The 54,050-nt window shown below is 61.1% G+C and carries 63 protein-coding genes (1 of these 63 running past the window's edge); 20 read left to right on the forward strand and 43 right to left on the reverse strand.

Features of this window, described 5'->3' with window-relative positions; translation table 11 throughout:
- Positions 1-122, forward strand: a 122-nt coding sequence (locus tag SM766_RS15445) for an electron transfer flavoprotein subunit alpha (RefSeq protein WP_368948507.1), incomplete at its 5' end; no start/stop codon positions are given.
- A 155-nt stretch (positions 123-277) separates the two neighbouring features.
- On the opposite strand, the gene SM766_RS15450 is transcribed toward SM766_RS15445, so the two are convergent.
- Positions 278-1,114, reverse strand: coding sequence for a DUF6473 family protein (locus tag SM766_RS15450; protein ID WP_368948361.1), 837 nt, complete (start codon positions 1,112-1,114; stop codon positions 278-280).
- Positions 1,115-1,269: 155 nt separating this feature from the next.
- Here SM766_RS15450 and SM766_RS15455 point away from each other — a divergent pair, with 155 nt between their 5' ends.
- Positions 1,270-2,145 carry a 3-hydroxybutyryl-CoA dehydrogenase gene (locus SM766_RS15455; protein ID WP_065271508.1) on the forward strand — a complete coding sequence of 292 codons (876 nt, stop codon included), beginning with the start codon at positions 1,270-1,272 and terminating at the stop codon, positions 2,143-2,145.
- Positions 2,146-2,256: 111 nt separating this feature from the next.
- On the opposite strand, the gene SM766_RS15460 is transcribed toward SM766_RS15455, so the two are convergent.
- Genes SM766_RS15460 through SM766_RS15490 form a run of 7 tightly spaced genes read right to left on the reverse strand, consistent with a single transcriptional unit; the run spans position 2,257 to position 7,668 of the window.
- On the reverse strand, positions 2,257-3,159 hold the full coding sequence (locus tag SM766_RS15460; RefSeq protein WP_065273589.1) for a lysophospholipid acyltransferase family protein: 903 nt from the start codon (positions 3,157-3,159) through the stop codon (positions 2,257-2,259).
- 36 nt (positions 3,160-3,195) lie between these two features.
- Positions 3,196-3,465 (reverse strand): HPr family phosphocarrier protein, encoded by a 270-nt coding sequence (locus SM766_RS15465; RefSeq protein WP_065271509.1) that lies wholly within the window; start codon positions 3,463-3,465, stop codon positions 3,196-3,198.
- A 9-nt stretch (positions 3,466-3,474) separates the two neighbouring features.
- Positions 3,475-3,873, reverse strand: coding sequence for a PTS sugar transporter subunit IIA (locus SM766_RS15470; RefSeq protein ID WP_065271510.1), 399 nt, complete (start codon positions 3,871-3,873; stop codon positions 3,475-3,477).
- Positions 3,874-3,894: 21 nt separating this feature from the next.
- Positions 3,895-4,761 (reverse strand): RNase adapter RapZ, encoded by an 867-nt coding sequence (rapZ, locus tag SM766_RS15475; RefSeq protein WP_368948362.1) that lies wholly within the window; start codon positions 4,759-4,761, stop codon positions 3,895-3,897.
- On the reverse strand, positions 4,754-5,191 hold the full coding sequence (locus tag SM766_RS15480; RefSeq protein WP_368948363.1) for an HPr kinase/phosphorylase: 438 nt from the start codon (positions 5,189-5,191) through the stop codon (positions 4,754-4,756). Before SM766_RS15480 ends, rapZ begins: the two co-directional genes overlap by 8 nt.
- A 21-nt stretch (positions 5,192-5,212) precedes the next feature.
- A complete protein-coding gene (locus SM766_RS15485; RefSeq protein ID WP_368948364.1) occupies positions 5,213-6,928 on the reverse strand; it encodes a sensor histidine kinase in 1,716 nt (571 codons plus the stop codon).
- Positions 6,929-6,960: 32 nt separating this feature from the next.
- Positions 6,961-7,668, reverse strand: coding sequence for a response regulator transcription factor (locus SM766_RS15490; protein WP_065271513.1), 708 nt, complete (start codon positions 7,666-7,668; stop codon positions 6,961-6,963).
- A gap of 343 nt (positions 7,669-8,011) precedes the next feature.
- Here SM766_RS15490 and SM766_RS15495 point away from each other — a divergent pair, with 343 nt between their 5' ends.
- Positions 8,012-9,610 (forward strand): phosphoenolpyruvate carboxykinase, encoded by a 1,599-nt coding sequence (locus tag SM766_RS15495; protein WP_368948365.1) that lies wholly within the window; start codon positions 8,012-8,014, stop codon positions 9,608-9,610.
- 75 nt (positions 9,611-9,685) lie between these two features.
- On the opposite strand, the gene dgt is transcribed toward SM766_RS15495, so the two are convergent.
- The 3 genes from dgt to SM766_RS15510 form a co-directional block, all read right to left on the reverse strand.
- Positions 9,686-11,041, reverse strand: coding sequence for a dGTP triphosphohydrolase (dgt, locus tag SM766_RS15500; protein WP_368948508.1), 1,356 nt, complete (start codon positions 11,039-11,041; stop codon positions 9,686-9,688).
- Positions 11,042-11,116: 75 nt separating this feature from the next.
- Positions 11,117-12,016 carry a cation diffusion facilitator family transporter gene (locus SM766_RS15505; protein WP_065271515.1) on the reverse strand — a complete coding sequence of 300 codons (900 nt, stop codon included), beginning with the start codon at positions 12,014-12,016 and terminating at the stop codon, positions 11,117-11,119.
- A 63-nt stretch (positions 12,017-12,079) separates the two neighbouring features.
- Positions 12,080-12,847 carry a sulfite exporter TauE/SafE family protein gene (locus tag SM766_RS15510; RefSeq protein ID WP_368948366.1) on the reverse strand — a complete coding sequence of 256 codons (768 nt, stop codon included), beginning with the start codon at positions 12,845-12,847 and terminating at the stop codon, positions 12,080-12,082.
- A gap of 144 nt (positions 12,848-12,991) precedes the next feature.
- Here SM766_RS15510 and SM766_RS15515 point away from each other — a divergent pair, with 144 nt between their 5' ends.
- On the forward strand, positions 12,992-14,677 hold the full coding sequence (locus SM766_RS15515; protein WP_368948367.1) for an acyl-CoA dehydrogenase family protein: 1,686 nt from the start codon (positions 12,992-12,994) through the stop codon (positions 14,675-14,677).
- 275 nt (positions 14,678-14,952) lie between these two features.
- Positions 14,953-15,378, forward strand: a complete 426-nt coding sequence (locus SM766_RS15520; protein WP_368948368.1) for an META domain-containing protein — start codon at positions 14,953-14,955, stop codon at positions 15,376-15,378.
- On the opposite strand, the gene recO is transcribed toward SM766_RS15520, so the two are convergent.
- The 12 genes from recO to folK all read right to left on the reverse strand — a co-directional run bounded on the left by recO (position 15,362) and on the right by folK (position 24,609).
- Positions 15,362-16,087, reverse strand: coding sequence for a DNA repair protein RecO (recO, locus tag SM766_RS15525; protein ID WP_368948369.1), 726 nt, complete (start codon positions 16,085-16,087; stop codon positions 15,362-15,364). The two genes, SM766_RS15520 and recO, sit on opposite strands and share 17 nt — an antisense overlap.
- 3 nt (positions 16,088-16,090) lie before the next feature.
- Positions 16,091-16,420: a DUF1491 family protein gene (locus tag SM766_RS15530; protein ID WP_368948371.1), complete on the reverse strand. Its 330-nt coding sequence runs from the start codon at positions 16,418-16,420 to the stop codon at positions 16,091-16,093.
- Complete coding sequence (gene era / locus SM766_RS15535) at positions 16,417-17,325, reverse strand: GTPase Era (protein ID WP_368948372.1); 909 nt, start codon at positions 17,323-17,325, stop codon at positions 16,417-16,419. The genes SM766_RS15530 and era overlap by 4 nt, the downstream gene beginning before the upstream one ends.
- A complete protein-coding gene (gene rnc, locus SM766_RS15540) occupies positions 17,322-18,008 on the reverse strand; it encodes a ribonuclease III (protein WP_065271521.1) in 687 nt (228 codons plus the stop codon). The genes era and rnc overlap by 4 nt, the downstream gene beginning before the upstream one ends.
- On the reverse strand, positions 18,005-18,841 hold the full coding sequence (lepB, locus tag SM766_RS15545) for a signal peptidase I (protein ID WP_065271522.1): 837 nt from the start codon (positions 18,839-18,841) through the stop codon (positions 18,005-18,007). Before lepB ends, rnc begins: the two co-directional genes overlap by 4 nt.
- Positions 18,842-18,900: 59 nt before the next feature.
- Positions 18,901-19,332, reverse strand: a complete 432-nt coding sequence (gene acpS, locus SM766_RS15550; protein WP_065271523.1) for a holo-ACP synthase — start codon at positions 19,330-19,332, stop codon at positions 18,901-18,903.
- Between the two features lie 16 nt (positions 19,333-19,348).
- Positions 19,349-19,786 (reverse strand): ABZJ_00895 family protein, encoded by a 438-nt coding sequence (locus tag SM766_RS15555; RefSeq protein ID WP_368948373.1) that lies wholly within the window; start codon positions 19,784-19,786, stop codon positions 19,349-19,351.
- Positions 19,783-20,553, reverse strand: a complete 771-nt coding sequence (locus SM766_RS15560) for a pyridoxine 5'-phosphate synthase (protein WP_274868488.1) — start codon at positions 20,551-20,553, stop codon at positions 19,783-19,785. The genes SM766_RS15555 and SM766_RS15560 overlap by 4 nt, the downstream gene beginning before the upstream one ends.
- Before the next feature lie 100 nt (positions 20,554-20,653).
- On the reverse strand, positions 20,654-21,376 hold the full coding sequence (locus tag SM766_RS15565) for a DUF2062 domain-containing protein (protein WP_065271526.1): 723 nt from the start codon (positions 21,374-21,376) through the stop codon (positions 20,654-20,656).
- A gap of 33 nt (positions 21,377-21,409) precedes the next feature.
- Positions 21,410-23,554 carry a RelA/SpoT family protein gene (locus tag SM766_RS15570; protein WP_065271527.1) on the reverse strand — a complete coding sequence of 715 codons (2,145 nt, stop codon included), beginning with the start codon at positions 23,552-23,554 and terminating at the stop codon, positions 21,410-21,412.
- Positions 23,555-23,592: 38 nt separating this feature from the next.
- A complete protein-coding gene (gene rpoZ / locus SM766_RS15575) occupies positions 23,593-23,946 on the reverse strand; it encodes a DNA-directed RNA polymerase subunit omega (RefSeq protein ID WP_065271528.1) in 354 nt (117 codons plus the stop codon).
- 90 nt (positions 23,947-24,036) lie between these two features.
- Positions 24,037-24,609, reverse strand: coding sequence for a 2-amino-4-hydroxy-6-hydroxymethyldihydropteridine diphosphokinase (folK, locus tag SM766_RS15580; RefSeq protein WP_368948374.1), 573 nt, complete (start codon positions 24,607-24,609; stop codon positions 24,037-24,039).
- 135 nt (positions 24,610-24,744) lie between these two features.
- On the opposite strand from folK, the gene SM766_RS15585 reads away from it, so the two are divergent.
- Positions 24,745-25,317 (forward strand): LabA-like NYN domain-containing protein, encoded by a 573-nt coding sequence (locus SM766_RS15585; RefSeq protein ID WP_274830289.1) that lies wholly within the window; start codon positions 24,745-24,747, stop codon positions 25,315-25,317.
- A gap of 169 nt (positions 25,318-25,486) precedes the next feature.
- Here SM766_RS15585 and SM766_RS15590 read toward each other — a convergent pair whose 3' ends face one another.
- Positions 25,487-27,688 carry an ATP-binding protein gene (locus SM766_RS15590; protein ID WP_368948375.1) on the reverse strand — a complete coding sequence of 734 codons (2,202 nt, stop codon included), beginning with the start codon at positions 27,686-27,688 and terminating at the stop codon, positions 25,487-25,489.
- A gap of 267 nt (positions 27,689-27,955) precedes the next feature.
- On the opposite strand from SM766_RS15590, the gene ispH reads away from it, so the two are divergent.
- The 6 genes from ispH to SM766_RS15620 all read left to right on the forward strand — a co-directional run bounded on the left by ispH (position 27,956) and on the right by SM766_RS15620 (position 31,891).
- Positions 27,956-28,951, forward strand: a complete 996-nt coding sequence (ispH, locus tag SM766_RS15595) for a 4-hydroxy-3-methylbut-2-enyl diphosphate reductase (protein ID WP_368948376.1) — start codon at positions 27,956-27,958, stop codon at positions 28,949-28,951.
- A gap of 142 nt (positions 28,952-29,093) precedes the next feature.
- Positions 29,094-29,708, forward strand: coding sequence for a LysE family translocator (locus SM766_RS15600; RefSeq protein ID WP_368948377.1), 615 nt, complete (start codon positions 29,094-29,096; stop codon positions 29,706-29,708).
- Complete coding sequence (locus SM766_RS15605; protein ID WP_368948378.1) at positions 29,705-30,157, forward strand: DUF3429 domain-containing protein; 453 nt, start codon at positions 29,705-29,707, stop codon at positions 30,155-30,157. Before SM766_RS15600 ends, SM766_RS15605 begins: the two co-directional genes overlap by 4 nt.
- Positions 30,154-30,747, forward strand: coding sequence for a class I SAM-dependent methyltransferase (locus SM766_RS15610; protein ID WP_368948379.1), 594 nt, complete (start codon positions 30,154-30,156; stop codon positions 30,745-30,747). Before SM766_RS15605 ends, SM766_RS15610 begins: the two co-directional genes overlap by 4 nt.
- Positions 30,740-31,210, forward strand: coding sequence for a ribonuclease HI (gene rnhA / locus SM766_RS15615; protein WP_065271536.1), 471 nt, complete (start codon positions 30,740-30,742; stop codon positions 31,208-31,210). The genes SM766_RS15610 and rnhA overlap by 8 nt, the downstream gene beginning before the upstream one ends.
- Before the next feature lie 57 nt (positions 31,211-31,267).
- The gene (locus SM766_RS15620) at positions 31,268-31,891 is read left to right on the forward strand and encodes a trimeric intracellular cation channel family protein (RefSeq protein ID WP_274830294.1); all 624 of its coding nucleotides are present in this window, start codon (positions 31,268-31,270) and stop codon (positions 31,889-31,891) included.
- Positions 31,892-31,896: 5 nt separating this feature from the next.
- Here SM766_RS15620 and SM766_RS15625 read toward each other — a convergent pair whose 3' ends face one another.
- The 5 genes from SM766_RS15625 to def (SM766_RS15645) all read right to left on the reverse strand — a co-directional run bounded on the left by SM766_RS15625 (position 31,897) and on the right by def (SM766_RS15645) (position 34,706).
- Positions 31,897-32,133: a GlsB/YeaQ/YmgE family stress response membrane protein gene (locus SM766_RS15625; protein ID WP_065271538.1), complete on the reverse strand. Its 237-nt coding sequence runs from the start codon at positions 32,131-32,133 to the stop codon at positions 31,897-31,899.
- 94 nt (positions 32,134-32,227) lie between these two features.
- Positions 32,228-33,133 carry a methionyl-tRNA formyltransferase gene (gene fmt / locus SM766_RS15630; protein ID WP_368948380.1) on the reverse strand — a complete coding sequence of 302 codons (906 nt, stop codon included), beginning with the start codon at positions 33,131-33,133 and terminating at the stop codon, positions 32,228-32,230.
- A 14-nt stretch (positions 33,134-33,147) separates the two neighbouring features.
- Complete coding sequence (def, locus tag SM766_RS15635) at positions 33,148-33,645, reverse strand: peptide deformylase (protein ID WP_368948381.1); 498 nt, start codon at positions 33,643-33,645, stop codon at positions 33,148-33,150.
- Positions 33,642-34,148: a peptide deformylase gene (gene def / locus SM766_RS15640; protein ID WP_368948382.1), complete on the reverse strand. Its 507-nt coding sequence runs from the start codon at positions 34,146-34,148 to the stop codon at positions 33,642-33,644. The genes def (SM766_RS15635) and def (SM766_RS15640) overlap by 4 nt, the downstream gene beginning before the upstream one ends.
- Positions 34,149-34,184: 36 nt before the next feature.
- Entirely contained in the window at positions 34,185-34,706 is a 522-nt protein-coding gene (def, locus tag SM766_RS15645) for a peptide deformylase (RefSeq protein ID WP_065271542.1), read from the reverse strand.
- A 98-nt stretch (positions 34,707-34,804) separates the two neighbouring features.
- Between def (SM766_RS15645) and SM766_RS15650 the strand changes: the two genes are divergently transcribed.
- A complete protein-coding gene (locus SM766_RS15650; RefSeq protein ID WP_368948383.1) occupies positions 34,805-35,977 on the forward strand; it encodes a MalY/PatB family protein in 1,173 nt (390 codons plus the stop codon).
- A gap of 92 nt (positions 35,978-36,069) precedes the next feature.
- Here SM766_RS15650 and SM766_RS15655 read toward each other — a convergent pair whose 3' ends face one another.
- The gene (locus SM766_RS15655; RefSeq protein ID WP_368948384.1) at positions 36,070-36,438 is read right to left on the reverse strand and encodes a hypothetical protein; all 369 of its coding nucleotides are present in this window, start codon (positions 36,436-36,438) and stop codon (positions 36,070-36,072) included.
- 223 nt (positions 36,439-36,661) lie between these two features.
- Here SM766_RS15655 and SM766_RS15660 point away from each other — a divergent pair, with 223 nt between their 5' ends.
- From SM766_RS15660 to SM766_RS15675, 4 genes are all read left to right on the forward strand, one after another.
- Positions 36,662-37,636, forward strand: coding sequence for a glutathione S-transferase family protein (locus SM766_RS15660; RefSeq protein WP_368948386.1), 975 nt, complete (start codon positions 36,662-36,664; stop codon positions 37,634-37,636).
- A 143-nt stretch (positions 37,637-37,779) separates the two neighbouring features.
- Entirely contained in the window at positions 37,780-38,742 is a 963-nt protein-coding gene (locus SM766_RS15665) for a threonine-phosphate decarboxylase (RefSeq protein ID WP_368948387.1), read from the forward strand.
- Positions 38,739-39,653 (forward strand): adenosylcobinamide-phosphate synthase CbiB, encoded by a 915-nt coding sequence (gene cbiB / locus SM766_RS15670; RefSeq protein ID WP_368948388.1) that lies wholly within the window; start codon positions 38,739-38,741, stop codon positions 39,651-39,653. Before SM766_RS15665 ends, cbiB begins: the two co-directional genes overlap by 4 nt.
- Before the next feature lie 43 nt (positions 39,654-39,696).
- Positions 39,697-40,866 (forward strand): lytic murein transglycosylase, encoded by a 1,170-nt coding sequence (locus SM766_RS15675; protein WP_368948389.1) that lies wholly within the window; start codon positions 39,697-39,699, stop codon positions 40,864-40,866.
- Here the strand turns inward: SM766_RS15675 and SM766_RS15680 are convergent.
- The 5 genes from SM766_RS15680 to SM766_RS15700 all read right to left on the reverse strand — a co-directional run bounded on the left by SM766_RS15680 (position 40,863) and on the right by SM766_RS15700 (position 47,118).
- Positions 40,863-41,240 (reverse strand): hypothetical protein, encoded by a 378-nt coding sequence (locus SM766_RS15680; protein WP_065271549.1) that lies wholly within the window; start codon positions 41,238-41,240, stop codon positions 40,863-40,865. The genes SM766_RS15675 and SM766_RS15680 overlap by 4 nt on opposite strands.
- A gap of 78 nt (positions 41,241-41,318) precedes the next feature.
- Positions 41,319-41,792: a YbjN domain-containing protein gene (locus tag SM766_RS15685; protein ID WP_368948390.1), complete on the reverse strand. Its 474-nt coding sequence runs from the start codon at positions 41,790-41,792 to the stop codon at positions 41,319-41,321.
- Positions 41,793-41,897: 105 nt separating this feature from the next.
- On the reverse strand, positions 41,898-45,353 hold the full coding sequence (locus tag SM766_RS15690) for a chromosome segregation SMC family protein (protein WP_368948391.1): 3,456 nt from the start codon (positions 45,351-45,353) through the stop codon (positions 41,898-41,900).
- 166 nt (positions 45,354-45,519) lie between these two features.
- Positions 45,520-45,807, reverse strand: coding sequence for a hypothetical protein (locus tag SM766_RS15695; protein WP_368948392.1), 288 nt, complete (start codon positions 45,805-45,807; stop codon positions 45,520-45,522).
- 51 nt (positions 45,808-45,858) lie between these two features.
- Complete coding sequence (locus SM766_RS15700) at positions 45,859-47,118, reverse strand: aminotransferase-like domain-containing protein (protein ID WP_368948393.1); 1,260 nt, start codon at positions 47,116-47,118, stop codon at positions 45,859-45,861.
- Positions 47,119-47,323: 205 nt separating this feature from the next.
- Between SM766_RS15700 and SM766_RS15705 the strand changes: the two genes are divergently transcribed.
- Positions 47,324-48,094 (forward strand): FadR/GntR family transcriptional regulator, encoded by a 771-nt coding sequence (locus SM766_RS15705; RefSeq protein WP_065271554.1) that lies wholly within the window; start codon positions 47,324-47,326, stop codon positions 48,092-48,094.
- 54 nt (positions 48,095-48,148) lie between these two features.
- On the opposite strand, the gene SM766_RS15710 is transcribed toward SM766_RS15705, so the two are convergent.
- The 7 genes from SM766_RS15710 to SM766_RS15740 form a co-directional block, all read right to left on the reverse strand.
- Positions 48,149-48,523, reverse strand: a complete 375-nt coding sequence (locus tag SM766_RS15710; RefSeq protein WP_274830310.1) for a CZB domain-containing protein — start codon at positions 48,521-48,523, stop codon at positions 48,149-48,151.
- Positions 48,524-48,714: 191 nt separating this feature from the next.
- A complete protein-coding gene (locus SM766_RS15715) occupies positions 48,715-48,921 on the reverse strand; it encodes a hypothetical protein (RefSeq protein ID WP_065271556.1) in 207 nt (68 codons plus the stop codon).
- Between the two features lie 211 nt (positions 48,922-49,132).
- Positions 49,133-49,693, reverse strand: coding sequence for a F0F1 ATP synthase subunit B (locus SM766_RS15720; RefSeq protein WP_065271557.1), 561 nt, complete (start codon positions 49,691-49,693; stop codon positions 49,133-49,135).
- Positions 49,694-49,697: 4 nt separating this feature from the next.
- Positions 49,698-50,246, reverse strand: coding sequence for a F0F1 ATP synthase subunit B' (locus tag SM766_RS15725; protein WP_274833337.1), 549 nt, complete (start codon positions 50,244-50,246; stop codon positions 49,698-49,700).
- Between the two features lie 85 nt (positions 50,247-50,331).
- Positions 50,332-50,568 carry a F0F1 ATP synthase subunit C gene (locus tag SM766_RS15730; protein WP_008205040.1) on the reverse strand — a complete coding sequence of 79 codons (237 nt, stop codon included), beginning with the start codon at positions 50,566-50,568 and terminating at the stop codon, positions 50,332-50,334.
- Positions 50,569-50,651: 83 nt separating this feature from the next.
- Positions 50,652-51,455 (reverse strand): F0F1 ATP synthase subunit A, encoded by an 804-nt coding sequence (locus SM766_RS15735; RefSeq protein ID WP_347509732.1) that lies wholly within the window; start codon positions 51,453-51,455, stop codon positions 50,652-50,654.
- Between the two features lie 40 nt (positions 51,456-51,495).
- Entirely contained in the window at positions 51,496-51,840 is a 345-nt protein-coding gene (locus SM766_RS15740) for an AtpZ/AtpI family protein (protein WP_368948394.1), read from the reverse strand.
- Positions 51,841-52,115: 275 nt separating this feature from the next.
- Between SM766_RS15740 and SM766_RS15745 the strand changes: the two genes are divergently transcribed.
- Complete coding sequence (locus tag SM766_RS15745; protein WP_368948395.1) at positions 52,116-52,907, forward strand: sulfite exporter TauE/SafE family protein; 792 nt, start codon at positions 52,116-52,118, stop codon at positions 52,905-52,907.
- Between the two features lie 59 nt (positions 52,908-52,966).
- Positions 52,967-53,311 carry an ArsR/SmtB family transcription factor gene (locus SM766_RS15750; protein WP_368948396.1) on the forward strand — a complete coding sequence of 115 codons (345 nt, stop codon included), beginning with the start codon at positions 52,967-52,969 and terminating at the stop codon, positions 53,309-53,311.
- An 18-nt stretch (positions 53,312-53,329) separates the two neighbouring features.
- Here SM766_RS15750 and SM766_RS15755 read toward each other — a convergent pair whose 3' ends face one another.
- Positions 53,330-54,050, reverse strand: partial view of a DMT family transporter gene (locus SM766_RS15755; RefSeq protein WP_368948397.1) — the 3' portion only. 191 nt of this gene lie beyond the right edge of the window; the window shows 721 of its 912 coding nt (coding positions 192-912); its start codon lies beyond the right edge, outside the window; the stop codon is at positions 53,330-53,332.

The raw sequence follows: 54,050 nt of genomic DNA on the forward strand, positions 1-54,050 counted from the left end.
ACTCCAAGATCATCGTCGCCATCAACAAGGACGAAGAGGCACCGATCTTCCAGGTTGCCGATTATGGCCTCGTGGCAGACCTGTTCCAGGCCGTCCCCGAACTCACCGAAAAACTGGGCTAAAAGCCCTGGCTCCGGCCCGGCACACGCCGGGCCACACAGAGCCACATGTCATCGAAAAAAGGCCCGCATCCGATGCGGGCCTTTTGCCTTCTGTATACTTCGAAAACCGGGCAGCAGGTCGGCCACCCTACTGACCGGCAGCTATCACATGCGGGTCAGCCCGCTGCTTTGCGCTGCCCCAGGATACCCTGCAGCTTCTCAGCCGTGGCGCATCCAATCCGGTTGTGTTCCTTCGGCCCCAGCATATGGCGTGCCGTCGGCAGGTCGAGCGGCCCCATGTCCATGCCCATGACGTCATTCGCCAGCCCTGCGGTGGCAACGGGGAGCTCTACCACCCCTTTGACCAAGGGCCTCAGAGAATCCACCATCGCCTGATCGACCAGGACCGGTTCACGTCCGAACATTCCCACACCACCCAGATTATAGCGCAGCCACAGCAGCACCAACCGTCCGTCCATCGCAGTGATGAGATCACCCATGCGACTGACCCACACAGATTGCAGATGCAGGCAGAGGGTTTCAAACCGCTCCTCAGAGACGTTTTTGAGCTCGGTCAGCAGATGCTTGTTGAAATGAAACTCCGTGAAGTCCACTTCCGGATAAAGGGCCTTCAGTTCAGGGCGGGCTTGCAGGAACCGGTCATTCCGGCGCGGATGTACCCGGTAATATTTGTTCGAAAGGTTCTGGGCGCCCAGAAGCTGGAAGACGGCGATATCTGATGCCTTGGCCACCTTCATAAGGCTGTCATCGCTCATGAAACTGTCCAGCCCCGCGTTCACACCGCCAAGGTTGACGCAAGGAACATCCAGCAGGGATTCGGCCACGGCGGGAAACGGCTCAGCCACAAAGCGACCAAACATCTCTGTTCCGCCCAGAAATGCGATATAAGGTTCATTCAAGTCGCGTTCGGGTCCACGTACCTGCAGCCTTGAGCCTGCATAGCAACATGTTCCACCCGAAAGCGTCGAAACGCTTTGGAGTTCGTAACTCATAGTCCCACCAATTTTTCACCCGATACTCACTTTGAGCCTGAAAACTTGCAAATTTCCTAAAGCTCAAATTTGGTTAAAATACCCCTGCGCCAGCCTTGTGCCCCCCCCGAAACGACCGATAAGATCACCCGGCAGGCAGCCAGGGAGCCATCGGCATGGAAGTCAAAAAAATCGGCGTAATCGGAGCGGGACAGATGGGCAACGGCATTGCCCATGTCATGGCAGTTGCGGGTTATGACGTTGTTATCAATGATGTAAATCAGACCGCATTGGATGGCGCTATGAGTGCGATCCAGAAGAACCTGGCCCGGCAGGCCAGTCGCGGCAAGATCAGCGAAGAGGACATGAATGCGGCCCTTGCGCGCATCACTCCGACGCTGGCTCTGCCCGATATCGGGGCCACCGATCTGGTCATCGAAGCGGCAACCGAGCGTGAAACCATCAAGCAGGCGATCTTTGAAGATCTGCAACCGCATCTGCAGCCGCATACGATTCTCACCTCGAACACCTCGTCTATCTCGATCACCCGTCTGGCGAGTCGCACCGACCGCCCCGAACGTTTCATGGGCTTCCACTTCATGAACCCGGTGCCAGTGATGCAGCTGGTCGAATTGATCCGCGGTATTGCCACCGACGAGGAGACCTTCACGGCATGTCAGACCGTGGTGGAGCGTCTGGGCAAGACCGCCGCCAGCGCCGAAGATTTCCCCGCCTTCATCGTCAACCGGATCCTGATGCCGATGATCAACGAAGCCGTCTACACCCTCTATGAAGGGGTTGGGTCGGTGAAATCCATCGACGAATCGATGAAGCTGGGCGCCAACCATCCGATGGGGCCGCTGGAACTGGCAGACTTCATCGGCCTGGACACCTGTCTTGCCATCATGAACGTGCTGCACGACGGGCTGGCCGACACCAAATACCGCCCCTGCCCGCTGCTGACCAAATATGTCGAGGCTGGCTGGCTGGGCCGCAAGACACAGCGCGGGTTCTATGACTATCGCGGGGAAACGCCGGTTCCGACGCGCTGATCACCGGGCTTTACAGACTGCTGCGGCGACGGCCCTATCCAAGGGCCTGCCCCGCAGCGGTCAAGCCGCTGCAGCGCGTCCTGTAGCGCATCCATCAATGCAGAAAGCGGATTACTTGTCGTCAGTCGGAGTTTTACTGCCCAGCGACAGGGTATGCTCTCGCAGCCAAGCCATGAAGCCGCGCGGATCGCTGTGCAGCCGTTCCATCTGCGCATCCGTCAGCGGCTCTCCGACCACCGGCGCCTGCGGCTTGTTGCAGGAGCGCACGATTTCATGCAGCAGCAGCCCCTGACGCAGGATCGGAGAGATCCGGCAGGCGATCTGATACCAGCGCGAATTCGACCCCGGGAAGAAGATCGGAACCACACGCGCGCCAGAACGGCGGATCAGCTGCGCGGTGAACACGTTCCACTCCTGCTCGATAGCAGGGCCAAACCAGCTGTCCGACGACATCACCACACCCGAGGGGAACAGCGCCACAACGCCGCCTTCCTTCAAATGGGCCATGGTCTTGGCTCGCATTTCCACCATCTTGCGCTGTGCTTCAGGGTCATGGGGGAACGGCACCGGGATCATAAAGGAGGTCGCCGCCTCATCAAGCCCCGTCAAGACCGAGCGCGTCAGAATTCGGTAATCAAGCCGGATGCGACCAATCAGGTCAGCAAAGATCATGCCATCGACCATTCCGTGCGGGTGGTTCGCCACGATCACAACCGGACCTTCGGCGGGAATGTTGCGGATCTGCTCTTCGGGCGTAAGCAGATCGATCCCCATCACGTTCAACGCGCCGCGCCAGAATTTCTGGCCGCGGTACTGGGCGTTCTGCTTTTCGAACTTCTTGACCATGCGCAGAATGGTCAGCTTGCCGGTGAACCATTCGATGGCGCGGATGGCAAGCGAGGTCCAGCGGTCGTCAAAGGAATTGGCATAGGTCAGGGTGCGCCGGTCATAGACCTCGCCCGTCTCCGACTCTGCCTTCAGGCCGCCGTCATGGTCATGCGCCGTATCCGCCACTTTGCCCTTCCCGTCTTCCACAGGTGCTTGTGCCCTTCAGTATCCTTCGCCGAATTTGTCGGCGACAAGAGCCTCTAAAGCCTCTGCCAGAGCCTCTGCGTCCGGCCCCGAAGTATCGACGTCAATAGTCGTTCCTTTCGAGGCTGCCAACATCAAAAGCCCCATGATACTGTCGCCGGAAGCTGACAGACCGTCCTTTGAAACCTCAGCCGTGGCATCAAAGCCTTCGACCACTTCGACCAGCTTTGCGGAGGCACGCGCATGCAGGCCTTTTTCATTTATGATCTTCAGCGTTTTAACTGCCATTGAAGTGTCTTACTCCCCTGCGGGGTTAATGTTCTGCGAGTTGATATACTTGCGCCCCGCCTCCATCGCCTGGCGCACGGCATCGGCAACAGGCAAATGGCGGGATTTTGCCAGCTTGATCAGCATCGGAAGATTGGCACCGTAAAGGATGCGCCGATCCGTGGGCGCACAGGCCCGTAGGCTGAGATTGGACGGAGAGCCACCAAACAGGTCTGTAACGATCACAACGCCATCGCCGGTATCCACATCGTCGGCGGCAATACAGATTTCGCGCTGTTTGTCGTCACGGTCATCGTCAGGCGCAATGGTAATCGCACGCAGGTTCGGCTGCTCGCCAACCACATGCTCAACGGCGGCCAGATACTCTCTGGCCAGCCCCCCATGCGCGACAATAACAATCCCGATCAACCCGGCCTCTCCGTTCCGCTGTTAGCGCTGCAGCTCGCGATGTCTAATTGACACCTGCTGCCCGTCTTCCGCAAGGGTCTTAGCCAGGGTTTCTGCCAGGGTCACCGAACGATGTTGCCCACCGGTACAGCCAAAGGCGATGGAGAGATGCGATTTCCCTTCGTTGCGAAAGGCGGGCAACAAAAACCGTACCATATCCACCACCCGCGCCATGAACCCGTCATACAGCGGGTCCTGTTTCACATAGTCCTGAACCGCAGCGTCGCGGCCATTCAGCGACCGCAGTGCCTCTTCCCAATAGGGGTTCGCCAGAAACCGGCAATCAAAGACCAGATCGACGCTACGCGGCACACCGCGTTTGTAGGAAAAACTTTGTACGGACAGGGCCAGCGACCGCCCATCCGGCGCGAACCAATGTTCAATCTCGGCCTTCAGCTGGTGCACATTCATTTCAGAGGTGTCGAGCAGCATATCCGCGCGTTCGCGAATTGGCGCCATCAGGTCCTGCTCCCGCGCCACGCCAACCTCGGGCGTTTCTGCCGGGGCCAGTGGGTGCCTGCGCCGTGTTTCCGAATAACGCCGCAGCAGGACGCCGGGGCGGGCATCCAGATAGAGAACCGTCAGTTCGGCGTCCTGCCGCGCCGCCAGCATTTCAATCATGTCGAGAAGGGCACCCGGCGCAAAATCCCGATTGCGGCTGTCCAGCCCCAGCGCCATTGGCGCGCTCACCCCTGCCGCCTCGATCAGGATCGGCAGCAGCCGCAGCGGCAAGTTGTCAATCGCCTCGAACCCCAGATCCTCCAGCACATTGATCGCCGTGGTGCGCCCAGCGCCGGACGGACCGGTGACCAGAACGATCGGCTGTGCATCGGGATCGACGTCAGGCATCAGGGTTCAGGGCTCCACATTTCAAATACTGCAACAGGGCTGGAGCGAAATGCGTTGCCTCCACGCGGTGTATCACTGGAAGATCCAGCCCCAGAATCGTTTCGGCAGACTGGGCCGGAAGCCGCCCGTCTGCAAGCCGGTCCAAGTCCACAATGGCACAGACAGCCGCCTGAGCGGTGTTTTCCGCGTGCAGGATGCCCAGACCGCGCGCTTCGATCAGGCCTGCGGTTGTCTTGGGTGGCCGCGCCACGACGGATCCATCATTAAGCGTGAGCAAAACCCGGTCGTCCGCGACCAGCTGCGCTCCATAGGCCATCAAATGCAGGGCCAGCGCCGATTTCCCACTGCCGGAAGCCCCCCGGATCAGGAGGCCCCGCCCGTCAAGCGCTACACAGGAGGCATGTATACAGTGGCTGAGGTCCTGCACCATCACAGGACCATCACAAGAGGATCACACCGGCAGGCCGACCACAAACCGCGCACCCAGCGGTTCAGAGGTGATGTCGGCTTCGGTCGGGCGGATATTCTCGGCCCAGATCACACCACCATGCGCTTCGACGATCTGCTTTGAAATCGCCAGTCCAAGGCCGGAGTTATTGCCAAAATGCTCTTCCGGGCGCTGTGAGTAGAAGCGTTTAAAAATGTTCGATAGCGCCTGTTCGGGAATGCCCGGACCGGTGTCCTCGACCACAATCAGCACCCGATTGGCCCGGCGTCGCGCCCAGACACGGATCGCATCGCCGTCCTCGCAAAAGGAAATCGCATTGGTGATCAGGTTGACGAACACCTGCGCCAGACGCGCCTCAAGTCCCTGAAGCATGATCGGTTGCGGCGGCAAGTCGGCGATATAGTCGATTCCCTTGGAGCGGGCATCTTCGCCAAGGAACTGGTTGAGATTGCCCAGCATACTCAGAAGGTCGAATTCTTCCTCTTCTTCCTTGACCAGTTCGGCATCCAGGCGGGAAGCATTCGAGATATCGCTCACCAGCCGGTCAAGGCGGCGCACGTCGTGTTCGATCACTTCCATAAGCTTCTCCCGTTGGTCTTCGCGCTTTACCATCCGCAAGGTCCCGACTGCAGATTGCAGACTCGCCAAGGGATTCTTGATCTCATGTGCCACATCAGCTGCAAATTGTTCGTTACTATCGATGCGACTGTAGAGCGCTTTTACCATTCCGCGCAGCGCCCGGCTGAGACGACCAATCTCGTCAGGCCGTGCAGAGAGGTCCGGGATACGTACCCGGCCGGGGTGACTTTTTCGCGCATCACGGTCGCGCCCGCTTTCCGCAGCCTCTGCGAGATCGGCAAGAGGATTGGCTATGGTCGAAGCCAGAACCAGGCTGAGACCGACGGACACCAACAGCGCCACGACGAACATCTGCAACACGCGCTCGCGCTCACCACGCACCAGCGCGTCGATTTCCCCGATGGGAGAGGCCAGGGCCACCACTCCGATGACCTGTCCGTTGTGAAGAATCGGGGCTGCCGCCGAGAAGACCGTCCCCCCCCTGGTATCTACGGCAGTATCAACTGTTGCTCCGGCGCCAAGGGTGTGCTCCGCCAACCGGCCCAATTGCGCCTCGAGCGTAAGCCCCGCATCGGCGGTGTTTTCCCCGGATTTGAACACACTGCCCGCCGCCGACCACAGCGCCGACAGCCCGTCGGAGATCAGAGTTTTACCCTTTTGATTTTCATTCAGAGCATTCAGCGCATCCGAGCGCGCAACGCCTGTGACGCTGGCGATCAGGGTGCCACTGGCATCGAATACCATGGCTTCGACCCCGCCCCGCAGGCTGATGCCGGACAGGGTGCCCTCGGCATCAATGCCGTCACCGGTGGCAAAGCTGACGCCGCCCACCGCAGGCAATTCAGCTTCGAACACATTTGCGATCAGGGTTGCTTCGGACACTAGCGCGCCCGCCTTTTGGCGAACCAGGCTCTGGCGCGAGGAGTTAAGGTAGAGAATCCCAGCGACAAGGATGATCAGTGCGATCAGGTTGAAGGTGATGATTTTCCGTGTCAAAGGCGAGCCTTTGAGCGAAAATACCCCGCGGCTGGCCCGGCGCACCTGCATCTCTTCCGTCACGGTTTGCTCTGGAGCGACCCAATCGTCGCCCAGAACCACATCCTCACCGGATGGTGGCGGTGTGCTGCCGGTATCGCGCATATCCCCCTGCCTCCCCAAACCGGATCTGACTCTTACTCTTCGTTGTAGCGGTAACCGATCCCATACAGCGTCTCGATCGCCGCAAAGTCGGAATCCGCGCTGCGCATCTTTTTGCGCAGGCGTTTGATGTGGCTATCGATGGTGCGGTCATCCACATAGACCTGATCGTCATAGGCCACATCCATCAGCTGATCGCGGCTTTTGACGAAACCGGGCCGCTGGGCCAGCGCCTGCAGCAGGAGGAACTCGGTCACGGTGAGCGAGACATCCTTGCCCTTCCAGCTGACCGCATGACGCAGCGGGTCCATACGTAGGTTGCCGCGCTCCATGACCTTGGTCTCTGTAACCGCAGCGCCTTCTACCGCGTCGCCGTTGATTGCTTCCTGGCGCCGCAGCAGGGCACGGATGCGTTCGACCAGCAGGCGTTGCGAAAACGGTTTCTTGACGTAGTCATCCGCCCCCATGCGCAGACCGAGAACCTCGTCGATCTCATCGTCCTTGGAGGTGAGGAAGATCACCGGCATCTGCGATTTCTGCCGCAGACGCTGCAGCAGATCCATGCCGTCCATGCGCGGCATCTTGATGTCCAGCACGGCCATATCCGGAAGCTTCTTGTTAAAAGCATCCAGGGCGGCCTGACCGTCGTTGTAGGTTTCGACCTCGAACCCTTCTGCCTCCAGCGTCATAGCCACCGAAGTCAGGATGTTTCTGTCGTCGTCCACCAAAGCAATCTTTGACATTGAATGCGCCCCTAAATCACTGCTCAGCTTTTCGCTTTTTACATTCCTTAATCGCCCTTCTCAGGCTGCGAATCAATCCCCATTGGCGAATCACGGCACCTTTGGGCCGCAATTAAGGCAAAAATGTCTTAGCACTCACTGAAGAAAGCGCTTCCTTTTGGCGACAAAAAAAATGGTTGCGCTAAACGTTCACTTGATGGCGCTAACTGCGCCAAAGCGTCCTGTTCACCGTGTAAAACGTCATGTTAAGACCCGGCTCACCGGTGTCGCTACCGGTGAATTGCCCCACGGCGCGGCTTTAGATGTATGCGGCTTCAAGCAGCCGCCACAGGAGAAAGAACACATGGCATCAGGACGGGTGAACCCACAATTCCGCCTCGAAGATCAAGGTATCGAGGGTCTGGGCAATGTCCATTACAACCTGATGGAGCCCGCGCTGATCGAAGCGGCGCTGAAACGGGATGAAGGCACACTGGGCAACGGCGGCGCCTTTCTCGTGACCACCGGCAAATTCACCGGTCGCTCCCCCAAGGACAAGCACGTGGTCAAGACCGAAGCGGTTGCAGACACCATCTGGTGGGAAAACAACGCCGAGATGAGCCCCGAAGGTTTCGACGCGCTTTATGCCGACATGCTGGAGCACATGAAGGGTCGCGACTACTTCGTGCAGGATCTGGTTGGCGGTGCGGACCCCGCCCACGCGATCAACGTGCGCATGGTGACCGAACTTGCCTGGCACAGCCTGTTCATCCGCCACCTGCTGCGCCGTCCGGACCGCGAGGATCTGGACGAGTTCATGGCAGATTTCACCATCATCAACTGCCCCAGCTTCCAGGCTGACCCGGCCAAGCACAACTGCCGCAGCGAAACCGTGATCGCGCTGAACTTCGACAAGAAGCTGATCCTGATCGGCGGCACCGAATACGCGGGCGAGAACAAGAAATCGGTCTTCACCCTGCTGAACTACCTGCTGCCCGAAAAAGGCATCATGCCGATGCACTGCTCGGCCAACCACGCCAAGGGCAACCCGGTCGACGCCGCCGTGTTCTTTGGCCTGTCCGGCACAGGCAAGACCACCCTGTCCGCCGACCCCGACCGCGTGCTGATCGGTGATGACGAACATGGCTGGGCCGACAACGGCACCTTCAACTTCGAAGGCGGCTGCTATGCCAAGACCATTAACCTGAACCCCGAGGCAGAGCCGGAAATCTACGCCACCACCGAGAAATTCGGCACCGTGATCGAGAACATGGTCTTCGATCCCGAAACCTTTGAGCTCGACTTCGACGATGACAGCCTGACCGCCAACATGCGCTGCGCCTATCCGCTGGAGTATATCTCCAACGCATCCAGCACCGCCCGCGGTGGTCACCCCAAGAACATCATCATGCTGACCTGCGATGCCTTCGGTGTGCTGCCTCCGATTGCACGTCTGACCCCGGCGCAGGCGATGTATCACTTCCTTTCGGGCTTCACCTCCAAGGTGGCCGGCACCGAGCGCGGCGTGACCGCGCCGGAGCCGACCTTCTCCACCTGCTTTGGCGCGCCCTTCATGCCGCGCCGCCCCGAGGTCTACGGCAACCTGCTGCGTGACAAGATCGCCCAGCATGGCGCAACCTGCTGGCTGGTGAACACTGGCTGGACCGGTGGTGCCTATGGCATCGGTTCGCGGATGCCGATCAAGGCGACCCGCGGCCTGCTGACTGCCGCGCTGGACGGCTCGCTGGCAGAGGTCGAGTTCCGCAAGGACAGCAACTTCGGCTTTGACGTGCCGGTCGCCGTGCCCGGCGTTGCGGAAGTTCTGCTGGACCCGCGCCGCACTTGGGACGATCAGGACGCCTACGACAAGCAGGCCGCCAAACTGGTTCAGATGTTCGCAGACAACTTCGAACAGTATCTGCCCTACATCGACGAAGATGTGAAAGCCGCCGCAATCGGCTAAACTCTTTCGTCAGATCAAACGAAAAACCCGGCCATTGGCCGGGTTTTTTGTATCACTAGAGGTCCGGAGCCTAGATCAGCCCTGCGAAATGCGTCCTTCGACCATGTCGCGGACCTTCACCGCATAGCGATCCGTCATGCCCGAGACGAAATCGCCGAGCGAATGCAGCGCGGTATACTCATCCGTTACCCCGCGCAGGTCCAGATCGACGGCCCGGATCAGTTTCGCCCAATAGCCATGCCGCGCCTTCAGCGCCTCGACGTTCCAGCCGCAGGCCTTCAGATCCTCATAGAGCCCGCTGAAGTGATCCAGCAGCCCATGCAGCACCTGACGCCCCGAAATCTCCAGCTCGGTCTTGCGCCGCGCGGTAAAGATGCGGGCGTTCGAAATTTCTTTCAGCTTGGCAAAGGCGTCCGCCTTGGTGGACACCTCCATCAGCCCATCGCTGAACTCCCCCATCATGATGGCATCATAGTTGGCCATGAAGGCCTCGACCGCGCTTTCGATGGCAGCCCCGATGGCCATGGCTCGCAGCATTCCGACGCGGTCCCGCAGGGGCATCGCCGCATCGCCCGGATGGTTCGCCTTGCCGGTGATATCTTCCAGAATGCCCGCCACCAGATCGCTGTCCAGATCGCCCACCGTGGCGGCATCCTCGATATCCAGAATGCGGTAGCAGATGTCATCCGCCGCCTCGACAAGGAAGGCAAGTGGATGGCGCCGCCAGACCTGCGCCGCTCCCGTGCCGTCCGAGGGCAGGCCCAGCGCCGTTGCAGCCTCGGCGAATAGATCGCGTTCAGACTGGAAGACGCCGAATTTCTTCAGGCCCACGTAATTCCCCAAGGACAGCGCCTTGGCCTCTGCCGTGCAAGGGTATTTGGAAAAGGCCCCAAGGGTCGCATAGGACAGGCGCATGCCGCCTTCGCGCTGGCCCATCTCCAGCCGGGCAACGATACGAAAGCCCTGCGCGTTACCCTCGAATGCTTCGAACTCGGGCCGCACTTCGGCGGGCACTCCGGCAGCAAGGCCGGTGCCGCTGGCGAACTGGCGCGCGAACCACTCGCCGATGCTGTCCTCGCCAGAATGACCAAAGGGCGGGTTGCCGATGTCATGCACCAAACAGGCCGCCTGCACCACGCCTGCCATCACATGCTGCTGCCCTTCGGCCAGACTGCCGCGTTCAACCAGTTTCTGCCCCACCTGAATGCCAAGGGAGCGCCCCACGCTGGAGGTTTCCATGCTGTGGATCATCCGGTGATGCACGTGGTCATGGGAATGAAGCGGATGCACCTGCGTCTTTTGCGCAAGACGGCGAAACGGTTCGGAAAACAGGATCCGGTCGTAATCCTGCAAATAGGCGGGGCGGCCCGGCTTTTCCTCAAAATCGGGTCGGCACAAACGCCCCGGGTTCAACAACCTGTCCCATTTCATCGCCATGTGCTGCACTCCTGCCCTGTGCCTCTTTGGCATGGGTTAAACGGAAACTGGTGCGGAAATGCAATCACCTCAGCGCGGAGAGATACCCGTCTTCTCCAGCTTGTGCTCGGGCTCCACGTGGATGTTCACCTTTGCCTCTGGCAACTCGGCCCGGATCGCGTCCTCTACCCGGTCGCAGATGTCATGGGCCGCACGCACCGTCATCATGCCCGCAACCACCATATGAAATTCCACGAACAAAGCTGTGCCCGCCCGGCGCGTCTTTAGCCCGTGCACCTGCAGGGCACCTTCTGCAGAGCGGTGGATGATTTCCTCGATCTCCTCCCGCTCGTCCGGCGGAGCAGCCGAATCCATCAAGCCGTTGACCGAGGAGGCCACCACTCCATAGCCCTCGCGCAAGATGTTGACCGCCACGATCAGAGCCAGCGCCGGATCCAGCCAGCTCCACCCTGTCCACAGTGCCAGACCAAGGCCGAACAGAACCCCAACCGACGTCCAGACATCACTCATCAGGTGACGCCCGCCTGCCACCAGAGCCGGAGACCGCAACGCCCCGCCCCGCCCGATCAGCAGGCGCGCCCAGAGCAGGTTGGCCACCATCGCGACAGCGTTGATCCAAAGACCTGCCATTCCCCAATCAGCGGGCGCGATAGGCCGCATTAATGCATAGATCGATTGCTCAAGGATCAGGAAGGCAGCGATGATGATCATGATGCCTTCGGCAACGGCCGAAAAATATTCCGCCTTGTGGTGCCCGAACGGGTGGCCGGCATCCGCAGGACGGCTTGCATAGCGCACCGCGAGCCACGCCAAGAATGCACCGCCCACATTCACCAGGGACTCAAGAGCATCGGAAAATAGCGCAATGGACCCGGTGACCCACCAGGCGACAAGCTTGAGCGCCAGAACAATCAAGGAGATCGCGATGGATCCAAGCGCAAGCTGGCTTGCATTCAGACGGTTGCCCATGTCGGTCTTCCTGCCCCTGCTTGTAGTCTTCAGGCCCGGATCTGTCTAATCAACGGATACTGATCACAGCATCAGCGCGCGGCGGAGCAAATTCAACCCCGCAACCAGCAGGACGAACAGCGTCAGACGGCGGAAGGCAACCTGATCGCTACGATCATGCAGACGTCCGCCGATCCACATGCCCATCACCGCAGGCAGGATCAGTGCCACCGAAAACGGCGCGGTTTCAGCCCGCATGACACCCGAGCCGATGTGCCCCGCCAACAGGGCGACCGCCCCCATGCCGTAGATCACGCCCTGCACACGGATTTGCTCGCTCTTTTCCGTGCCAAGGGCGGTCAGATAGGCCACCGTCGGCGGCCCCCAGATGCCCGACATGCCGCCGATCAGCCCGGCAAAGCCGCCCACCAGCACTTCGGACCGGGGCGTGGGCCTGGCGAGTGTCAGCTGCTTGCCCATCAGCTGTGTCAGGGCGAACAGGGACACCGGAACGCCGATGATCAGCAGCATCACCTGCTGCGGCAGAACCCGCACCAGCTGGGCACTGGTCAGAAGAAACACCAGCCCCACCAGAAGGAACAGCCGGAAGCGTTTCAAGGACTGAACCGCTGCGGCAAAGCCGTGACGAAAGGCTTGCATTCCGTTGGTCACAACCGTCGGCAGGATCAGCCCGGCCAAGGCGATTTCCGGCGGCATGAACATGCTGAGACCAGAGACGAGAATCATCGGCATGGCAAAACCAACCATCCCTTTGACCGTGCCCGCGACCAGCGCAACAGCAAAGGCCGCCGCCAGTTCAGACGGTGTGAAAGCGGAAAAAAGACTTGTCATGCCTCTTCATAGCGATAGGTCCAGACCGCTGCACCAGAAAAATAAAGACGAAATTTTTGGTCGATATGCCGCATCGCGGCGTATTTTTATTGCGCTGCACATGCGAAATGTTTACCACCAAGCGACCGAAGAAGGATGTGACTCATGGCCCACGACGGACAGGACTTGCAAATGAAGCCGACTGTACTCCCCGACCTGCTCTCGCTGACCGCAGCGACGCTTGGCCCGCTTGACCAACTGCTGGAGGCCGCCCGCAGCGCGGTCCGTGATCTGGTCACAGCCGATGGCCGCGTTTCCGGCGCACTGGTAGAGCAGCACCAGACCGCCGCCCACGGGCTGTCCTGGCTTGCCACCTACGTCTACAGCCTGCGCCAGATGCAGAACTGGGCGGGCCGGATGCAATCCGAGGGCAAGTTCAACGAAATGGAGCAGCTGATCCACCAGATCGCCTTTGGCGAATACCTGGCGCAGATGCGCGGCGGCATCCAGATGAACCAGGGCGAGATCATTCGCTTGAACGATCTGGGACTGGACGCCTCGGCCCAAAGCCTGCTGGACAGCGCAGAAATCACAACCCTGTGCCAGGCTGGCAACTCCGCTGCCGCCCGCACCCGTCTGGTCGAACTGATGCAGGAGCAGGCTGGGTCTGTCATGTTCGGCGCCTCCGGCCTTGATGAAGAACTGGAGATGATCCGCGACCAGTTCCGTCGCTACGCGCTGGAAAAGGTCGAGCCCTTTGCTCACGAATGGCACCTCAAGGATGAGTTGATCCCGATCGAGATTATCAACGAGTTGGCCGAGATGGGCGTCTTTGGCCTGACCATCCCCGAGGAATTTGGCGGCTTTGGCCTCTCCAAGGCGTCGATGTGCGTGGTCTCCGAAGAGCTGTCGCGCGGCTATATCGGCGTTGGCAGCCTTGGCACCCGCTCTGAAATCGCGGCCGAGCTGATCATCGCTGGCGGCACGGATGAGCAGAAAGCGAACTGGCTGCCCAAGATCGCCAGCGCCGAAATCCTGCCAACCGCCGTCTTTACCGAGCCAAACACCGGCTCCGACCTTGGCTCTCTGCGGACCCGTGCGGTGAAGAATGCCGATGGCGATTACGAGATCACCGGCAACAAGACCTGGATCACCCATGCGGCGCGCACCCATGTGATGACCCTCCTGGCCCGCACCAACCCCGACACCACCGATCACCGCGGCCTGTCGATGTTCCTGGCGGAAAAAACGCCCGGCACCGATGAAAACCCCTTCCCCACCGAAGGCATGACCGGCGGCGAGATCGAGGTGCTGGGCTATCGCGGCATGAAGGAATACGAGCTGGGCTTTGACGGTTTCAAGGTCAAGGGCGAGAACCTTCTGGGCGGCGAAGAGGGCAAGGGCTTCAAACAGCTGATGGAGACCTTTGAAAGCGCCCGCATCCAGACCGCCGCCCGCGCCATTGGCGTGGCGCAATCGGCGCTGGACATCGCGATGCAATATGCACAGGACCGCAAGCAATTCGGCAAATCCCTGATCAACTTCCCGCGTGTATCGTCGAAACTGGCGATGATGGCGGTGGAAATCATGGTCGCCCGTCAGCTCACCTATTTCTCGGCCTGGGAAAAGGACAACGGTCATCGCTGCGACCTTGAGGCCGGCATGGCGAAACTCTTGGGCGCCCGCGTCGCCTGGGCGGCAGCGGACAACGGTTTGCAGATCCACGGCGGCAACGGCTTTGCGCTGGAGTACAAGATCTCCCGCGTGCTGTGTGACGCCCGGATCCTGAACATTTTCGAAGGGGCCGCCGAAATTCAGGCGCAGGTCATTGCCCGCCGACTGCTGGCCTGACCCCTTCACACCTATCACTCCCCGGGGACATCCCCGACTGGCCCGGCCTTGTGCCGGGCCTCTTTTTTTATTGAGGTAACGGCTCCCGGCAGACGGTGTTCCTCTGGATCACCGCCGCATGGCCCCCATGAAGTGAACCATTTGGTTACCGGTCGGCGCTGGTGTCCCACGGCAATCTGTCCTACCACGCGACGAACCTAATCCCCCGTCGGTTGAAGACCCGCAAAAATTGACCGCGGATTGCTGCTCTGATTGAATACGAAGAAGGCTGCCCTATGCCCGTTTCCCATTTCACAAAAATGATTTCGTGGCCCGCCCGTCTGGCACCGGTCCTATTAGTCGCTCTGACCGCCTGCGCCGGGGACGAAACCCTGTCGGCCTATGGTGCAGCGGGCAAGACATGGCGGCTGAGCCAGATTGATGGCGCGCCCTTCAGCGCCGCCGCGACGCTGGAATTCCCCGCCCCCGGCAAGATCGCGGGACAGGCGCCCTGCAACGCTTACCGCGCTGAAACCACCGCACCCTACCCTTGGTTCGATACCACAGGCCTTTCATCGACCCGCAAGGTTTGCCCCGAATTGCTGGAAGAAACCCGTTTCCTGGAGGCGCTGCAAACCATGGGCGAGGCCGAAGTCACCGGCGACGTGCTGATCCTGCGCAATGGGTCAGGCCGCGAGATGCTGTTCAGGGCCGACGGCTGATCAGATCCACCAGCCGCCCGCGCGTCTCGGGCAGCGGGCGGTTGCCCAAAGCGGGCGCCAGATGGCTTTCGAGGAAATAACCAGTGGTGCGCAGGGCAATCGCGATCTCGGGATCCTCTGCCGCCCCCTGCCCCAAAAGCACCGGTGGCAGCGGCAACAAACGGTCCGCCCAATCCCCTGCCCCCGCCGCCGACACCGCGCGCCCGGTTTTGGGCGAGACATAGACCAGCCCCTCCTCTGCCCCGGTGACGGCGCAGGCCGTCAGATCCAGGCCAAAGCCCATCTCCTCCAGTAGCGCCAACTCCCAATGCAGATAGGCCAGCGGCCAGAGGTCTTCTTGTTCGAGAAGATCCAAGAGTTGTTCGGTGCGCGCGTATAGCGCCGGGTAGGCTTCGCGTTCCGGCAGACAAAAGGACAGAAGCGCTGTCACCGCATTGAGGCCCGCGAGAGCCAACCGCCCGGACAGGGCCGCCGCCGCGCGGCTGCGCAGGGGTTCCGCCTGATAGCTGCCCAGATGCTCTTCGAGGCGCGCACGCCAAGTCAGGTCCAGCTGCGCCCCCGGTTGCAGGATCGGCGCCATCCGCCGCCCGGCGCCACCACGCACGACCCCGGCATGGCGCCCGTGCCCTTCGGTAAAGACATCGATGATGGCGGCGCTTTCCCCGTGGCGGCGCACGGTCAGCAATATGCCGTGGTCACGCCAGTCCATCGCCTACTCCAGCCCCGGTTCATCCAGCAGGTGACGCCCCTGCCGGTCCTCGACCTCGATCACCCAGAGGTCAGGGTCAAACTCGCCCTGCCGCCGGACCGAAGCATCGACATCAGTCTCTGGCCCTTCGGCCAGTAGAACCCACTTACGGTCACCGCTCATCAGATCGTAAGAGCGGTGAAAGGCCTGCGCCTGCCCATCAAGCGTGTTCAGCTTGACCAGAACCGCGCCAGCGGTGTCATCGCCATGCGCGGTCACAAAGGCCGGAATATCAGAAAACCGAAGCCGAGCCAGATAGGCATCGACCCAAAAGCGCGCGGCCAGACGGCTCATGCGTTTCCGTCTTTGAAATCAAGTCCCATCTCCGAATAGCGTTCGGATTCTTCAAGCCAGTTCGGGCGGACCTTGACCTGCAGGAACAGATGCACCTTGCGGTCCAGGAACTCTTCCAACTCAGCGCGGGCGGCCTGACTGACGGCCTTGATGGTTTCGCCGCGCTTGCCCAGAACGATGCCCTTGTGACCATCGCGAACCACATAAATGATCTGGTCGATCTTGGCGGAGCCATCCTTGCGCTCTTCCCAGTTCTCGGTCTCGACGGTCAACTGGTAGGGCAGTTCCTGATGCAAGCGGAGCGTCAGTTTCTCGCGGGTCATCTCTGCCGCGATCATGCGCATGGGCAGATCAGCGATCTGATCCTCAGGGTAAAGCCACGGCCCCTCGGGGACCTGCTCTGCCAACCAGTGACGTAGATCCTCGACCCCGTGGCCGCGTTCGGCGGAAATCAGGAAGGTTTCGGAGAATTCATAGGCGTCGTTCAGTTTCTTCGTCAGCGCCAGAAGCTCCTCGGCCTGCACCTTGTCGATCTTGTTGATCGCCAGCGCCACCGTGCGGCCCTTACCGATCTCCGACAGCCCTTCAAGGATGCGCTCCACGCCTTCGGTAACGCCGCGATGGGCCTCGATCAGCAGCACCACGACATCCGCATCCGCTGCGCCGCCCCAGGCGGCCGCTACCATGGCGCGGTCCAGTCGGCGGCGCGGTTTGAACAGGCCGGGCGTGTCGACAAACACCAGCTGGCTGTCGCCCTCCATCGCCACGCCCCGGATCCGGGCGCGGGTGGTCTGTACCTTGTGGGTCACGATCGAGACCTTGGCCCCCACCATGCGGTTCAAAAGGGTGGATTTGCCTGCGTTCGGCTCTCCGATCAGGGCAATGAACCCGGCGCGTGTGGTCATGTGTCTTGCTCCAATCGTGTCAAAAGCGCCTTGGCAGCGGCCTGTTCAGCCTGCCGTTTCGACCCGGCGCTGGCCTGTTCCTCAGTCCCGTCATCCAGTCGGACCGCGATGGTAAAGATCGGCTGATGATCCGGACCTTCGCGGGCAACCTGCACATAGGCCGGCGGGTTCTGACGGCGCGCCTGCACATATTCTTGCAAAGCGGTCTTCGGGTCGCGGGCGTCGTCCTCGACCTTGCCGATACGCGATCCCCACAGTCGCAGGATCATCTCCTGCGCTGCTTCGAACCCGGCGTCCTTGTAGACGGCGGCGATTACCGCCTCCATCGCATCGCCCAGCAGGGCCTCCTTGCGGCGCCCGCCGGACATCATTTCAGACCGGCCCAGTTTCAAGACGGACCCAAGGTCGATCTCGCGGGCGACATCGGCGCAGGCTTCCTTGCGCACCAGCGCGTTAAAGCGCGGCGCCAGCTGGCCTTCGGTCGCGGTCTTGTCATGTTCCAACAGCGCGGTGGACATCACGAGGCCCAGCACCCGGTCGCCCAGGAATTCCAGCCGCTGGTTGTCCTTGCGGTTCGGCGAAGACACCGAAGCATGGGTCAGCGCGCGCAGCAATAGTTCGGGCCGGGCAAAGCTGTGCCCGATCCGATCCTCAAATGCCCGCATGTCTTTAGACAGTTTCACTCGATCCCCTTGAAGAAACGATCACCACGCCAGGTCCAGAAATACAGCATCGAGCGCCCGGCAGAAGAGAACATGATGCGATCCGCGCGCCCGATCAGGTTTTCAAACGGTACGAAGCCGACACCTCCGGCAGATTGCGGCAGGCGGCTATCGCTGGAATTGTCGCGGTTGTCGCCCATGAAGAAATAATGGCCTTCGGGTACCTGATAAACGCCCGTGTGATCCATGCCCTGATTGGCGATATTCAGGATTACATGCTCCACCCCACCCGGCAAGGTTTCGATCTGCCGTGATTTGGCACAGGTCGCGCCCTCACCCACCGGTGCGTTCTCGCAGCGCGGGTAAGAGCCGATCGGCCCCTGACGCTCCATCAGCTCCTCGAAATCGCCTGCGTCCTGCAGCGCGACAGCAGTGCCATTGATCTGCAGAACGCCATTGGTCACCTGAATACGGTCGCCGGGCAGGCCGATCAGTCGCTTGATGAAATCGGTGCCCGTCACCGGATGCCGGAAGACGACGACATCACCGCGCTCGGGCTCACTACCCAGAATGCGGGTGTTTTCCCCGTCCAGAAAGCCGCAGATGTCACTGGCATCGACGTCGATCCCGATACTGCCCAGCCGTACGCTGGGGCAGGAAGCATAGGAGTAACCGTACGCCATCTTGTTCACGAACAGGAAATCACCAATCAGCAGCGTCTCCTTCATCGAACCCGAAGGGATCCAGAACGGCTGAAAGAACAACGTCCGGAACACGCCGGCAATCAGCAGCGCGTAGACAATGGTCTTTATCGTCTCAAGGATCGAGTGTCCGGCATGGGATTTGGCCGTCATCAGGCTCTCCGGTGTTGTAGGTTGGGTCGGGGGCTACATGCGGCCCGGCTGGGTCTAAGTCAAGCATCCCCGCCGGATTCCCCCGCTGCGTCAGCAAAGGGTCGCGCTTCGATCATCACGATGGCCTGCGCCCAGGGGTGATCATCGGTCAGGGTGACATGGATATGCGCCTCGTGGCCCGGCGGGGTCATCTTGGCGAGTCTGTCCGCAGCCCAGCCGGTCACATGCATGACGGGCTGGCCGGTGCGCAGGTTGCTGACGGACATGTCTTTCCAGGCGATGCCCATGCGCAGCCCGGTTCCCAGCGCCTTGGAACACGCCTCCTTGGCCGCCCAGCGTTTTGCATAGGTGCCCGCCACATCACGGCGACGCTCGGACTTGCGCTGTTCGACCTCGGTAAAGACCCGGTTGCGGAACCGGTCGCCAAAACGGTCCAGCGTGCGCTGGATGCGGTCGATATTTGCCAGATCGGTCCCGATGCCAAGGATCATGAAGCACCCATGGCGGTCAGTCCCGCCCTTCTTTCTTGCGGATCGCGGTCAGTTGGGATTTCGCACCCATGCCGGAAAAGAACCGCACCAGCACAAGCCCCAGCGCCGCCTGCAGCAGCGCTCCCCCAAACAGGACGCTGGCGCCGACCGGATCGCTCATCATCTGGCGCAGCGGCGGCATGATGAGGCTGAGAAGCACCACGAAAATCAGGCTCAGCCCAAGGATCATCAGCGCCGCAGCCTTTGCAAACCGCCACAGGACGGCGCTTTCCGGCACCGCACGTTCTGCCTTGGCGTATCGTTGCCCTTCGACCATCGCCGCAACGATGGCAGGAATGATGCTCATCCCGCCATTGGCAATGTTATGACCCAAAAGGACCTGCACGGCATAGACAACCGCGATCACCCCTAGAGCCGTAGCCACATAGACCAGCGTAAAGCGTTTGAGGTTCATGCCTCCGCCCCGCTGCGCGCGGCATCCATCCGGCGGCGCATTTCCGCGATGGCTGCAGGCAGCCCCACGAACAGGGCTTCGCCGATCAGGAAATGACCGATGTTCAGCTCCATGACCTGCGGAAGGGCGGCGATGGGACCAACGCTGTCGTAGGTCAGACCGTGTCCGACATGGACCTCCAGCCCCAGATCATGCGCATAGGCGGCCATTTCGGTGATCTTCGCCAGTTCGGCGTCACGCTCGTCCCAGCGACCTTCGGCCCAGGCATCTGCATAGGCACCTGCGTGCAGTTCGATCACCGGCGCGCCGATGCGGTGGCTGGCTTCGACCTGGGCTTTATCGGCAGCGATGAACATCGACACCCGGCTGCCCGCCTCGCGCAGGGGGGTGATGTATTCTGCCAGCGCATTGTCATTCCCGGCCACGTCCAGCCCGCCCTCGGTGGTGCGCTCTTCGCGCTTCTCCGGCACCAGGCAAACCGCATGGGGCTTGTGACGCAGGGCGATGGCCTGCATTTCTTCAGTGGCAGCCATTTCAAAATTCAGCGGCGCCTGCAGCACCTGCATCATGCCTTCGATGTCGCTATCGATGATATGGCGGCGATCTTCGCGCAGGTGTGCAGTGATCCCGTCGGCGCCTGCGTTCTGCGCCAGCAGAGCGGCGCGCACCGGATCCGGGTTGTCACCGCCGCGGGCGTTGCGCACGGTGGCCACGTGGTCGATGTTGACGCCCAGCCTCAACCTGTTCTGTGCCTTGTTCTCTGCCATGGTCCTCGGTCCTGAAAGGAATGTCCTGCGCCAGAGACTAGACAGGCAAACTCTGGGGGCAACCCCGATTTTCCATCCTGTTTAGGGAAACCACTGCGGTCTAATCCGCGCGGCGTTTCACACGCGCACCCAGCGATGACTTGAGGCTGGTTTTCAACCCCTTCTTCGCCGGAGGTTCTGTGCTTTCCGCACCTTCCAGCGCGGCGCGGCGTTTGATCTCTTCAAACTTGGCCTTGATCTTGGCCCGGCGGCGCTGCTGATAGGCCCGGATCAGCGGCAGGCTGACCATATAGCAAACCGTGGCGCAGATGATGCCCGGAATGATGCCGCCGATCATATAGGGATAGAACACCTCGTTGTAGAACACCTGCAACCCGTGCCAATCCGCCGGGCGGTCACTGTAGAGGGCAAAGAGGTTGTTCTTCAGATCGTCACCGGCAGCGAAAAATTTGCCCACCAGAGACTTGTCCACTTCCTCGTCAAAATGGGTGCCCAGCAGCCAGTGGCCGGTCTGCAGCGAGGCCACCCCGATCGGCACATAGGTCAGAGGGTTGCCGAAGAAGGTCGAGCTGAGCGCCGCAAGGATATTGCCATTCATCACCCGCGCGATGATCGCCGCCACAACGAAATGCATCCCGTAGAACGGTGTGAAGGTGGTAAAGACCCCAGCCCAGATGCCGCGGGCAATGCGTTCAGGCGAATCGGGAAGCCTGCGGACGCGGTGCTTGACGTAGTGAAACGCCCGGGTCCAGCCGCCCCGAGGCCAGAAAAAATCCGCAACCGCACGAAGGGGCGGACGTCTGTCCCGGCGCCTGAATACCAACGGTCTGCGTCCTTCCCGGTTCCAGCCGAACCATTATCCCGGAATTGTGTGCTTTACCGGTTTTTCCCTGAACCGCACCACTTCGGCGACATGACTTTCCGCCTCCAACGTCAACATGAGGGAATGGAGCTGTTCCACATCCCGCAGCTCGACATTGATCATAAGCCGGTAAAAGTCTGGTTTCCGATCAACAAATTCCAGGTCCGAAATATTGGCCTTCTTCTCACCAATCAATGTACAAATCCGCCCCAGCACGCCTGCATCGTTGCCGACGATCATCTCAAGCGTGGTGTTATAGACGGCCGGGTGGGTGCCGCTATGCCAATGCACATCGACCCAGCGCTCCGGCTGCTCTTCAAATTCGCCCAGCCGGTCACAATCGGCCGCATGCACGACTACGCCTTGGCCGCGGTAGGTGATGCCAATGATCCGCTCGCCAGGCAGGGGCTGGCAGCATGGCGCGCGTTCAAAGCTTTGCCCCGGCTCCAGACCGATCACCGCGCGGCGTGGCGAGATTTCCTCGCTCTCGTGGGCGGTCAGCTCGGGGTAGACCGCCTGAACGACATCATGGGCCACGATCTCTGCCGCGCCCAGACGGGCAAGCAGTTCATCGACAGTACCGACGCGCAGCGCCCGGGCCGCTGTTTCCAGCGCCTTGTCTGTTGCCTTGCGGTTCACATGCTCAAAGGCCGAGCGCGCCAATTCGTGGCCCAGCTTGACGAAGCGCGCCCGGTCCGCTTCGCGCAGCGAGCGGCGGATGGCGGTGCGGGCCTTGCCGGTGGTGGCGATTTCCAGCCAGCTGACCTGCGGCGTCTGCCCTTCGGCGGTGATCACCTCGACCGACTGGCCATTGCGCAGCCGCGACCACAGCGGCACCCGGATGCCATCCACCTTGGCGCCGACGCAAGCATGGCCGATACGAGTGTGGATTGCATAAGCGAAGTCGATCGGCGTCGCGCCCTTGGGCAGCTTGATCACGTCCCCCTTGGGGGTGAAGCAGAAGACCTGGTCGGAATACATCTCCAGCTTGACGGCTTCGAGGAATTCATCGTGATCCTCCTCGGCGTCGAACTGTTCGGTGAGCGAGGAAATCCATTTCGCCGGATCCACCGCAAATGGGTTTTCCGAGCGCACGCCATCGCGATAGGACCAATGCGCGGCAACGCCGGTTTCGGCCACATCGTGCATCTGGCGGGTGCGGATCTGCACCTCGACACGCTTGCCGTCACGGCCAGACACCGTGGTGTGGATCGAACGATACCCGTTGGATTTCGGCTGACTGATGTAATCCTTGAACCGGCCCGGAACCGCACGCCAGCGCTGGTGAATGGCGCCCAGCGCGCGATAGCTGTCTTCCTCGGACTGGGTGATCACGCGGAAGCCATAGATGTCGGAGAGGCGCGAGAACCCCTGATCCTTGGCCTGCATCTTGCGCCAGATCGAATAGGGCTTCTTGGCGCGACCAAAGACTTCGGCTTCAATGCCTGCCTTTTCCAACTCGGCGCGCATATCGCCGGTGATCCGGTGGATCACATCGCCGGTTTCCCGCTGCAATGTCACGAAACGGCGGATGATCGACTGGCGGCCTTCGGGGTTCAGCACCCGGAACGCCAGATCCTCAAGCTCTTCGCGCATCCACTGCATACCCATGCGCCCCGCCAGCGGCGCGTAGATATCCATGGTTTCGCGGGCTTTCTGCGCCTGTTTTTCCGGGCGCATCGCCTTGATCGTGCGCATATTGTGCAACCGGTCAGCCAGCTTCACCAGGATCACCCGCAGATCCTTGGACATCGCCATGAACAGCTTGCGGAAGTTTTCCGCCTGCTTGGTTTCTCGGCTCGACAGTTGCAGGTTGGTCAGCTTGGTGACCCCATCAACCAGCATGGCCACCTCATCGCCAAATCGGCGGGCAACCTCGTCATAAGACGCTTTGGTATCTTCGATGGTGTCGTGCAGGAGCGCGGTGATGATGGTCGCATCATCAAGGCGCTGCTCGGTCAGGATCGCTGCGACGGCCACCGGATGGGTGAAATAGGGTTCCCCCGAGTGGCGGAACTGGCCTTTGTGCATCTCTTCGCCAAAGGCATAGGCTTCGGCAATGCGATCCGCGTTTGTCTTGGGGTTATAGTTGCGGACCAGAGCAATCAGATCTCCGGCGGAAATTTCAGCAGAAGTCATATCCGGTCCGCAGCCTCAGGTAGCAATCTCTGCGCCGCTCAGCCCTGGCTCTGGGCCTCCATCAGCGCACGCAGCAGTTTTTCCTCGGACATATCGTCCTCGGAGGGTTTGTCGTTGTCGGCCCCCATCAGAAGCGCCATCGAATCCTCTTCGGGCTCGTCGACTTCGATCTGGGTCTGGTTGCTTTCGATCAGACGCTCACGCAGCTCGTCGGCGCTCTGGGTCTCTTCTGCGATCTCGCGCAGCGACACGACGGGGTTCTTGTCGTTGTCACGCTCCACGGTGATCGGGGCGCCTGCGGAAATCTCGCGGGCACGATGGGCCGCAAGCATTACCAGCTCAAACCGGTTGGGGACTTTGTCTACGCAATCTTCAACCGTCACGCGGGCCATGGGCGACTCTCCAAAATATTAGTGGGTCCGGAAGGGAGACTTCTACGCCCATATGTTTTTATTGACAAGCGAAGAAAACCCCGAAACGAGTCAATATATCGGGATAACGCTGTCGATATCTGCTTTTGGCAGGGCATCCCGCATCTGGGCGGCTGTTTCTTGCAGCACAGGATGACACCAGTCCGGCGCGATGTCGCACAGCGGCACCAGAACAAAGGCGCGGTCCTGCACCCGCGGATGCGGTAGAATCAGTTGGTGCGGCGTTGCCTCCATCTGCACTTCCAGCGGCAGATCGCGCCAGCGGACATATTCATCCTGACCCGGCAGGACACTGTCTCCTAACGAGATCAGATCGAGATCAAGCGTCCGCATACCCCAGCGCTCTCCGCGCTCGCGGGCATAATGCGCCTCGATCTCGTGCAGCCGGGTCAGCAGTGCCTGCGCAGAAAGGCTTGTTTCGATCTCAACGACAGCATTGGCATAGTCGGGCCCGGCCCCCGCAGGAAAACTGGGCGTCCTGAAAAACCGGGAAACCGCGCGCAAGGAAATTCCCGCACCGGGCAATTCCCCGACGGCCGCCGCAAGGGTGTCTTGCGGCAACAAATCGCGCAGGTTCAGGTTTCCTCCCAGTGCAATCAGTGATTTTGACCGGTTTTCGGTCATTTTGGCCTCGCTTCCGAAAATCCTTCCACTTGCGGCAGATGTCAAATAACTTACATTAAGTCCACCTGTTTCGCCGCTTTTTAGCATTCACTCACGGTACACTGGCGGAATAGTTATATCGGAAGGACAATTTTGATGTTTTACAAAGACGAACGGCTTGCGCTGTTCATCGATGGATCGAATCTATACGCAGCCGCCAAGGCATTGGGTTTTGACATCGATTACAAGCTTTTGCGGCAAGAATTCATGCGTCGCGGCAAGCTTCTGCGGGCCTTTTATTATACGGCACTGCTGGAAAATGACGAGTATTCTCCGATCCGCCCTCTGGTCGACTGGCTGCATTACAATGGCTTCACCATGGTTACAAAGCCAGCCAAGGAATACACTGACAGCATGGGCCGCCGGAAGGTCAAAGGAAACATGGATATCGAACTGACCGTCGATGCCATGGAGCTGGCGCCACGTGTGGACCATATCGTGCTGTTCTCAGGAGATGGCGACTTCCGCCCGCTGATCGCCAGCCTGCAGCGGCAGGGCGTTCGGGTATCGGTGGTGTCGACCATCCGCAGCCAGCCGCCGATGATCTCGGACGAACTGCGCCGTCAGGCCGACAATTTTATCGAGCTGGAAGAGCTCAAGGATGTGATTGGCCGCCCGCCGCGCGAATACCCGAACGAGCAGCGCACCCCCGCAGCGGCCCAGTCCTGACCTCACACAGCTGAATATTGGGGCTGCTCCGCCCTTCAGATATCAAAACAAAAGAAAGGCGCCCAACCACTCGGGGCGCCTTTCTTTGTACTCCTGTCCCTTGTCGGACAAAAACTGCAGGAAACACCGGCCGTTCTCGGCTCCCCCGCCCCCTTCTACCTTCGGGCTTTTATCCTCCGGCAGAACGGGCAGCAGGCGGTGGCCGCCCCAGCCCCTGCGGCAGTGCCGAGCCCGATGGCATATGAACGTTCAAAACCTTTTCAAGCGCAGCAATGGTCACCGGCTTTGACAAGTAGTCATCCATGCCCGCCGCAAGGCATTTATCCGCCTCCCCTTCCAGCGCATTGGCCGTGACGGCAATCACCGGCGTATGACCGCGCCCGTCCCGGGCTTCGGCCGCGCGCAGGGCGGCCGTCAGCTCAAACCCGTCCATCGTCGGCATCTGGCAATCCGTCAGCACAAGGTCAAACTGACCGGTCTCCCAGGCCTCAAGGCATTCCTTGCCGTCCCGGACAATCGTTGCGGAATACCCCAGCAGTTCCAACTGGGATTCAAAAACGGCCTGATTGATCTCGTTGTCCTCAGCCACCAGGATGCGCCCGCCGACATGTCCCGACGCTTCAGAGACGGGGGCGCCCCGCGTCTGGTCCTGCGGCGCCGCCCTACCGGACAGGTAAGCCAGACCGTCCCAGAAATGTTTGGGGATCACCGGCAGGTCCTGAACCGAATACCGTCCCGGGGCGCGAATGCCCGTGACATCGGTCCGGTCGCGGCTCAGGGACAGCAGCTTGACGCCTGGCGCTTCTTCTTCGATCCGGCTGCGCAGCCATTCACTCGTACGATCCTGCTCGGTCGGTGCCGTCAGCACAAAGATCTTGTCGGGTCCCGCCTTGCGCGCGATCGCCATGTACTCATCCCGATTTGCGACCCATTTAATATCGCAATCCGCCGCCAGCGCATAAGAAGACCAGCAGGCCCGATCAGTGCCCTTGGGCAGCATGGCAACGACTTGTTTCCCCGACAGCCGCAGGCATTTGAGCGGGCCGGAGGCATCCGACACCGGCAGCCGCAGAGTAAAAGTCGCCCCGTCTCCCAGAGTACTATCGACCGAGATTTCGCCGCCCATCTTCTCTGCAAGCTGTTTGACGATGGTCAGCCCCAGACCATTGCCCTGGATCATACGCTTGACCACATCCCCGGAGCGTTCAAAGGGCTGAAAGATCGCCTTCTGAACCTCTGCATCCATGCCGATACCATTATCTTCGACGACGAACTCGATCCAGTCGTCCCCCTGCAACTGCACCCGCAAGCTGACCTGGCCGACGGGTTCATCCGACTGCGGTGCCGAAAACTTGATCGCATTTCCGAGCAGATTCAGCAGCACCTGACGCAGACGACCGGCGTCTCCCAGGATAGAATCCGGCAGGTTCGCCTGCACCGACAGGGACAATTCGACCCGTTTCTGATCTGCATGGGCCCGCAGGGTTTCGGCGACGCTTTCGACAACGGGCAACAAACGCATCGGCGCATTCGACAGCTCCATCTTGCCCGCTTCGATTTTCGACACGTCCAGAATATCGTCGATGATCCACAGCAAGGAAGACGACGACTCCTTGATCGCATGCAGGATACGCCGCTGTTCCGGGGAAAGCTCGGTGCTCTCCAGAATTTCGACCATGCCGATGACCCCGTTCATCGGGGTACGGATTTCATGGCTCATCGCGGCCAAAAATTCGCTTTTGGCACGATTGGCCTTGCGCTCTTTCTGATGCGATTTCCACAGTTCCTGACCGTAGGAATCCGTCAGCTGCCCAAAGGCCATCATCTCGATCATGATAATGCCGAAGACGGTCAGCATGATCGGTATCGACAGGTAGGTCCGAGAAAATTCCTCGTCAAAGATCGGAGAGCCAAAGTAATCATAGCCCAGCAGCCGGTACCCGATCCAGGCACACAGAACCGCCACGATCAGCCCGATAATATAGGGCTTTTCCCGCTTCAGAGAGAAGGCCATGAACGGCCCGCCGAGAAGCGCCACGAACATGAACTCGACGCTGCTGGCCGGGTGCAGGTTGAAAACCCCGCCCAGAACCGTGCACAGGCCGGCGACGAACCAGATTAGCCGCGCCGCCATTTTGTGCCGCGTGCGCATCAAATACCAGGCAGCCGCTGAACCGGCGCCGGCGATCAGGGCGATTTCGACGACCGTCAGCTCTCCCATGTAGATGCCAAAACCCATCCACAGAACACTCATCACCACAACAAGATTGGCCGTGGTCCGTACCGTACGGAACCGACGTTCCATACTGTCCTCGACCGCGCGCCATTCAGCGGTGCTGCTGATTTTCTTTGTACTCGCTACGTCCGCCACTCCGGCCCCCAAGACCAAACGCTCGCCCTGTAAAGAGGGTTTCGCGAAAACCGGTGTTTTCAGTCCCGCACTCTAACCGCAGGCAAAGCACTGAAATCACCTTATCCAAAACAGCAGCCTGCCTGCATCAGGTTAACATTCCGTCATTTCTGCGACAATCTACAGTCGTTTTCAGCAGGATGCCCTAGGGTGGCCTGCAACAGGCAGCTGCCTCTGGACCTTGCGGCCGGAAAACCCTACCTCTGCCGTGCAAGGAGATGCGCGACCATGACTTCAGACCTGTCCTCCGGCCAGCAGGCCCAGACCAATCAGCCCGCGAAACCGGCCCTGACCCTTTACCTGGCCGCCCCGCGTGGTTTTTGCGCGGGCGTGGACCGGGCGATCAAGATCGTGGAGATGGCGCTGGAGAAATGGGGCGCACCGGTCTACGTGCGCCATGAGATCGTGCACAACAAATACGTTGTTGATGGGCTGCGCGCCAAAGGCGCCGTCTTTGTCGAGGAACTGGACGAATGCCCGCTCAACCGCCCCGTGATCTTCTCCGCGCATGGGGTTCCGAAATCCGTCCCCGCAGAAGCGGAAAAACGTCAGATGGTCTATGTGGACGCCACTTGCCCGCTGGTGTCCAAGGTCCATATCGAGGCCCAGCGCCACGCCGAGGCGGGCCTGCAGATGATCATGATCGGCCACAAGGGCCACCCAGAGACAATCGGCACCATGGGCCAATTGCCCGAAGGCGAGGTTCTTCTGGTCGAAACCCCCGGTGACGTCGCCTCGGTCGAGGTCCGCGATCCGGACCGGCTCGCCTATGTGACGCAAACCACCTTGTCGGTGGACGACACCAAGGACATCGTTGCAGCGCTTGAGGCGCGGTTTCCCAATATCGTCGGCCCCCACAAGGAAGACATCTGCTATGCCACGACCAACCGCCAGGAAGCGGTAAAGGCCGTGGCGCCAAAATCCGACGCACTGCTGGTGGTCGGCGCGCCCAATTCCTCCAATTCGCGGCGCCTGGTCGAAGTCGGCGCCAAGGCGGGCTGCGCTTATTCCCAGCTTGTGCAGCGGGCCGAGAATATCGACTGGCGCGCCCTCGAAGGGATCCGCAGCATCGCCATCACCGCAGGCGCCTCTGCGCCGGAACTGCTGGTGAACGAGGTCATCGATGCCTTCCGTGCCCGTTTCGATGTCACCGTCGACATCGTGGAAACCGCGGTCGAGCGGGTCGAGTTCAAAGTTCCCCGCGTGCTGCGCGCACCGACCTGAAGCGGACCAGAACCGGGTCGGCCTTTTTTGCAGACGGATCCCAAACACGCGCGACAGATCTGCCGCGTGCCGGGACTCCCCTGAACAGGAGCGGCGTGTTAGCAGTTGATCAACACCACTGCGCCGCAAGGAGGCCCGAGAGATGATTTCAATGCAGTTCCTGATCACCGCCCTTGTGGTTGTCATCGCGCCCGGCACCGGGGTCGTCTACACGCTGGCACTTGGGCTTGGCCAGGGAACGCGGGCTGCCCTCTGGGCGGCGCTTGGCTGTACCTTCGGCATCCTTCCCCATCTGGCAGCTGCAACGTTGGGCCTTGCTGCCGTGCTGCACAGTTCCGCCCTGCTGTTTCAGGTCGTCAAACTGGCAGGGGTTGCCTATCTGCTGTATCTGGCCTGGCAGGCGCTGAAATCCGGCGGCGCCCTGTCGATCACCTCGGACAGCCGCCAGCAATCGGGGCTGCGCATCGCCCGGCGTGGCGCGCTGATCAATATCCTGAACCCGAAACTGTCGGTCTTTTTCCTCGCTCTGCTGCCGCCCTTCCTGTCGGGCATCCCGGAGAGAGCCACCGCCGAGATGACCCTTCTCGGCGCCGTATTCATGGTGCTGACCTTTGTGGTTTTTGTTCTTTATGGCGTCTTTGCCGCCAAGGCCCGCGACTTCGTTCTTGGCTCTGAACGGGTGCTGACTTGGCTGAACCGTGGCTTTGCCGCGATTTTTGCCGCTCTTGCCGTGCGGCTGGCGGCAGAACGGGCATGAACCGTATCCCGCTTGTCCCGCTGGCCCTGGGGCTGGCTGGTCTGATCCCCTTTGTCTGGGGCGCAGCCACGCTGTGGCTGCCCGACCTGCAGGCCTGGGGCAGCAGCCATTTGGGCCCAAGGTTCGTCAGTCCCTATGTACAGCTGTTCTATGGCTCGGTGATACTCAGCTTCATGTCCGGCGTTCTCTGGGGTTTTGCCACAAAGACGAGCGGCGCCAAGGCCGCCGCCGGGTACACCCTGTCGGTGATACCAGCCCTTTGGGCATTCTTCATGACCGGCGGCGGGCCACTGAGTGCCGGAACCAACCTGATCTACGGTTTCGCAGGGCTGCTGCTGCTGGACTGCGTCTTTTCCATCTGGAACCTGACCCCGCACTGGTGGCTGCGTCTGCGGGTGCTGCTGACGCTGGTGGTCATCCTCTCCCTCTCTGTCGGAGTATACCTGTGAGCGATACCGAAACCATCAGGGTCTATGATGCCCGAGCAAAAGACTACGCCGCGCTGAACCAGGACTACCTCAGCAGCGATCCCAGGCTAGTCGCTTTTATCGCGGCCTGCCCTGCGAATGGCCGAGTTCTGGATCTGGGCTGCGGGCCGGGCACCTCTGCCGGGGTGATGGCAGAGGCAGGCCTGCGGGTTGACGCCCTGGATGCCTCCGCCGAAATGACCGCCCTTGCAGCGCAGATTGACGGCGTCAACGCCCGGCAAGCGCGCTTTGACGAGATCACCGGAGACGGGATCTACGACGGGATCTGGGCCAACTTCAGCCTGCTGCACGCCCCGCGCAGCGACATGCCCCGGCATCTGCAGGACATCCACCGGGCATTGAAACCCAATGGCGCCTTTTACATTGCGCTCAAGCTCGGTAAAGGCGAGGCCCGCGACACCATTGGCCGCCTTTACACCTACTACGAGGAAGACGAATTGATCGATCTGCTGACCACCGCCGGTTTCACCCCTCTGGACCGCAGCCACGGCAAAGGCCCCGGACTGGACGGCTCGGTTTCACACTGGATTTCGGTTGCCACCCATGGCTGATCTGTTTGCCTATACCGATGGCGCCTGCTCGGGCAATCCCGGTCCCGGCGGCTGGGGCGTGCTGCTGCGTGCGATGGACGGCGACGAGATCGTCAAGGAACGCGAGTTGAAGGGCGGCGAGCCAGAGACCACAAATAACCGGATGGAGCTTCTGGCGGCGATCAACGCGCTGGAGAGCCTCAGCCGTCCGACGAAAATTACCATCGTTACTGACAGTAACTACGTGAAGAACGGCATCACCGGCTGGATCTTCGGCTGGAAGAAGAACGGCTGGAAGAACGCTGCCAAGAAACCCGTGAAAAACGCCGAGCTGTGGCAGCGTCTGGATGCGGCGCAGCACCAGCACGACGTGACATGGGAATGGGTCAAGGGCCACGCGGGGCATCCCGAAAACGAACGCGCCGATGAGCTGGCCCGCGCGGGCATGGCACCTTTCAAACCCGGCAAACGCAAATCGGCCTGAGACGGATCTCCCCCGGCCCGGCTAACTCCGCAGCACCGCCCAAGGGTTATTGTGACCATGAGTTTTCTGACCCTGCTTGATTACGCTTCGGTGCTGGTCTTTGCCCTGACCGGCGCGTTGGTGGCTAGCCGAGCACAGCTCGACGTCGTCGGCTTTGCCTTTGTGGCTTGCCTGACTGCGGTAGGTGGCGGTACGGTGCGCGATCTGTTGCTGGACCGGCATCCGGTGTTCTGGGTGGATGATCCCAATTTCATCCTGCTGGCAGCGGGGGCCGCCGGTATCGTCTTTGTCACCGCCCACTTGGTGGAAAGCCGGATGAAATGGGTGATCTGGCTCGACAGTTTTGCCCTTGCCGTGGCGGTCCCGGCAGGCACTGGCGCCGCGCTGGCCATGGGCAAACCGCCGGTGGTCGTGGTCTTGATGGGCATGGCAACCGGATCGCTCGGCGGGTTGATGCGCGATGTGGTCTGCAACGAGGTGCCGCTGGTGCTAAAACAAGGCGAGCTTTACATCTCCTGCGCCATGGCGGGGGCGATCACTGCCGTAACCGCCATCTGGGCGGGGCTGGACACCGGGCCTGCCCTGCTGGCCTGCGGCGCAGTCTGCTGGGGGCTTCGCGCGGGGTCCATCGCCTTTGGCTGGCACCTGCCAGTCTACAAAAGCCGACCACCGCGCAGCTGAGGCTGCTACTTTTGCAGGTATTTCTGCCAGAGCCAGATCAGCAGCAGCGCCCCCAGTACCGCCCCGACCAGACCGGAGAGCATCCCCATCACCGCCAGCAGCGTGCGCAGCACCAACCCGCCAATCAGGGCGCCCGCGATGCCGATCGCCACGGTGGTGATGATATCCGCCTCGATCCGCATCATCCGCGTCGCCAGAAACCCGGCTGCGGCCCCGATGATGATAAGCGCGACAATGGACATCTGATTTCCTCCAATGGCTTGGCACGAGGATCAGCGCCCCGTTAGAGAAGAGGATGGCATTCACGCCCGGCAAAGGAAAGACGCAGCAGACCCGTTAAAGCCTGACACCCTTCGCCACCGGAAAGCCACGCAGAAAGATCTCGCGATCCTGCGCACCCTTGCCCGCCCGCTGCAGGCGCAACAGCTCGACCGCGCCGCTGCCGCAGGCAACGGTCAGGGCATCGTCCAGCACCTCACCCGCTTCGCCGCTGCCATCAGCAAGGCGCGAAGCAAGCAGTTTTACCCGCTGGCCATCAATCTCGCACCAGGCGCCGGGGAAGGGCGACAGGCCGCGGATCTTGCGATCCACCTCTTCCGCCGGTCTGGTCCAGTCGATCTGCGCCTCGCTCTTGTCGATCTTGCTGGCGTAGGTGACACCGTCTTCGGGCTGCACCTCAGGTACAAGCTCGGTCAGCTTCTCCAACGCCTCGACGATCAGGCCAGCGCCCATCGCGGACAGCCGGTCGTGCAATTGCGCAGTGGTTTCTTCGGCCTCTATGGCGGTGGCGCGGCGCAGCAGCACCGGGCCGGTATCCAGTCCGGCCTCCATCTGCATGATGCAGATGCCGGTCTCCGCATCCCCAGCCATGATGGCACGGTGGATCGGCGCCGCCCCGCGCCAGCGCGGCAGAAGGCTGGCGTGGATATTAAGACAGCCATGTTTCGGCGCATCCAGCACCGCCTGCGGCAGGATCAGCCCATAGGCCACCACCACGGCGACATCCGCGCCGAGCGCAGCAAACTCAGCCTGTTCCTCGGCGCTTTTCAGAGAGACCGGATGGCGCACGTCAAGGCCCAACGCCTCGGCCCTTGCGTGAACCGGCGTCGGACGGTCCTTCTTGCCACGCCCCGCCGGGCGGGGCGGCTGGCAATAGACGGCGGCTATCTCGTGTCCGGCTTCGACCAGCGCATCCAGCACCGGCACGGAAAAATCGGGCGTTCCCATAAAGATGACGCGCATGGCTCCTGCCCCCCTTAGCCGGTCAGTTTCTTGGATTTGCGGATCAGCATGTCGCGCTTCACCTTGCTGAGACGGTCGATATAGAGTTTGCCGTTCAGGTGGTCGATCTGATGCTGCACGGATGTGGCCTCGATCCCGACGAAATCCCGCTCGGTGATCTCGCCGTTCTCATCCATATAGCGCACGGTGACGGCGCGGGGGCGTTTCACCTTGGCCGACACACCCGGAAGGTTAGGCGAGGCTTCATCGTGTTCGCGCAGCTGGGTGGAGGAATGCAGGATCTCGGGGTTCGCCATCCGTACTGCCTTGCCGCGCTCGGTCGAGCCATCCACCACCGCAAGGCGCAGCATCACGCCAATCTGGTTGGCGCCAAGGCCAACGCCTGGCATCGCCTCCATCGTGTCGATCATGTCCTGCCAGATCTGCCAGATCTCATCTGTGATCTCGCTCACCTCTTCGGCGCGAGTACGCAAGCGTTTGTCGGGCCAGGGCAGGCAGGGGCGGACAGTCATTCGGAAGTCCCTTTCAGGGCGGTGTATTCAGCCTCGACCGCAGAGCGGGCTTCGGGATCGAGATGGTCAAAGGTCACGGTGCCATTGAGATGATCGAATTCATGCTGGATGCAGCGGGCCTCGAACCCGTCGAAATCGGCCATGTGAATGTCCCCTTCCGCAGCGGTCCATTGCACGGTGACGGCGACGGGGCGTTCGACCGGAACCATAACACCGGGGATCGACAGGCAGCCTTCTTCCATCGTCACCGGCACGCGTTCAACCGCCATGATCGACGGGTTGATCATGACCATGGGGGAGCGCTTCCCCTCTTTCCAGGTGCAATCCATCACGAAAAGGCGTTTCATCACCCCCACCTGCGGCGCGGCAAGACCCCGGCCATTGGCCGCGTACATTGTGTCGAACATGTCGGCGATCAGCTCGTCGAGGTGCTCCTGCCCCACCGGGGCGCAGTGCTGGCTGAGCCGCGGATCAGGCCATTTCAGGATCGGTAGAACCGCCATGGGCAAGCCCCCTCTTTCAGCGTTCCGGGCAGAGCCTTACTGCTCCCGGGCGCGCTCGCGTTTCAGCTTTTGCATTTTGCGGGTGATCATCTGCCGCTTCAGCGGTTTCAGGTAATCGATGAACAGTTTCCCGTTCAGATGATCGATCTCGTGCTGCACGCAGGTCGCCCAGAGCCCGTCAAAGGTTTCCCGTTGCGCATTGCCGTCCCGGTCCATCCATTCCACCTCGACCTCTTTGGGGCGGGTGACTTCGGCGTATTGCTCGGGGATCGACAGGCAGCCTTCCTCGTAGACGTTGGTCTCGTCCGAAGAGGCAATAACAGCGGGGTTGAACATCACCAACGGGCGCGCATCGCCCTCGCCTTCCTTGGCGCAATCCAGTGCGATCACCCGTTGCAGGATGCCAACCTGCGGCGCCGCAAGACCGATGCCCGGCGCCGCATACATGGTTTCCAGCATGTCATCAGCCAATGTGCGCAGATCGTCCGAAATATCGGCAACCGGTACGCAAACCTTTTTCAGGCGGGGGTCGGGATGGATCAGGATAGGACGTTTCATGCGCTTGATTTAGGCGATTGCACCCCGCCCTGCAACGCCCCCCTTGCGCGCAGCGTCATTGTGCGTAGCTTCTCTGCCAAACAACCGGAGTTTAAACCATGGATTTTGACACCCTGATCGACCGTCGCGGCACCCATTGCGCCAAATGGGACATGATGGAGAGCCTTTATGGCGTCTCGCCCGATGAAGGGCTTGCGATGTGGGTGGCCGATATGGATTTCCCGGTGCCCCCTGCGGTCACCGACAAGATGCGTGAAATGGCAGATCACGGCGTCTATGGCTATGTAAACTGTGACGAACCCTACAAGAACGCGATCCAGTGGTGGATGCAGAACCGCCACGGCTGGCAGGTCGAAGCCGATGCGATCTTCACCACAACCGGCCTCGTGAACGGCGTCGGCATGTGCCTTGATACCTTCACCCAGCCGGGCGATGGCATCGTCCTGTTCACCCCGGTCTACCACGCCTTTGCCAAGGTGATCCGCAATGCGGGCCGCGAAGTGGTCGAATGCCTGATGACCAACAATGACGGGCGTTACGAGATGGATTTCGACGCCTATGACGCGCAGATGACCGGCAAAGAGAAGATGGTCATCCTGTGTTCGCCGCACAATCCGGGCGGCCGCGTCTGGACCCAGGAAGAACTGCAGGCGGTTGCGGATTTCGCCAAACGCCATGACCTGATCCTGTTGTCGGACGAGATTCACCACGATCTGGTCTATCCCGGCAACACCCACATCCCGATGCAGAACGCCGTGCCCGAGGTGACCGAACGGCTCTTGATGCTGACCGCACCGTCGAAGACCTTCAACTTTGCCGGGCTGCACACCGGTCAGGTGATCATCCCCGACCCGCATCTGCGCGAACAGTTCCAGCGCCGCATGCTGGCCCTGGCGCTGGCGCCGAACTCGGCCGGGCAATACGCCACCGCCGCCGCCTATTCCCCCGAGGGCGCCGCGTGGGCCGACCAGCTGATCGCTTATCTGGATGGCAACCGGAAGGTCTTTGACGCCGCGATCGAGAAGATCCCTGGCCTGTCCTCGATGCCGCTGGCGGCCACCTACCTGTCCTGGGTCGATTTCTCCGGCACCGGGATGAGCCGCGAGGAATTCACCAAACGGGTCGAACAGGGCGCCAAGATCGCAGCCAACCATGGCACCACCTTTGGCACCGGGGGCGAGAACTTCCTGCGCTTCAACCTCGGCACCCAGCGCTCCCGCATCGAGGAAGCCTGCCGCCGCCTGACCGAAGCCTTCTCGGACCTTCAGTAAGCATACAAAAAGTGGGCGCTGCGATCACGCTGCGCCCACGTATACCCGCCTGATCTACAGGCTGGAATTGGAATAGATTTGCAGCGGCCGGTTCAGGCCTCGCCATGCACTCCGTCATAAGCGATCAGAGCCACCGGCGCGTCCGGTGCGCGGTAGAAATCCAGCGGCGCGGATTCGGCCGCCGCAGTTGCGCGCTTGAACTCGTACCGCATCTCGCCGCCTTCCGCCTCGGAGGCGACGATCAGGCACTGCGAGATGTGGCGGGCACCATCATAGAGATCGACGAGGCCCCGCAGTTGCGGCGCGGTTGCCTCTTCCACCGAAAAACCGGTCTTCCACATGCGCAGAACCGGAAACTGCGACTCTCCGACCTGCACGCGCAGGCGGCTTTTCTTTTTCAGCCCCTGAACGCGGGCGGCGTCCAGCGCCTCTTGAACGGCTTTCGGAACATAGGTGGTCATGGCATCTGCCTTTCCGGTGGATCATCTGATCGGCTCTGCTGAGCCCCTCTAGGGTGACTCATAATTGCCTAAAATCAAGTGAACTTTTTTCAATGCTGCGGCACCCGTGGCTGCTGCTTCCTGCAGGTTGTGCAGATCCGCAGGGAGGCTGCGCGCCTGTCGGCATGGGCGACACCCTCCGAAGTGCCTAGTTTGCGGGCATGGAACGGAAGGAGCGAAAACAATGGGTCTTTTGATCGACGGTACCTGGCACGACAAATGGTATGATACCAAATCCACAGGCGGCGCCTTTGAACGCTCCGTATCGCAGTTTCGCAACTGGATTACGGCGGATGGCAGCGCCGGACCATCGGGCGATTCGGGATTTTCCGCCGAAAGCGGGCGGTATCACCTCTATGTCTCTCTCGCCTGCCCCTGGGCCCACCGGACGCTGATCTTTCGCCAGCTGAAAGAGCTGACCGACCATATCTCAGTCTCAGTGGTGCATCCCGACATGCTGGACCGGGGCTGGACCTTTGAGAAAGACGAACATGGTGCCACCGGCGACACCCTGTTCGGTCACGATTACGCCTACGAGATCTACACCCGCGCCGATCCGAGCTATTCCGGGCGCGTCACGGTGCCGATCCTCTGGGACAAGCAGCGCGAAACCATCGTGTCGAACGAAAGCTCGGAAATCATCCGCATGTTCAACTCGGCCTTTGATGATCTGACCGGTAACCGGGACGATTACTGGCCCGAGGAGCTGCGGGAGCCGATCGAAGCGGTGAACGCGCGCGTCTATGACACGGTGAACAATGGCGTCTACCGCTGCGGCTTTGCCACCAGTCAGGCCGCCTATGACGAGGCAGTCACCCCGCTCTTCGATACGCTGGATTGGCTGGAGGACCTCCTGTCCGAGCATCGTTACCTGCTGGGCACACGCGTGACCGAGGCCGACTGGCGCCTGTTCACCACCCTCCTGCGGTTCGATCCGGTCTATCACCTGCATTTCAAATGCAACCGCAAGCGCATCATCGATTACCCGAACCTCTGGGCCTATACGCGCGAACTGTATCAGTGGCCCGGTGTGCAGCAGACCATCGGTATGGATCACATCGTGCGCCACTATCACTATAGCCATGACACCATTAACCCGAACCGGATTCTGCCCATCAACCCGGTGATCGACTGGCTGGAACCGCACGGGCGAGGCTAAGGAATTCCTTACTTTTGGGGCTTTCGGGCCTGCATTGCAGCTTCTGATTGCGACATTCGGTTGCCTTATCACCCGGGCTGTTTCATACGGCCCGGGTCCGGCACCGGGATGTCCCGTGGCCTTTTCACGAGTCAGGGCCTGCAATGGTAGCAAGCAATACAGCAAGCAAGAACGCGCAGCGCGATCACGGCGGCAATCTCGCGGCCGCGATGGAACAATACGGCGGGACACGGGAGGGTTGGATCGACCTCTCCACCGGCATCAACCCGGCCGCCTACCCGCTTCCACGTTTCACAGAAGCCGATTGGTCGGCGCTGCCTGACAGCGCTGCAAGCCACGATCTGCATCAGGCAGCGCGCCGGTTCTGGAATGTTCCGGAGGGAGCCGAGATCCTTTCTGCCCCCGGTGCCTCCTCCCTGATTGCCCTGGCCCCTGCGCTGGCCGATCCGCGCTGGGTGCGGATTGAGACACCGACCTATAACGAGCACGCTGCCGCCTTTCGCGCCCATGGCTGGAGCGTCACGGGCCAAGGCCCCGCCGAAGCCTGCGTCGCGGTACACCCCAACAATCCGACCGGACGCCAGTGGCAAGCCGAAGAGCTGGCTGCGCCTTTCCGTATCATCGATGAAAGCTTCTGCGACATCTGCCCTGATCAGAGCCTGATCCATCTGGCGGCAGAACCCGGCACGCTGGTGTTGAAAAGCTTTGGCAAGTTCTGGGGGCTGGCCGGTCTGCGGCTTGGCTTTGCCATCGGTGATCCGGAGCTGATCTCCCGCCTCTCTGAACTGCAAGGCCCCTGGTCGGTGTCCGGCCCAGCGCTGAAGACCGGGGTTCGGGCGCTGTCGGATACCGATTGGGCGGCACAGACCCGGGCAAGGCTGGCTGAGGACGCTGCGCGGATGGACGAGATGATCCTGCCCAAAGGCGCGGAACTGGCAGGCGGTACCGATCTGTTCCGTCTCTATCACGTAAATGACGCCGCCGAATGGCAGCAGCGGCTGGCCCGCGCCCATATCTGGAGCCGCATCTTCCCCTATTCAGACACTTACCTGCGCCTTGGCCTGCCTCCGGCAGCAGGCTGGGACCGGCTGGAGACCGCCCTTTGATCACCGCAACCCTTCTGATCCCCGCCTTGATCCTAGATGCCATTCTGGGGGAACCCCGTTGGCTGTGGAACAGATTACCGCATCCGGCGGTGCTGATGGGGCAACTGGTTGGTGCCCTCGATGCAGGGCTAAACTCCGGCGCCGGGCGCCGGGCCAAGGGCGTGGTCTCCGTTCTGGTCCTTGTCATCACCGGACTGCTGATCGGTTGGCTGCTGTCACTCTTTGGCGCCTTGATGGAGATCCTCGTGGCCGCAATCCTGATCGCCCAGCGCTCGCTCTGCGATCATCTGCAGGCGGTGGTTCAGGGGTTGCAAAGGGATGGTCTGCACGGCGGGCGCGCTGCGGTTGCCATGATCGTCAGCCGCGACACCACCGAGATGACTGGACCGCAGGTCGCCCGCGCCGCCATCGAAAGCGGCGCCGAAAACATGTCAGACGGTGTGATCGCCCCCGCCTTCTGGTTTCTGATCGCCGGGCTGCCCGGATTGCTGGCCTACAAGATGATCAACACCGCCGACAGCATGATCGGCTACCGCAACGCGCGTTATCGCGACTTTGGCTGGGCGGCGGCGCGGCTCGATGACCTGGTGAACTGGATCCCGGCGCGGCTGACGTCGCTTCTGATGGCGCTGGCCGGAGGAAGCCTGCGCGACTGGTCCGCGATTGCCGAGGATGCCCGCAAGCATCGCTCCCCGAATGCCGGCTGGCCTGAGGCCGCCATGGCGCGGGCGCTTGATGCGGCCCTGTCGGGACCGCGTTCCTATGACGGCGAGATGCAGGAGTTTCCCTGGGTTCATGAGGACGGAGCTAAGGGGCTCGGCGCCGAGGCAATCCGGCGCTGCACCGAAATGCTGTGGAAAACCTGGGGGCTTGCCCTGCTGCTGACGGTTGCTATTGCGGTGATCTTCTAGCACACACTTGGGGCAATCACGGTCTAGAAAGGACGCCCAAGACATGCGCAAACTGATCCTGGCCCTGGCAGCCGCGATGCTGCCCACCGGCACCTTCGCCCAATGTGGCGGCAGCTTTTCCGACTTCGTACAGGGCCTGAAACAGGAAGCGGTGACCGCGGGCTACGATGCTGCCACCGTGAATGCGTTCTTCAAAGGCACCAAACAGGACCCCAAGGTGCTGCGCGCAGACCGGGCGCAGGGTGTGTTTCAGAAACCCTTTATCGAGTTTTCGCGGCGACTGATTTCCCAGAACCGGATCGACCGGGGCCGGGCCATGTCGAAAAAGCATGACAGCACCTTCCGCCGCATCGAAAACACCTACGGCATCAACCGCGGTGTACTTCTGGCCTTCTGGGCATTTGAAACCGACTTTGGCGCCTTTCAGGGCGATTTCAACACCCGCAATGCGCTGGTTACCCTTTCGCATGACTGCCGCCGTCCCGAATTATTCCGCCCGCAGATTTTTGCCGCGCTTGAGCTGTTCCGGCACGGCGATTTTGACCCGGCCCGCACCACTGGCGCCTGGGCCGGAGAGATCGGCATGGTACAGATGCTGCCCCGCGATATTCTGGACAATGGCGTTGATGCCGATGGCGACGGGCATGTCACCCTGAAAACCTCGGCGCCGGATGCCCTGATGTCGGGAGCCAAGATGCTATCGCATCTGGGCTGGCAGCCGGGTCAGCCCTGGATTCAGGAGGTAACCCTGCCCAAGGGTCTGGACCTGTCGCTCACCGGACCTGCGCAAAAGCTGTCGGTGGCGGACTGGCAGCGGATGGGCGTCGTGCCCCGCGAAGGGCGCCTGCCCGATCCAGCCATGCGCGCCTCGCTGATCGTCCCGCAGGGCCATAAGGGACCTGCCTTCCTCGCCTTTCCCAATTTCGATGTTTATTTCGAATGGAACCAAAGCTTTACCTACGTGATGACCGCAGCCTATTTCGCCACCCGGCTGGAAGGCGCGGCGATCTATGACGCCGGAAGCCCCGATCAGGGCCTCAGCGGCGCCGGGATGAAACAGTTGCAACAGAAACTGCAGGCGCGCGGCCACGACGTGGGAGACATCGACGGCATTCTGGGCGCCAAGACCCGGATCGCGGTACAAAAAGAGCAAGAACGCCTTGGCCTGCCCGCTGACGCCTGGCCCACACCGGCCCTGCTAAACCGGCTCTAACGCACAGGAAACCTGTCGCCAGCCTGGTTGATCAGCACCACCCGGCCATGGCTGTGCACATAGAGATCGCAGCGCGAGAACCCGTCGACATAGTCGATACAGACGCTGCCATCTTGTGCGATCCGGTAGCTGCCCCAGCTGGTGGCCCCGCCATTGGCGGCCGAGTTGGTATAGGAATAGGCACCATCCTTGCCGAACCGCGCCTCTCCGTCATCAAAGAACACAAAGGCCTGCCCAGGCAGCGCCGCGAGCTCAGACGGAGCAAAGGGCTGGTCGGCGGGTTTCAGGTTCCAGTCTTCCGCATCGGCCGGGCCTGCGCCAAGACAGATCGTGGCGGCGGCAAGAGAGCAGGCAATAAGGGAAACACGTGTCATGCCCCAAGTATATCGCAAAAGCCGCCGGGCGCAGGTCACGATCCGGTGACGCCGAAAATACCTGTTCCGCGGGCGTGCCTACCAGTTGATGAAGGTTTCGAAGTCTTTCATCGCCCGTGCCCAGAGTGACACCTGCTGGGCAAAGTCATCAGCACTGACACCGTCCCGGCCCAGATAGATATCCATCTCGATGCGGGCCGACCCTTCATCCGAGATATAGGCACGTGCAAACCGGTTCTCCGTGTTCCATTCGTTGATCTTGGCCAGCCGTACCGATCCTTCGGTCTGGTAGCCGGAAAAGAACTGGACCGCGTTGCAGTCGGTGTTGTTGTCACAGCCGTAGTAATAGACTGAGAAATCACTGCCGTAATAAGTCACGCGCAGCTTGGGATCGCCGACATTATCCGTTGTCGCTTCGACCTCTGCCCCTTCATTTTCGAAGAACCTGTAAAGGCTATCGCCATCCGTCGCAAAAACGGGTTCGGCCTGTGCTGCAATGGGCAGAGTCAGCGCAGCGGCCGTGAGGATGGCGAGGCATCGTGAAGGGTACATACTAGGTCTCCTAAAAACACTTGTACCGATCCTAAGCAGGACGTCTCGGCCACACAAGGAAGTCGCCCGCGCCACAACCTAAAGCCGCACTGCTGCGACCACGGATCAGGCGACCAGCGCTTCTGCCTTTTTCAGATCGACAGAAACCAGCTGGCTGACGCCTTTTTCCTGCATCGTCACCCCGAACAGCCGGTCCATGCGGGCCATGGTGACCGCGTGGTGGGTGATGATCAGGAACCGGGTATCAGTCTGGCGGCACATCTCGTCCAGAAGATCGCAGAACCGGGTCACATTGGCATCATCCAGCGGCGCGTCGACCTCGTCCAGCACACAGATCGGCGCCGGGTTCGACAGGAAGACGGCAAAGATCAGCGCCATCGCCGTCAGTGTCTGCTCACCGCCGGAGAGCAACGACAGGGTCGATAGTTTCTTGCCCGGCGGTTGGCACATGATCTCCAGCCCGGCGTCCAGCGGATCGTCGCTTTCGACCATCACAAGGTTGGCCTCACCGCCGCCGAACAGATGGGTGAAGAGCATCGCGAAACTGGCGTTGACCTGCTCAAACGCGGTCAGCAGCCGCTCGCGCCCTTCTCGGTTGAGGCTGGCAATCCCGCTGCGCAGCGTCCGCACGGCCTCTTCCAGATCCTGTTTTTCCGACACCAACTCGTCATGTTCGGTCTGGATCTCCCGGGCATCTTCCTCGGCCCGCAGGTTTACCGCACCCAGCGCATCCCGCTGCCGCTTGTGACGGGAGACCTCGGCCTCCAGCGTCTCGGCCGTGGGCATCTGATCAGGGTCGGTATCAAGCTGTTCCAGCAGTACCTGCGGCGCGCAGTTCTGCTCTTCTGCGATCCGTTCCGCAGCATGGGTCACGGTTTCCCGCGCTGCCTCGAACCGGGCTTCGGATCTGGCCCGCGCCTCGCGCGCTTCGGAGGCCAGACGCTCGCAATCGCGTTCAGCCTGCACCGTCTCGCGCAGCACCGCCTCTGCCGCGATCAGCGCATCGGTCGCTGCTGCCTTGCGTGCTTCGGCCTCTTCAATGGCCTCGTTCAGCTCTTCACGCTTTTCGGCAATCTCGGCGGGTACCGCGTGGGCGTCTTCCAGCTCTTCCTGAGAGGCCTCGCGCCGTTCGGCCAACTCAGCGATCCTGCGCTCGGCAGTGTCGAGCCGGTGACGCCAGCCCGACAGGTCCTTGGTGACCTGCTGAGCCCGTTTGGTACGTGCTTCGCCTTCGCGGCGCAGCTCATCATGGGCCGAGCGGTGGGTCAGCATGGTGATCCGCGCCGCCTCCACCTGCTGCTTGATCTCCTCGACCATGGCGCGGGCCTGCTCCAGATCCCCGAGTTCTGCCAGCGCGGTCTCGGCATCTGTCAATTGCAGGCGGGCGGCCATGGCGTCTTCTTCATGCCGGGTCACCGCGATGCCCAGGGTTTCCAGCTTGCCCTCGGCCATATTCCGGTCAGCCTCCGCCCTGCTCAGCGCCCGGGCGGCATCGGCAACGCGTTGATCGGCGGCGCGGCGGGCCTGGCGAGCCAGCTGATCCGCCTGAGACACCTCTTCCAATTTGCGCAGCAGCGCATCATGGGCGGCGCGGGCGCCATCCGCGCGGGCACCGACGCGTTCCAGATCCTGTTTCAGAGCCTCTAGCCGGTTCAGCTGTTCCAGCCGCAGGGCGGCAGCGCTTGGCGCATCTTCGGCCCAGGACCGATAGCCATCCCAGCGCCACAGATCACCCTCCAGCGTTACCAGACGCTGCCCCGGTTGCAGCTGCGACTGCAGATCGCGGGCCGTGTCACCATCTACCAATCCGATCTGTCCGATCCGCCGCCCCAGCGCTACCGGGCCAGACACATATTTCGCCAGCGGCTCTACCCCATCAGGCAAAGGCACATCGCGATCATATCCCGCCAGTGTAACCCAGCCGGTCGGCCCGTCCACATCGGCCATCGGCGCGCGCAAATCATCGGCGAGCGCCGCGCCAAGCGCCTTTTCATAACCCGGGGCCACGCTCAGCTCATCCAGGATCTGGCCACCTTCAGCGGTGTCCCGTTCCACCAGTTTCGCCAGTGCCGTGACCTCGGCCCGCAGGGTGCCCAACTCGCCCTCGGCCTCAGATCGCTGCGCGCGCGCCTCGGTTTCGCGTTCCTGCGTGTCCGCCCGCATTTCATCGGCAGCAGCGAGTGCCTCTTCGGCGGCCTCTGCGGCCTCGCGGGCGTCTTCCTCGGCAGTGACAGCCTCATCGAACCGTTCGGTTGCTTGCTCCAGTGCCTCTTCGGCCTCTGCCTGGGCGCCGCGGGATTTCTCGCCTTCGTCCGTGGCCCGTTGCAGCGCACGCTGGCAATCCTCGACCAGACGCCGCGCTGATTGGTGACGGGCCACCAGACGGGCCACATCCTCGGTCACCTGCGACAGGTGGTCCTCGCGGGCCTCAAGGATCTGCCCGGCATCGCGCGCCAGATCAGAGGCCTCGGCCAGACGATCCTCGTGGCCTTCGCTGGCCTTGGCCAGTTCCCGCTGTTCCCAATCCAGCCGTTCGATTGTTTCGCCCGCATCCCGGTTCAGCCCGGTCTCGCGCTCGATATCGTTGCCGAGCTGCTGAATACGGGAGGTCAGTCGCTCAATGGCCTGGCGCGCCTGCGCGTCCTGATCGCTGAGCGCATCGCGTTGCACCATCAGCCGCTGCAGGATTGCCGCCGCGATGGCTTCCTCTTCGCGCAGGGGCGGCAGGGCGGCCTCATCCTCGGCCCGCTTGGCGCCCGCTGCGCGGCTCAGCGCCTCAGCCTTGGCCGCCTGGGTGACGCGGGTACTCAGCTCTTCCTCGGCTGCAGCGCGGGCGTCGTCTGCCTCACGCCAGCGGCGGTACAGCAGCATGCCCTCGGCGAGGCGCAGTTTCTCCCCGATATCACGATAGCGCTGCGCCTGTTTCGCCTGGCGCGCCAGCTGCGAAAGCTGCGCCGCCAGCTGTTCGATCACATCATCGACGCGCAGCAGGTTCTGTTCGGTATTCTTCAGCTTCAGTTCTGCCTCGTGGCGACGCTGATAAAGGCCCGAGATGCCGGCCGCCTCTTCCAGAATACGGCGGCGCGCCTTGGGTTTGGCATTGATCAGTTCGGAAATCTGCCCCTGCCGCACCAGCGCAGGCGAATGCGCCCCGGTCGAGGCATCGGCAAACAGCATCTGCACGTCCCGCGCGCGCACATCCTTGCCGTTGGATTTATAGGCGCTGCCCACATCGCGGGTGATCCGGCGCACGATTTCCAGCTGATCGCTGTCGTTGAACCCCGAGGGTGCCAGCCGGTCGCTGTTGTCGATCTGCAGGCTGACCTCGGCGAAATTGCGCGCCGAACGGGAGGTCGTCCCGGCAAAGATTACGTCCTCCATACCGCCGCCACGCATGGCCCGGGCGCGGGTTTCACCCATCACCCAGCGCAGCGCTTCCAAAAGGTTCGACTTGCCACAACCATTCGGCCCGACAACGCCGGTCAGCCCATCCGCGATGATCAGATCGGTCGGATCGACAAAGCTTTTGAAGCCGTTGAGCCTGAGTTTGGAAAAGCGCAAAGCTGCCCCTGAGTGATTCCATGATAGTGAACCTCAGCAGGTTCGCGGGTCTTGAGTCAACGCTACAGCCCCCAAATCGGGCAAGCCTGCCTGCTTTGGACACTATATCTTGTGGATAACCCCGAGAAATACAGCCTCAGCGGGAAAAATTGCCGGAACTGGCCTTTTACGGGCAGGACAAACGCCCGACAAGCACCGCCTGATCACCGCTGACCCAGAGGACACGGCAGCCGGTAGAGGCCGCCATTGCCCGTCTGGCCCGGTGCCGCAGTGGTCCCAGCCGGGGCGCATATTGCGGGTTGATGCGCACCGCCTCGACCAGAGTTCCGCGCTGGCGGATATCAAAGGTGCTGCCCTCGACCGTAATCCGCGCAGGCGGAATGCCCCGGAAATGCGCACTCGGGGCATCACAGCCTGCCACCAACAGAATGCACAGAAGACTCAGCACACGCATGGCTGCCTCGCGGTTGTTTCCTCCCCATCGATAGGAGAGGCTCAGGGGGAACTATACCACCTCTGCGCTGACCTGCCGAGGCGACACAGCGTCCTGCTCTGCCAGAGTCTCTGCGATCAGACGGGCTAGACGAGCAATCCCCTCTTCGATCGCCGCCTCATCCAGCACCGAGTAGCTGAGCCGGATCGTGTTGGGGCCACCGCCATCGGCAAAAAAGGCCTGACCGGGCACAAAGGCCACCTTCACGCTGTCCAGCGAGCGCGCCAGAAGTAGTGCCCCGTCCAGCCCCGCAGGCAGAGTAATCCAGATGAACATCCCGCCTTCGGGGCGGGTCCAATCCACGCCCGGCGGCATGTGCTGCTTCAGCGCGCGCAGCATGGCGTCCCGGCGCGCCTTGTAAGCGGCGCGGACCTTTTCCACATGGCTGTCGAACTGCTGTCGTGCGACGGTGTTTACCGCCATCTGGTTCAGGGTTGGCGAGTGCAGATCTGCCGCCTGTTTGATCAGCACCATCTGTGCAATCACCGGCCGGGCCGCGACGATCCAGCCAACGCGAAGCCCTGGCGACAGGGTCTTGGAAAAGGTACCGCAGTAGATTGTGCGGCAGTTGTCCAGCGTTCCCTTCTTCGCCTGCTCAAGCGCCAGAATGGGCGGCACCGGATCGCCGTCATAGCGCAGATCCTGATAGGCACCGTCTTCGACGATGGCGCATTGCAGGTCCTCGGCGAGATCCAGCAGACGTTCCCGGTCGGCCTGAGCGACGGTCTCGCCGGTTGGGTTGGCAAAATCGGCTGACAGATAGGCGAATTTGACCGCCCCACCATTCTGTGCGGCGCCATCGCGATAGCTTTGTGCCGTGCGGTTCCCGGAAAGGTTCAGCTGATCATAGCGCGGTTCGTAGGCGTTGAAGGCCGCCAGCGCCCCCAAATAGGTCGGCGCCGTCACGAGCGCGGTGTCCCCTGGCGACAGGAACAGTTTGCCAAGGTAATCAAGCCCCTGCTGCGAGCCTGAGGTGATCAGGATGTTGTCCGGATCACAGTCAACGCCCATGCGCGCCATCTGGCCAACGATCCATTCTTTCAGCGGCAGGTACCCTTCGCTGACCGAATATTGCAGGGACTGTGCTTGCTGTCCGCCGGACAAGGCCCCTTGGAACGCTTCGGCAAAAGCCTCGGCCGGGAACAGGTCCGGGTCGGGAATGCCACCTGCAAAGGACAGAATGCCCGGCTGATCCAGAAGTTTCAGCAACTCGCGGATTTCCGACGCCTTCATCCGCATCGCACGACTGGCAAATATGTCTTTCAGCTGCATGAGACCCTCCTGACTGCACGCCTTTGGGCGATTGGCAATCTTTCTTGCAGGTAAGTCAATATAGCTGACCTTTTATTTCAAAAAGGTGATCGCGCTTTTACGGATCTTGCGCATGACTTGCGGTCTTGCCTGAGATGCGGTCATATGATTTGACCAATTCGGGAAAACCACTCCCGTCCTGCAATACACAGATCCCGAGGCTCCGATGCCGTTTCAGAAAGTTCAGCCGGAAAAACTCTCGACCTCGGTCGTGCGCCAGATCGAGCAGTTGATTCTGCGAGGTATCCTGTCGCCTGGTGAGCGCCTGCCGGCCGAGCGGGAACTAGCGGAACGTCTGGGCGTATCACGCCCCTCGCTGCGCGAAGCCATCGGCGAGCTGCAGGAACGCGGGCTTCTGACCTCGAAAGCGGGATCAGGTGTATTTGTCGGCGATGTTCTGGGCTCGGCCTTTTCCCCCGCGCTGGTGCAGCTGTTTTCCAGCCATGATGAGGCGCTGTTCGATTACCTGTCCTTCCGCCGCGACATGGAAGGTCTGGCCGCCGAACGTGCAGCGCGGCTGGGGTCAGACGATGATCTGAAAGTAATCCAGACCATCTTTGACAAGATGAAAGCCGCTGGAAACCCCGCCGAATCCGAAGAAGCTGCAAAGCTGGATGCGCAGTTTCATTCCGCGATCATGGATGCCAGCCACAACGTGGTGATGCTGCATATGATGCGGTCGATGATCGATCTTCTGCGCGAAGGGGTGTTCTACAATCGCAAGGTCATGTTTCAGCAGTATACCTCGTATGAGGCGATCCTGGAGCAGCACGAAGCCATCAATGCCGCACTGCAGGCGCGTGATCCCGCGGCAGCGCGCGCAGCCGTGGAACGGCATCTGGATTATGTGAAACAGGCCCTGATGGACCACCAGCGCGCCGAGCGGAACGCCGATGTTGCCCGGCAGCGGCTGGAACACGAAAAAAGCAAATCCTGACCCAGACGGGCGGACTTTGGACGACTGCGCCCACGTGGCGCAGTTATCTGCTGCCTAGTGCAAGCTTTTCCGCCAGTCGATGATCGCCTTGCCAAGTCGATCCGCGATCTTCTGAAAATCGCCACTGCTCAGCAGCTCTGCCGCCGCATCACGCCGGTTCTTTTCCACACAGGTCGCGATATGGCCCGCCGCCTGATGAAAACGACTATGCGCCTGCGCTACAGCCTGAAAGTACGGAGAGTCACCGATTTCGGGATCCTGGCGCAGCTTTACCAGCCATTTTCCAAAAGTGCATTGGTCGTCTTGGGAAATCTGCTCTGCGGACCAAGGCAGCTTGCCGGTCGCAACGGCCTCTTTCAGCTGTAGTTTCCAGCATCCATGCGCGCCGACCGCGTCTTTAATCTGCCGGTCCAGATCTACCTTGTCCATCCGGACACCTTTCAAAACTGCTACTCATAACAACCATAAAACCATAACCGAGCATACGTAAATGATGGTTAACGCCGCCGGGCTGCTGATCCGTGAAATACTACCGGCCCGGTGGCGCCGCCTGTGGAGAGAGCACAGGGACGTCCATCCGGGCGGGAGAAGGGGCGCGTTGCAACCCGTTTTAATCTTCTTCAGGCGGCTGCAAAATCCATCAGGAAGCCACGCGACGGATCGGTCTCTGCCAGCCGTTTGCGAACCGGTCCCAAGGCACCAAGGCATTGCGTGTCGATGATGCTTGCACCTGCGGTTTCCAGCGCCACGGCGATTGCCAGCGGTTCAAACGCACCCGACGGTCCCATCGGGTGAAATGTCTTCAGGCGGCTTTGCTGCGGCGTCATAGCGTCCTCCGGTTCCATTGAACGTTGCTCAATCCACCATACCCGACAGGCCTGGGCGCCGCAGCACGGCAGGAGAACAGTCCGCGATGCTGACGGGTTAGCCCTCCTATCCAAAAGGATGGGAAACGGTCCCCGCCCGCAGAAGACCCCGGAAACGCAAAAACCCGGGCGTTAGCGCCCGGGTTTTCTAAAGTTTTAAACTGACTGTGGATCAGTGCAGTTTGGCGTCCACATCCGCGATGGCCGCGTCGATCAGCTTGTTCGCCTCGGTTGCAGTCATCTGCTTGGCGATAACCTGATCCGCAGCTGCAACCGCGATGGAAATGGCCTGATCACGCACTTCCTTCACAGCCGATGCTTCGGCAGAAGCGATCTGCTCTTCGGCTGCAGCCAGACGGCGTGCAATCGAGGTTTCCAGATCGGATTTTGCTTCATCTGCGGCTTTGACGGCGTCCTCGCGGGCGGCCGCAACGATGCGGTCGGCCTGCGCCTGGACTTCCTGCTGCTTACGCTCGTAGGAGGCCAGGATGGTCTGGGCTTCTTCCCGCAGGGCGCGGGCTTCGTCCAGCTCTTTCTGGATACCTTCGGCGCGCGAATCTAGCTGGCTGCCCAGCAGGCTCGGCACCTTCACGAACAGCAGAATGCCGACGAACAGAAGGAAGGCGATCAGAACAACAAAGTTGGTGTTGCTCATGGACAGGAACGGACCACTTGCGGCAAAGGCCGGGGAAGTGGCGCCAAGGGTCAGGGCAATTGCCAGAACTGTGCGCATGTCCTTATCCTTTCATCCGTTCATCGACCGCAGCCGATACCGCTTTCGCGTCCGCCTTGCCGCCCAGTGCTGCAACCAGCGCCTCTGCGGTGTCGGTCGCCACAACCTTCACGCTTTCCAGCGCGCCGGCTTTGATCTCTGCGATGGCCTTTTCGGACTCGGCGGCCTTATCGGCGATCTGTGCATCCGCCTTGGCGATTGCATCGTTCAGATCGGCCTGAATTTCCGCGCGGGTCTCGGCGGCGATACGCTGCGCCTCGGCGCGTGCGTCGGCCAGAGCCTTGTTATATGCGTTTTCGGCCTCGACCGCTTTGGCTTTCAGATCTTCAGCCGCGGCGAGGTCATTGGTGATCGTTCCCTGGCGTTCCGCCAGTACCGCCGCAATGCGGGGCAGAGCCACGCGCGACAGAATGAGGTAGATCACGACCAGCGCAACGGCGAGCCAGAAGATCTGGTTTCCGAAGGTCGAGAAATCCAGTTGCGGCATGCCCGGTGCAGACCCGTGCGCTGCGTCCGCCGCGCCGTGTGCTGCCTCTTGCGTATTTGATGCCATGTCGTTCTCCTTGGGAACTTGCCGTTACACCGGGCAGCGCGATGATCCGCACTGCCCGGCCGTAAGGATTGAGGTTCCTGAGGTCTTAGACAGCGAACATCAGCAGCAGAGCGACCAGGAACGAGAAGATGCCCAGAGCTTCTGCAAAGGCGATGCCGATGAAGAGAGTTGCGGTCTGGCCGGCGGCTGCCGACGGGTTGCGCAGAGCGCCTGCCAGGAAGTTGCCGGCTACGTGGCCCACACCGATTGCGGCTGCGCCGGAACCGATTGCTGCCAGGCCTGCGCCGATGAACTGACCGAGTTGTGCGATATCGCCTTCCATGGGTTTTCTCCTTACGATGGAATTGGTGATTTAGGGTCTCGGGTGAGCCGGACAGCTCACCCGGATGAGGGAACGATCCTGCCTTAGTGGCTCGGGTGCAGTGCGTCCTTGAGGTACACGCAAGTCAGGATGGTAAAGACGTAGGCCTGGATGAAGGCCACAAGAACTTCGAGAGCGTAAACTGCGGTGATGGCAAAGATCGGCAGGAAGCTGAATGCGCCCAGAGCAGCGGCAAAACCTGCGAACACCTTCAGAACCGCGTGGCCAGCCATGACGTTACCCGCAAGACGAATGGAGTGGCTGACGGGGCGCACGAAGTAGGAAATAAGTTCGATGATAGCCAGGATGGGGCGCAGCGGCAGCGGCGCGCTCGACACCCAGAACAGGCCCAGGAAACCGGCGCCGTTCTTGACGAAACCGACGATGGTCACGGTGAAGAACACCAGCGCAGCCAGAACCGCGGTCACGGCGATGTGCGAGGTGGTGGTAAAGGACATCGGCAGCAGACCCAGGAAGTTCGCCATCACGATGAACATGAACAGGGTCATGATGTAGGGGAAGAACTTCACACCGTCCTTGCCTGCAACGTCTTCAACCATCTTGTAGATGAAGCCGTAGGCCAGTTCCGCAACCGACTGGGCACGGCTCGGCACGATGGCGCGGCGCGAAGAGCCCAGAACCAGCAGCGCGAAGACTGCAACAACCGCGAGGCCCATCCAGAGGGTCACGTTGGTGGGGGTGTACCAGGAAATGTGGTCACCGCCGAACAGCGGGGTCACGATGAACTGATCCATCGGGTGGATCGCCAGGGCGGCATGCTCGGGTGCAAACACAACCCCTGCTACAAGGGCCAGCACCAGTGCCGCGTAAAAGAAAATCTTGCCCATCTGTCCGTGTCTCCTGTCGCCAGTGCCTTCCCCCTTAGGGTCAGCCCCGGTCTTGCGCATTTTTGTCGGCCTCTTCGGCCAGTTTCTCGTTCTGGATCTCCTGCGCCGTGCGAAGCATCGTCTTCACCCCGGCGGCAAGCCCCAGCATTATGAACAGCACCATGAAGGTGGGCAGGGTTCCAAACAGGTGGTCCAGCCCGTATCCGATGCCAAAGCCGATCCCGAGACCGGCTACCAATTCGATCACCATCCGCCAGGCCTGATTGGCCAGAGAGTAGTGTTCATCCACGCGCGGCTTGGGCTCTTGGGCCTTACGCGCCTCCGCCAGCTTTGCCTCCAGCTGCGCCATGCGCTGCTTTTGGTCGTCATCTGTCACGGGCGCCATCCTCACGTGAATTCTGAAGAGGGTGCTAAGGGGTGCGGCGCTCAGAGTCAATTGCCCAGATAGGGCTGCGACAAGCGGCCTAATACACTGATATTAAGAAATATTTTAAACCATTACCTTCACCGGATTTGTCGAACATGGGGCCAGATACGTCGATTCCGGGCAAAAACCCTTATTCAACTTTTCGGTTAAGTAAGAAAACAGCGCCTAAGCGCAGCCCACATCCGAAGTGCCAACTTCCCCCGTCCCCTTATGCTGACAGCCGATGTTCACTCTTGCGTCTCCCCGCGACAGGACCGAGTGTGTGGAGATTAATTCAGGAGAGCAGCATAGACGTTCAAATCTTCGCGGCACTGGCCTCTGGCGCGCTGACGGCCGGTTTTATCAATGGCTTCGCCGGGTTCGGTACCGCGCTTGTCGCGTCAGGTTTTTGGTTCCTTGTCCTGCCGCCCCATATCGTGCCGCCGCTCATCATCGTGTCCGCATTGGCGGCGCAGCTTGTCGGCCTGCTTGGCCTGTCGGCCGAGTTGAACTGGCGCAAGAGCAGCTATTTGATCTCAGGTGGCATTCTTGGCGTTCCCATAGGCGCGGCCATGCTGGCCCTGCTTGACCCGGTCCTTGTCAAATCTGCGGTCGGTTGCTTTTTGGTTGCCTACGCGCTGCTGCAATTTGCAGGCTGGCCCCAAAAACGCACCAAAGCCCGGGCGGAAGGACACGCGGATCGGTTTGTCGGACTGGCCGGTGGCATCATGGGCGGCTTTGCCGGGCTGTCGGGTGTCGCACCGCTGGTCTGGCTGCAGCTCAGAGGCTTTAGCACCAACGAACAACGGGAACGCTATCAACCGTTCAATCTGTTGGTATTGGCATTTGCCGCTGGCGCCATGCTGATAATCGGAAAGCTGGACCAAGAGCTGATGTTCTTCGCTGCAATCTCAGCCCCCTTTACACTGACCGGCGCGTTTGTCGGTGTCAGGGCCTTCAAAGGCATAAGCGACGCGGGTTTTCGCAGAGCGGTTCTGCTTCTCTTGTTGATCTCTGGCGGGCTGATTGTCGCGCAAAGCCTGTAGCCCAGAGCCATCTCATCGATGCTTCCCTTTGCTGACGGCGCAGAATACTGTGCGCGAAGATGTCTAGTGATCTCGATACCGTCTTTGCCGCTCTCGCCGATCCCACCCGGCGGGCGATCCTGACCATGTTGCTCGAAGACGACATGGCCGTCACCGATGTGGCCGACCCGTTCGAGATGTCGCTGGCGGCGATTTCCAAGCATTTGACCATCCTGACCCGGGCCGGGCTCATCGCGCAGGAAAAACGCGGCCGGGTGAAATGGTGCAAGCTGCAACCGGACGCCCTGCGCAGCGCCTCGGTCTGGATGCAGGGGTTTGGCCAGTTCGAGCCGGTGAACCTTGATGCTTTTGAACGGTTTCTCGCCACCGAACTCGGCAGCGACACGGCAGAGGCCAGCGAATAACCCCATCGGGCCCGCCGCTCAGGTCGGGGCGCGGGCCGGTTTCGCGTCATTTTCCAGCAGCAGCACCAGCGCGATGACCGTCAGCGCGATCCCTACCAGCAGCAACCCCGATGGCACCGGGCGGCCCAACGCGATTTCCCAGACAATCACCCAACTGGGCGTCAGATAGGTATAGGCCATGACCTTGGCCGAGGGCAGGTGCAGGGTCGCATATTGGAGCAGCACAAAGGTCGTTGCGCTGGCAAAGATCGCAAGATAGAACAAGCCGATCCAGACGATGCCCGGCAAGTTCAGCCAGTCCGTGCTGCGGATGTCGTTCCAGCCAAAGACGGTCAGGATCACCCCGCCAGCGATCAGCATCCCGAAGGTGAAGACAACCGCAGGTTCACCGCGGTTCAGCTTGCGCACCATAGGGGTATAGATCGCGTGGGAAACACAGCCGATGAAATAGATCATTTCGCCCTGCCCGATCTCAAAGGCGGTAAAGGCGGACCAGTCGGCGCGGAAGATGACCCAGAGCGCGCCAGTGGCTCCGATGGCCAGCGCCAGCGCCATACGCGGCGTTGTCACCTGCCGCAGCAGGATCCAGCCGAAGACCCCGCTCATCACCGGGGTCAGGGTAAAGACCGCTGAGGCGCTGACCGGATCCGCTGTCTTCAGCCCATAGAACATCAGCACAAAATAGGCCGCGAACAGTCCGCCCAGCACCAGAAACCGCCAGGGAGCGCGAAAATGGCTG

It is taken from the genome of Pseudophaeobacter sp. A-200-2 (genome assembly GCF_041008815.1).
GTDB lineage: Bacteria > Pseudomonadota > Alphaproteobacteria > Rhodobacterales > Rhodobacteraceae > Phycobacter > Phycobacter gallaeciensis_A.

Excerpts from the sequence above, each read along its gene's own strand:
- SM766_RS15555 (WP_368948373.1), bottom strand. The coding sequence starts at position 19,786 with ATGAACCTCAAACGCTTTACGCTGGTCTATGTGGCTACGGCTCTAGGG.
- SM766_RS15530 (WP_368948371.1), bottom strand. The coding sequence starts at position 16,420 with ATGAGCCGTCTGGCCGCGCGCTTTTGGGTCGATGCCTATCTGGCTCGG.
- SM766_RS15585 (WP_274830289.1), top strand. The coding sequence starts at position 24,745 with ATGTTTTACAAAGACGAACGGCTTGCGCTGTTCATCGATGGATCGAAT.
- dgt (WP_368948508.1), bottom strand. The coding sequence starts at position 11,041 with ATGAAATGGGACAGGTTGTTGAACCCGGGGCGTTTGTGCCGACCCGAT.
- SM766_RS15680 (WP_065271549.1), bottom strand. The coding sequence starts at position 41,240 with ATGACACGTGTTTCCCTTATTGCCTGCTCTCTTGCCGCCGCCACGATC.
- era (WP_368948372.1), bottom strand. The coding sequence starts at position 17,325 with ATGACCACACGCGCCGGGTTCATTGCCCTGATCGGAGAGCCGAACGCA.
- SM766_RS15710 (WP_274830310.1), bottom strand. The coding sequence starts at position 48,523 with ATGGACAAGGTAGATCTGGACCGGCAGATTAAAGACGCGGTCGGCGCG.
- def (WP_368948381.1), bottom strand. The coding sequence starts at position 33,645 with ATGACTGTCCGCCCCTGCCTGCCCTGGCCCGACAAACGCTTGCGTACT.
- SM766_RS15480 (WP_368948363.1), bottom strand. The coding sequence starts at position 5,191 with ATGGTGCAGGACCTCAGCCACTGTATACATGCCTCCTGTGTAGCGCTT.
- rapZ (WP_368948362.1), bottom strand. The coding sequence starts at position 4,761 with ATGCCTGACGTCGATCCCGATGCACAGCCGATCGTTCTGGTCACCGGT.
- SM766_RS15730 (WP_008205040.1), bottom strand. The coding sequence starts at position 50,568 with ATGGAAGGCGATATCGCACAACTCGGTCAGTTCATCGGCGCAGGCCTG.
- SM766_RS15740 (WP_368948394.1), bottom strand. The coding sequence starts at position 51,840 with ATGGCGCCCGTGACAGATGACGACCAAAAGCAGCGCATGGCGCAGCTG.
- SM766_RS15495 (WP_368948365.1), top strand. The coding sequence starts at position 8,012 with ATGGCATCAGGACGGGTGAACCCACAATTCCGCCTCGAAGATCAAGGT.
- SM766_RS15515 (WP_368948367.1), top strand. The coding sequence starts at position 12,992 with ATGGCCCACGACGGACAGGACTTGCAAATGAAGCCGACTGTACTCCCC.
- SM766_RS15570 (WP_065271527.1), bottom strand. The coding sequence starts at position 23,554 with ATGACTTCTGCTGAAATTTCCGCCGGAGATCTGATTGCTCTGGTCCGC.
- SM766_RS15725 (WP_274833337.1), bottom strand. The coding sequence starts at position 50,246 with ATGGCATCAAATACGCAAGAGGCAGCACACGGCGCGGCGGACGCAGCG.
- SM766_RS15465 (WP_065271509.1), bottom strand. The coding sequence starts at position 3,465 with ATGGCAGTTAAAACGCTGAAGATCATAAATGAAAAAGGCCTGCATGCG.
- acpS (WP_065271523.1), bottom strand. The coding sequence starts at position 19,332 with ATGATCCTTGGCATCGGGACCGATCTGGCAAATATCGACCGCATCCAG.
- def (WP_065271542.1), bottom strand. The coding sequence starts at position 34,706 with ATGAAACGTCCTATCCTGATCCATCCCGACCCCCGCCTGAAAAAGGTT.
- SM766_RS15520 (WP_368948368.1), top strand. The coding sequence starts at position 14,953 with ATGCCCGTTTCCCATTTCACAAAAATGATTTCGTGGCCCGCCCGTCTG.
- SM766_RS15750 (WP_368948396.1), top strand. The coding sequence starts at position 52,967 with ATGTCTAGTGATCTCGATACCGTCTTTGCCGCTCTCGCCGATCCCACC.
- SM766_RS15735 (WP_347509732.1), bottom strand. The coding sequence starts at position 51,455 with ATGGGCAAGATTTTCTTTTACGCGGCACTGGTGCTGGCCCTTGTAGCA.
- def (WP_368948382.1), bottom strand. The coding sequence starts at position 34,148 with ATGGCGGTTCTACCGATCCTGAAATGGCCTGATCCGCGGCTCAGCCAG.
- SM766_RS15485 (WP_368948364.1), bottom strand. The coding sequence starts at position 6,928 with ATGCGCGATACCGGCAGCACACCGCCACCATCCGGTGAGGATGTGGTT.
- folK (WP_368948374.1), bottom strand. The coding sequence starts at position 24,609 with ATGACCGAAAACCGGTCAAAATCACTGATTGCACTGGGAGGAAACCTG.
- SM766_RS15685 (WP_368948390.1), bottom strand. The coding sequence starts at position 41,792 with ATGTACCCTTCACGATGCCTCGCCATCCTCACGGCCGCTGCGCTGACT.
- SM766_RS15695 (WP_368948392.1), bottom strand. The coding sequence starts at position 45,807 with ATGCGTGTGCTGAGTCTTCTGTGCATTCTGTTGGTGGCAGGCTGTGAT.
- SM766_RS15510 (WP_368948366.1), bottom strand. The coding sequence starts at position 12,847 with ATGACAAGTCTTTTTTCCGCTTTCACACCGTCTGAACTGGCGGCGGCC.
- rpoZ (WP_065271528.1), bottom strand. The coding sequence starts at position 23,946 with ATGGCCCGCGTGACGGTTGAAGATTGCGTAGACAAAGTCCCCAACCGG.
- SM766_RS15655 (WP_368948384.1), bottom strand. The coding sequence starts at position 36,438 with ATGACCACCTATGTTCCGAAAGCCGTTCAAGAGGCGCTGGACGCCGCC.
- SM766_RS15605 (WP_368948378.1), top strand. The coding sequence starts at position 29,705 with ATGAACCGTATCCCGCTTGTCCCGCTGGCCCTGGGGCTGGCTGGTCTG.
- recO (WP_368948369.1), bottom strand. The coding sequence starts at position 16,087 with ATGGACTGGCGTGACCACGGCATATTGCTGACCGTGCGCCGCCACGGG.
- SM766_RS15505 (WP_065271515.1), bottom strand. The coding sequence starts at position 12,016 with ATGGGCAACCGTCTGAATGCAAGCCAGCTTGCGCTTGGATCCATCGCG.
- SM766_RS15705 (WP_065271554.1), top strand. The coding sequence starts at position 47,324 with ATGCCGTTTCAGAAAGTTCAGCCGGAAAAACTCTCGACCTCGGTCGTG.
- SM766_RS15715 (WP_065271556.1), bottom strand. The coding sequence starts at position 48,921 with ATGACGCCGCAGCAAAGCCGCCTGAAGACATTTCACCCGATGGGACCG.
- SM766_RS15675 (WP_368948389.1), top strand. The coding sequence starts at position 39,697 with ATGCGCAAACTGATCCTGGCCCTGGCAGCCGCGATGCTGCCCACCGGC.
- ispH (WP_368948376.1), top strand. The coding sequence starts at position 27,956 with ATGACTTCAGACCTGTCCTCCGGCCAGCAGGCCCAGACCAATCAGCCC.
- SM766_RS15490 (WP_065271513.1), bottom strand. The coding sequence starts at position 7,668 with ATGTCAAAGATTGCTTTGGTGGACGACGACAGAAACATCCTGACTTCG.
- rnhA (WP_065271536.1), top strand. The coding sequence starts at position 30,740 with ATGGCTGATCTGTTTGCCTATACCGATGGCGCCTGCTCGGGCAATCCC.
- SM766_RS15560 (WP_274868488.1), bottom strand. The coding sequence starts at position 20,553 with ATGGCAGAGAACAAGGCACAGAACAGGTTGAGGCTGGGCGTCAACATC.
- SM766_RS15700 (WP_368948393.1), bottom strand. The coding sequence starts at position 47,118 with ATGCAGCTGAAAGACATATTTGCCAGTCGTGCGATGCGGATGAAGGCG.
- SM766_RS15720 (WP_065271557.1), bottom strand. The coding sequence starts at position 49,693 with ATGCGCACAGTTCTGGCAATTGCCCTGACCCTTGGCGCCACTTCCCCG.
- SM766_RS15650 (WP_368948383.1), top strand. The coding sequence starts at position 34,805 with ATGGATTTTGACACCCTGATCGACCGTCGCGGCACCCATTGCGCCAAA.
- SM766_RS15620 (WP_274830294.1), top strand. The coding sequence starts at position 31,268 with ATGAGTTTTCTGACCCTGCTTGATTACGCTTCGGTGCTGGTCTTTGCC.
- SM766_RS15660 (WP_368948386.1), top strand. The coding sequence starts at position 36,662 with ATGGGTCTTTTGATCGACGGTACCTGGCACGACAAATGGTATGATACC.
- fmt (WP_368948380.1), bottom strand. The coding sequence starts at position 33,133 with ATGCGCGTCATCTTTATGGGAACGCCCGATTTTTCCGTGCCGGTGCTG.
- SM766_RS15455 (WP_065271508.1), top strand. The coding sequence starts at position 1,270 with ATGGAAGTCAAAAAAATCGGCGTAATCGGAGCGGGACAGATGGGCAAC.
- SM766_RS15665 (WP_368948387.1), top strand. The coding sequence starts at position 37,780 with ATGGTAGCAAGCAATACAGCAAGCAAGAACGCGCAGCGCGATCACGGC.
- SM766_RS15600 (WP_368948377.1), top strand. The coding sequence starts at position 29,094 with ATGATTTCAATGCAGTTCCTGATCACCGCCCTTGTGGTTGTCATCGCG.
- SM766_RS15450 (WP_368948361.1), bottom strand. The coding sequence starts at position 1,114 with ATGAGTTACGAACTCCAAAGCGTTTCGACGCTTTCGGGTGGAACATGT.
- lepB (WP_065271522.1), bottom strand. The coding sequence starts at position 18,841 with ATGACGGCCAAATCCCATGCCGGACACTCGATCCTTGAGACGATAAAG.
- SM766_RS15625 (WP_065271538.1), bottom strand. The coding sequence starts at position 32,133 with ATGTCCATTGTCGCGCTTATCATCATCGGGGCCGCAGCCGGGTTTCTG.